We start from the raw sequence: 57,671 nt of genomic DNA on the forward strand, positions 1-57,671 counted from the left end.
AAGGCAACGGCAACGGATTTTTTAGCCTGCTTCTGTCCGACAATATATTTATCCAGCTCGGATACAACTTGTCTGGGCGTCAACGATTGATTATTCATTTTGCACTCCTCCACCCTTGAATACTCAGAGCCGATTTACAGTTCTTCCACGATAATCTGATTGTTCGTATACACGCATATCTCCGACGCAACCTCCAGCGCTTCCCGGGCCATATCCTTTGCCTCCATGCCGGAGCCATGACGCTTGAATGCACGCGCCGCCGCCAATGCAAAATTTCCGCCTGAGCCGATCGCAAGCACATCATCGTCCGGCTCGATAATTTCACCACCCCCGGAAATGAGTAGCATTCCGGATTGATCCATAACAATCATCAAAGCCTCCAGCTTACGCAGGATACGGTCCTGCCGCCAGTCCTTAGCCAGTTCCACCGCGGCCCGCTGAAGATTGCCATGATGTTCCTCCAGCTTGTTTTCAAACTTTTCAAACAATGTGATGGCATCCGCCACTGAACCAGCAAAACCTGCGACCACCTGACCACGGTATAATCTGCGTACTTTTTTCGCCGTTTGCTTCATGACGACACTGTTACCGAACGTTACCTGACCATCACCGGCAATAGCTCCCTTGCCATTGTGGCGTACAGCACAGATGGTGGTAGCATGAAAGGACATATCCATAACGCGCTCCTCCTTTTCCTTCATCCTTATGCCTGTACTTCGGCTGACATAACTTCCGCTTCGTTGATGTAACCACGCAAGCTTTCCAGCGCACGGTTAGCAAGCGCTTCGTTCTTGTCCTTCTTGTTGCGAATACGCGTTTCCAGCTTTGGCAGCAGACCGAAGTTCGCATTCATCGGCTGAAAATGTTTGAAATCAGCGGTTGTGATGTAACGAGCCATACTGCCGAGTGTCGTTTCCGCAGGGAACACAAACATTTCTTGTCCACGCGCCGCACGCGCTGCATTCATTCCCGCCAGCAATCCCGAGGCCGCAGATTCCACGTACCCTTCTACTCCAGTCATTTGTCCGGCAAAGAACAGATTACTTCTGCCTTTGAACTGATAGGTCGGATGAAGCTGCTGTGGGGAATTAATAAAGGTGTTGCGATGCATTACACCATAACGTACAAACTCTGCATTCTCCAGGCCCGGTATCATGGAAAATACGCGCTTTTGCTCTCCCCATTTCAAATGAGTCTGGAAGCCAACCAGGTTGTACAGTGTACCCGCCGCATTATCCTGACGAAGCTGCACAACGGCATATGGCAGCTCTCCTGTATGTGGGTTCACGAGACCGACTGGTTTCATCGGCCCAAACAATGCCGTCTGCTTACCGCGCTGCATCATCACTTCAATGGGCATGCAGCCTTCGAAGTAAATTTCTTTTTCGAATTCCTTAACTTGTGCCACCTCAGCCGTAATCAGCGCCTCATAAAAAGCGTCAAATTCCGCTTCATTCATCGGACAGTTCAAGTAGGCTGCTTCTCCCTTATCGTAGCGGGAAGCCAGATAAACCTTACTCATGTCGATAGAGTCCTTCTCCACAATCGGGGCCGCCGCATCGTAAAAGTAAAAATACTCTTCTCCCATCAGCGATTTAATCTGTTCCGACAAAGCCGGAGAAGTTAAAGGCCCGGTAGCAATGACCACGATCCCATCCTGTGGAATTTCCTGAAGCTCCTCATTGACAACCTCAATAAGCGGATGTTGATGAAGGGTATCTGTAATATGGCCGGAAAATCCATCTCGATCCACCGCCAGCGCACCACCAGCCGGAACAGCATGACGATCTGCGGCATTCAAAATCAAGGAGTTCAATATTCTCATTTCTTCCTTCAGCACACCTACCGCGTTAGTCAAGCCGTTAGCCCGTAAAGAATTGCTGCACACCAGCTCGGCAAATTTATCTGTATGATGTGCCGGTGTTTTAACAACCGGTCTCATTTCATATAACTTAACAGGCACACCACGGCTTGCAATCTGCCAGGCAGCTTCGCTGCCCGCCAAACCTGCTCCGATGACCGTTACCTTTTGTAGTTCACTCACGTTTAAATCCCCCTGCTATTGTTGTTCTTATGAAGTCTCTACACCCTCGTCGCTATCTTCCAGCATTTCACTGTGATCGCAGACGGTACAGTTGAGCTTCGTTCCCTGTTTTGTACGTTTTTCGACCATTAGGCTAGCACAGCTTGGACAAGGCTTAATGGACGGTTTATCCCAGGATACAAAATCGCATTCCGGATAACGGTCACACCCATAAAAGATACGTCCTTTTTTACTCCGCCGTTCCACAACATGGCCCTCACCACATGTAGGACAATTGATCCCGATATCCTTGACAATCGGCTTCGTATTGCGGCAATCCGGGAACGCAGAGCAGGCCAGAAATTTACCAAAGCGTCCGAGCTTATACACCATCGGGCTGCCACATTTGTCACAAATGACATCGGATTCTTCATCCTTGATCTCAATTTCCTTCATTTCTTCCTCTGCCACTTCCAGACGCTTCTCAAACGACTCATAAAAGTCACTCAAGACCTTGACCCAGTCTCCTTCGCCTTCTTCTACGTGGTCAAGATCACCTTCCATATTGGCCGTGAATTCCACGTTCAGAATTTCAGGAAAGAATTCCTCCATCTGCTCGATGACCAGTTCTCCCAGCTCTGTAGGGAAGAACTTCTTCTCTTCAATGGCGACATAGCCACGCTTCTGAATAGTTTCCAGTGTCGGTGCATACGTACTCGGACGTCCGATACCCAGTTCTTCCAGCGTTTTCACCAATCGTGCCTCTGTATAACGGGGAGGCGGTTGCGTGAAATGCTGCTTCGGCTCAACCGATTCCTTTTTCAGCTTGTCGCCCGGTTTAAGCGGCGGCAGCAGCTTATCTTCTTCGGTTTTACCATCGTCATTCCCCTCCACATACACTTTCATGAAGCCTGGAAAACGAACCTTCGAGCCGGCTGCCCGGAATATAGTCTCACCCGCTTCAATATCAACGGACAAGGTATCCATAATAGCGGAAGCCATCTGGCTGGCCATAAAACGCTCCCATACCAGTTTGTACAAACGGAACTGATCCCGGCTCATAAACGGCTTAACCGTTTCCGGGTCACGCAACCCGGAGGTTGGACGAATCGCTTCATGCGCATCCTGGGCGTTGGCCGCTTTTTTGGAATATTGACGAGGACTTTCAGGTACAAAAGCTTCGCCATATTTCTGAATAATGAATTCCTTCGCTTCCTCTTGGGCCGAAACGGCTATTCGTGTGGAATCCGTACGCATATACGTAATCAGACCCACGGTTCCTTCCTTGCCCAAGTCCACACCCTCATACAACTGCTGGGCCACGGACATCGTTTTGGATGCACGGAAGTTGAGTTTCCGAGCCGCCTCTTGCTGCAAGGAGCTAGTCGTGAATGGTGGAGAAGGATTGCGCAAACGCTCTTTCTCTTTCACATCACGGACCTTGTAAGACGACTTACCGATAGCCTCCAGCACTTCTTGTACATCCGCTTCGCTGGAGAGCTCTTTCTTTTCGCCACGAAGCTGATGGAATTTCGCCTCAAAGGTACTGTCCTTAATCGCCAGTTTAGCTGTGATCGTCCAATACTCTTCAGGCACAAACTCATTAATCTCGTTTTCCCGGTCCAGGATAATTTTCACGGCAACCGACTGCACGCGCCCTGCGGACAAGCCCTTCTTTACCTTTTTCCAAAGCAATGGACTGATTTTGTAGCCGACAAGCCGATCAAGAATCCGCCGTGCTTGTTGGGCATTGACCAAATCCATATTGATTTTGCGTGGTGTTTTAAATGCATCCTTGACGGCCTGCTTTGTGATCTCATTAAATACAACGCGGCAGTCTGCTGTATCGTCCAGATCCAGCGCATGCGCCAAATGCCAAGCGATAGCTTCGCCTTCGCGATCCGGGTCAGCCGCTAGATATACTTTTTTTACTTTTTTTCTGGCATCCTTTAATTCTTTCAAAATCGAGCCTTTACCTCGAATGGTAATGTATTTGGGATTAAAATCATTTTCGACCTCTACGCCGATCTGACTCTTTGGTAAATCCCTGATATGACCCATGGAAGCCTTGACGATATATTTGCTGCCCAAGTATTTGCCGATCGTCTTCGCCTTGGAAGGCGATTCCACGATGACGAGTGAATCCGCCATAGGCTCTTCCTCCTCTCAATTACGTACAATTAGGATAGACTTCCTGAAATGTGGTGAGTTATAGCGCGGAGGCGCTCCGAGCTATAAAGTCAACACATTTCAGGAAGCGGGGAGGGAGCAGGAATCCGCTGTGCGGATAAATATCTAAACTCCCATCCCCGGATGTTTAATACTGAATTTATACAATTACTACATTAAGGATTTGCAAAATCAACTATTAAATAAGTTTGTATTTTGTACCCGCAAGCTGGGCGATCCTTTTTTTTATGATTAACGATAACAGAACTGAGTGTAAAAGTCCAAAATCCCATGCAGTTGCTTCAAGCAGTTCATCCAGTGTCATGGTTCCTTGCTCCAGCAAAAGCACGACACGCTTTTCCTCGGGTGTCTCACTCGCTGGTGCTTTGGAGACCCCATTCACATCCAAACCCTGCTCTCTATTGTATGAAGAAACATCCCTTATACGCAAATCGGCTACGTACTCCTCTACAATATCTGAAGCTTCGGTGACCGTTTTAGCGCCTTGCTTAATCAAACTTAACGTACCTCTGCTCTTCGGTGATGTAATCGGTCCCGGAACAGCGAACACATCTCGATCCGCCTCCAACGCAGCATCGGCTGTAATTAGAGAACCGCTTTTTACATCTGCTTCCACGACAACGGTTCCCCGTGTCAGACCGGCAATGATCCGGTTACGCTGTGGAAACATTCCCGGATGCGATCTGGTGCCTGGTGGATATTCCGATACAATCAAGCCTTTGCTCGCCATCTCTGCAAATAAAGATGCATTTTGGGGCGGGTAAATTTGATCAATCGCCGTTCCAAGCACCCCAATCGTATTGCCTCCCCGGCGCAGAGCAGCTTCGTGGCAAATACTGTCGATCCCTCTCGCCAATCCACTGACCACTGTAATGCCCGCATCACACAATCCCTCTGTCAGCATTTCGGCCGCTCTGCGTCCATAAGCCGTAGGAATGCGAGTCCCCACCATAGCTACAGAGCATGTATGCAGAAGTGAAATGTCCCCTTTTGTATACAATACCCAAGGCGCGTCTACCGTTTCCTTCATTAATAGGGGATAATCCTCATCCACATAAGTAATCACTCCGATATCGCCGGATCGAACCCGCTCATATCTTTCATGTACCCAATCTTCATCGTAACACTGCGCCGCTATACGGGCCTGAGTGGGATTTAATCCTACCTCAAGCCATTTCTGCTCGCTAAAATGCAGCAGTTCATCCAGTCGGTAGTCACTCGACCAAATACGCTGAATTGTTTTTCTACCGATACCCTCTAATTCATGCAAACCCAGCAAAAGCCATCTTTCTTCCAAACTGCGGTTCCCCCATTCACGGGAAGAGTGAACCCTCCCTTATTTTGTGGCACAACGTATCATTTTGCAAGCGTTTCCCTGATAAGCCTGTCCCAACGCAAAAAAAAGCAACCTTTTCATCCCCTGTTTAAGAAGACAAAAAGGTTGCTTACCTTTCTTTCATTATACACTAGCAAGCGGCAAATTTCGATGCCATTTTACAGCTTGTATATTAATGAAGAAACACGATTTAATGTGTCGTACATAAATGCAAAATACCACGTGCTTCCAGCACACTGACCAGCGTCGAGCCCATCTCGGAAGGAGTCGGTGCCACCTTGATACCACAGGCTTCAAGCGTAGCGATTTTCTCCTTGGCCGTTCCTTTTCCGCCGGAAATGATGGCGCCTGCATGCCCCATCCGTTTGCCCGGAGGCGCAGTCACACCGCCGATAAAACCGACCACCGGTTTCGTCATATTATCCCGAATCCACTCTGCAGCTTCCTCCTCGGCCGTACCGCCGATTTCTCCGATCAGAATGACAGCATGCGTGTTAGGATCTTCATTGAAGCGTTGCAAAATATCAATAAATTCCGAACCTTTAACCGGGTCACCGCCGATACCCACCGCGGAGGATTGTCCGATGCCCCGGGTAGTCAGCTGATGTACCGCTTCATAGGTCAGCGTGCCGCTTCGCGACACAACGCCTACATGGCCCGGCAGATGAATGTAACCCGGCATGATGCCAATTTTGCACTCTCCAGGTGTAATTACGCCTGGACAGTTAGGGCCGATCAGAACGGTCTTTTTACCTTCCATAAAGCGTTTGACCCTGATCATATCAAGCACCGGAATGCCCTCGGTTATACAAATCACGAGGTCTAACTCTGCATCCACAGCCTCCAAAATGGAATCCGCAGCAAAAGCAGGCGGTACATAAATAACACTCGCTGTCGCGCCTGTAGCAGCCTTCGCTTCGCTCACTGTATTAAACACGGGCAACTTGACCTGCTGTCCGTTCTCCAGCGTAATTTCCACCTCGGTGCCGCCCTTGCCTGGAGAGGTGCCTCCTACCATCTGTGTGCCATAATCAAGCGCACCCTTGGCGTGGAATAACGCCGTTTTTCCCGTAATCCCCTGTGTAATCACCTTTGTATGCTTATCGACCAAAATACTCACGATCTTCACATCCCCTATCGTTTATTCGGCATATCGGAATGCAAACAGGCTATTGAACAAGTTCGACGATTTTCTGGGCACCGTCCGCCATGGAATCAGCCGCCACGATATTCAAACCGGATTCCGCCAAAATCTGTTTACCCAACTCGACATTCGTACCTTCGAGACGGACAACAAGCGGACGTGTCAGCCCCAATTGCTTGGCAGCCTCCACCACACCGTTCGCAATGATGTCACACTGCATAATTCCGCCGAAAATGTTCACAAAAATGCCCTTTACCTTCGGATCGGACAAAATGATTTTGAACGCTTCGGTTACCTTTTCTGTCGTCGCACCGCCCCCTACGTCCAGGAAGTTGGCCGGATCGCCACCGTAATATTTGATAATGTCCATCGTCGCCATTGCAAGACCTGCCCCGTTGACCATACACCCAATATTTCCGTCCAATGCGATGTAGCTCAGATCGTATTTGGAAGCTTCGATTTCTTTCTCGTCCTCTTCGTCCAAATCACGCAGCTCCAAAATATCCTTGTGGCGGAACAGCGCATTAGAGTCAAAATTCAGTTTGGCATCCAACGCCAGCACATTCCCGTCACCTGTGACGACCAACGGATTGATCTCTGCAATCGAACAATCCTTGTCCACAAAAGCTTCGTAGAGCGCCTGCATGAACTTAACCGCCTTGTTCACCAGCTCATTCGGGATGTTAATGTCATACGCCAGTTTGCGCGCCTGATATACCTGAAGCCCAATCGCCGGATCAACAACCGCTTTAAAAATTTTCTCCGGAGTAGCCGCAGCTACCTCTTCGATTTCCGTACCGCCTTCTTCCGAGGCCATGATCACGACACGTCCGGTCGCACGATCCACGACAACACCGACGTAATACTCTTTACGAATATCGCAGCCTTCCTCTACCAAAAGGCGTTTAACCTCTTTGCCTTCAGGCCCGGTCTGATGTGTCACCAGCACCTTACCCAAAATTTCTGAAGCATAGGTACGCACTTCATCCAAGCTTTTGGTCACCTTCACACCGCCCGCTTTACCACGTCCACCGGCATGAATTTGCGCCTTTACCACCGTAACAGCGCTTCCAAGCGATTCTGCTGCAGCAACGGCTTCCTCCACCGTATAGGCAACCTTACCGTTCGGTACAGCCACTCCGTACTGCTTCAATACTTCTTTACCCTGATATTCATGGATATTCATTCTGGAATCCTCCTATCAACATGACTGCAACAAGGGCGGTTCACAAGGAAATCTATACTAAACCTACATCATTGTAACATGTTTTTAAAACGCTTTCCTTATAATTTAACCATATGAATTACAGTATTTTGATATCATTATCATTCCCAAAATCGAATGCTTGGATATTAATGGATATTCATTTTAATAGAATACAAAAAAGTACCTCTTCAAGTTCGGGATTTATTAAATCCGTATGAGAGGTACTTTAGTTCATTGGGGTATTCCTTCATCCAGCTACGGGCGGCTACATAACAAGAGATTCGTAAAGTAGCCGGAAATACCCATTATGATTTTTCAACCTGCACATTCGCTTCATGAACTCGATCCAGTAGATCATTGAACTGAAACAGGAGCGAGCCGAATTGATCGTGGGTCATGCTTGTTTTTTCCTGAATACATCCCGGCACAGATTGCGCTTTTTCCCGCAATGCACTTCCTTCAGGAGTCAAAGAAATCAGCACCTTACGCTCATCCTGAGTCGAACGCTTCCGGTCAATGAGTCCGGCATTCTGCAATCTTTTCAATAACGGGGTCAGTGTGCCTGAGTCCAGATACAACGCCTCGCCTAATTCCTTCACTGTACATTCCTCGCGCTCCCACAACACAATGAGCACCAAATACTGTGAGTATGTCACACCAAGCTTTTCCAGATAAGGCTGGTATAGCTTCGTAATCTCTCTGGAGCACGCATATATGGCAAAGCATAACTGATTATCAAGTTTTAATGCTGTACCTTCATTATGTTTGTTGTTGTCCATGCTGTCAGATCACCTACTTTCGTCATAATTTTATCACATTATATAACAAAAAGCATGCTAATTGCACAAAATACTTTACAAATAATAATTATTTTGATAAATTAAATTGTGTAAAATATAAATTGAGCGAGAGGCAGTGATTAAATTATGATGACCATTCAACAAAAAATGTATGAAACAACAGTGAAAGCAGTTGGAGGACGTAATGGTTATGTCGAGTCTTCTTCCCCTGAACTTCGTTTAAATATTGATACACCCAAAGAAATGGGCGGTGCAGGCGGCGCGGGTACGAATCCGGAGCAATTATTCGCAGCAGGCTATTCAGCGTGTTTTGACAGTGCTTTGAATATGGTTGCCCGCATGCAACGTATTAAACATGAAGGTACCGAAGTAACAGCAACGGTCAATTTCGGTAAAGTTGAAGACGGCGGCTTTGGAATCGGAGTAAACCTCGATGTACTGGTGAGAGGCGTTGACCATGAAACAGCGGTAAAACTGGTAGAAGGCGCACATGAACAGTGTCCTTACTCCCGCGCTACCCGCGGCAACATTGAAGTCAAGCTGAACGTGCTCTAATCCGAATTTTACAAAAAGCCTCCGAGCTGTTTCTGGTTCGGAGGCTTTGTATACTTTCAGCTACACCTTCTAAACAAAGGATTGGTAGCTGGTTTTTCTTCCATCAAGTAACATGGCAGATGATGCATAATCGTATATACGAAACTGATATACTTATTGTATAATCACATTGTCATAATCTTTTTTCTTCTCCAGAACTTAGCGTCTGGAGCTTTTTTTTGTCTTACATGAGGATTTTGCAAAAATCCAATAAGCGACTTCCAATGAACAATATATAGATCGAAAGGGTCTAGTTCGTCTATATTTTGCACTTCGGAGCGACTGGAATCGAATTTTGCAAAAATCCTGACATAAAAAATATGGACATATCGTTACTTCTATGCCGCTTTATTCTTCTGAAATACTGGCATGTGCTCTGTCCATATTCCGATATTGAATGGCTTCAGCTACATGCGACACGGTGATCTTCTCTGATTGACTCAAGTCCGCAATAGTGCGTGACAGCTTGAGAATTCGATCATACGCACGCATGCTTAAACCGAGTGCATCCATCGTCTGATCAAGCAGTTCTACCGCATTGAGTTCTAATACCGCATATTTCCGAAGCATTTGACCGGATAGTTCGCTATTCCATGAAAAAGGAAGCTTGCTGTATCTATGGATTTGTATCGCTTGAGCAGCTAGTACCTGTCTTCGCATTTCAGCGGATGACAGTGACTCCTTTTCCTCACGCCAATCCTTCGGTTGTGATACCTCAAGCTGAAGATCGATCCGGTCCAGTAATGGACCAGAAATACGCGAACGATAGCGGGCTACCGCAGCAGGTGAACAGGTACAGCGCTGATGTTGCATATCACTTCCGAAAAAGCCGCAGTGACACGGGTTCATAGAAGCTGCAAGTAAAAAGTGTGCCGGGTACTTAAAAACTGCACGTGAACGGCTAATTGTTACATTGCGATCTTCCAACGGCTGCCTCAGCACCTCTAGCACATGACGACTAAACTCAGGCAACTCATCCAGAAATAAAATCCCCCGATGGGCAAGACTAATTTCTCCCGGCTTGGGAATGCCGCCGCCGCCCACCAGTCCAGCAGCGGAAATCGTATGATGAGGTGAACGGAAGGGGCGAATGTTCATCAAATGAGGCGACGACTCCTTCCACTTGCCGGCGGCGCTGTAAATTTTGGTAACCTCCAATGCCTCTTTTTCGGTCAAGGGCGGCAGAATGGATGGCAGCCGGCGGATTAGCATCGTTTTTCCGGCACCAGGCGGCCCAATAAGGATGATATTGTGCATTCCGGCAGCAGCGATAACCAGCGCTCGTTTGGCGTGTAGCTGGCCCAATACATCGCTATAATCCTCCATAACGTCAATCACATCTTTGACCTCACACATGGGTATCTGATCTGCTTGGGGCAAATGGTCATAAGAATGGATAATAACCTGTTGTCTAACAGTAATACGCTTACCTTGGGCATAGTGTTCGGCTTCATTCGGGATTGGCGTAGGAGCTGGATCCATAGCTTGCTTAATGTCTTGACTAATTATTTGATTAGCTGTTTGATTAGTTCCCTCACCATCCATTGGATCAGGTAAGTAATTAGAATTCCGATCTTTTGATTGTCCTTCAATAATGTATTGTGCGTGATCTTTTGCTGGAATGAGATCCATCAGATGGCGAACAGCGTAAATACGTATACCCGTGATCAGACGTGCTTCACCTGCATTTTCCTCAGGAAGCAGCACCGAATGAAATCCTTCTCGCTTGGCTAAATCAACCATAGACAATACCCCGTTCACGGGGCGAATACTGCCGTCCAACGCTAGTTCACCGATAAATAACGTCCGTTCCCCCGCAGGTAAAACGACTTGTCCGCTGGTTGTCAGCAGTCCCAAAGCGATTGCAAAGTCAAAGGATGAGCCTTCCTTACGTAAATCAGCAGGAGCCAAATTTATGGTTACACGCTGGGACGGATATTTGAAACCGCAGTTTTTGATCGCTGCTCTTACGCGCTCTACAGCCTCTCGAATGGCCGAATCCGGCAATCCGATAATCGCAGTTTGGGGCAACCCATTAGACAAATCAGTCTCCACTTCAATCAGAACACCGTCTATTCCATAAAGACAAGCTCCATGTAGTTTTCCATACATAACAAAAAACACCTCTCCTCATATTGAAATGTCTCCTCTCGGGGAGCATTGCATATATGAAAAAAGGTGCTTCCAAATTTTCATCTGCTGCAAATATCATGTTACATTTTTAATTCATATAGCTGTCTAATCAAGGTTATTCGACAAAAGATTATTATTTGTCAAACAGGGTTAGCTTATCCGCTGCTGGAATACGTGGTCTTGGTTCTGGAATGACTTCAGGATAACCTGCATACACCATGCCGATGATCTTCTCACCAGGCTGAATTCCCAAATGCTTGCGGAATTTCGGTGAATAAAGAAAAGGCTTTGTGACCCAAAACGTTCCGATTCCTTTACTCCATGCGGCAAGCATAAAGTTTTGTACAAGGGCACTAACCGCTGCAAAGTCCTCATCCCAAACTGCCTGACGCGGATCTTCCTCCAACACAACTAAAAGCTGAATCGGATTGTGCAAAATGCCGCTTTCGAACTTGTTATCCTTGCCAATATCAGCTTCAATAGCTTCAGCGAGCTTTCTCCGTCCGTCACCGGCAAACAAGAGAAAACGCCATGGCTCACGCATTTTATGATTGGGGGCCCATACAGCAACGTCCAGCAGTTCTTTAATGGTATCTACCGGAATGGGGTCGGATTTGAACCGTTTAATGGTCCGTCGTTCCTGAATTACATCTATGACATGTTCACTAAAGGTATGCTCTGTCACGTATATCCTCCTTTGCAGGTATAGCTTGTGGATGCTCACTATAACTATATAATCAAAATGATAACCATTCTCAACAAAATATACCTTTAGCATTCCTTCCTGTCAACCTGTACATATGAAATTCGAAATGAGCCTTCAAAAAAGTTTACCACTCTTTTAAAATGCCTCAATTATGTGCTCCGTGACGACTGCGGTTTCGTCAACCAATCGTACAGAGATCATATCAAATCGGATTGGAACATCCTCAATCCCGTTCATATGCAGATAAACAGCGGCTGTCTGGCGAACCTGGGTTATTTTACGTGCAGTGATTGATTCTGCGGGCGTTCCATAATTGGAGCTACTTCGGCTGCGTACTTCAATAAACACGAGAATATCCTCCTGAGCGGCGATCAGATCCATTTCACCGCTACGACATTGCCAGTTACGCTCTATGATACGATACCCCAGATTTTCCAAAAATGAAGCCGCTACCTGTTCACCCAAAGCGCCTTTGGATTTTCGCTGATCCTTGCCTCCGGTCCTCATGTCGTTCCTCATCAACTGTCATCCCTTGGAGCAAGCTTATCCATTTGATATATATAGGTGAGCACCTCTGCCACCAATTGATATAGCTCAGCAGGAATTTGTTCATCCAAGTCAAGCTTGGACAATACCTCAACCAGTGCGGCATCCTCTTGAACGGGAACGCCGTGCTCTTTGGCTTTTTCTAAAATGCTATCCGCAATACGACCACTGCCTTTGGCAACGACGATAGGGGCTTCGCTCTCACCGGGCGTATATTTAAGGGCGACAGCCTTCTTCCTAGAAGGAGAAGGAGCCTCCAACGGCTCTTTCATATTTTAAGATCGACTCCTTTATACGGCTGAGGCACATAGCTTTGTACCTCCGAAGAGACCAGACCTTTGCTCTCCTGTCCAGTCCTTATCGGCATCGGTTCGGTACGCAACGATAAAAGCTGATACCCTAGTGATTCCAGCGCCGTGTGAATGGATTCACGCCCACTGGTCAACAGCGAAGCGGCCCAATCCTGATCGTTATGGAGCTTGAGGCTCACAATCCGGTCCACGACTTGCACATCCACCAATGTCGGCCCTAGCGCCTTCATGTCCAAATCAAACCAAAGCCGGCAGTTGGATGCATCCAGCTCCCCGCGTTTACCACGTCGAGACTGAATCTGGATCGTGGCTGTTTCACGACCATCCGGACCGACAAATGGAATAAACATGTGTACCTGTGCAAAAGGGGCCGTCCGATCCGTATTCAGCAGCAGCTGCTGACCCGTCAGGTGCTGCACGACCTGCTGCGCCGCCTCTTTCAGGGCAGGCGGCAGGTCAGCGCTGCTCATTAACTGGAGCAGCGTCCCTTTCACGGTGTCGGCGTCCGCTGACACCGCACCGCCCGCTGCTGCCGCTAATCCCGGCAGCGGCTGCGCTCCTTCCGGCGGCTCCATACGGGCCGCCGCCGTTCCCTGCGCGGTCTGTGCAGCCGCGCGGTGTACCTGCTGCTCGTGCTCTGCACCGAGCAGCTTCAGCACGCGGCCCACCCACGGGTCCTCCGTGGGGGTGAGCTGCGTGCTGGACGCCGCTGGCTGCGCAGCAGCAGCGTCCGTAGCCCGCAGAGCGCCAGCCGTAGGCTGCGGCACTTCTGTTGCGGGCTGCTCCGGCGCAGCCGTGCCCAGCGCGGGCGGCACTGCCGCGCGCAGCTCTTGCAGCAGCGTACGCAGCCGCTGAAGAGGCGCCTCCGGCGTGGCCGCGTTGCCCGCAGCGGCCTGCGGCGCAGAGCCGCCAGCCAGCTGCGCGGCGGCACGGTCGGCCGTAGCGGCGTTTGCAGCGGGCTTCGCCCCGGCAGGCTCTGCCGTTGCCGCCGCTGGAGCGCCGTCGGCGCCCTTAGGCTGTTGTGTACCCGCCGTGGCAGCTTGAGGCTGCTCCGCTCCGGCTCGTGAAGCCCTTAGTGCATCAGCGCTCGATTCAGGTGCATTTACACCAGAGTCCGCCACCACGTCCGTGGCTATGGCTCCACGCCCATTAGCTAGTGCTGGTTCCCCGGAGGCAGCACCTTTAACTACAGATGCAGCAGTTCCAGTTGGAGCATCCGTGTCTGTCGCCGAAGCGCCCGCTTCACCCACCATAGCAGCAAGATTTGCCGCCTGAGTCCCTTTCAGCGTCTCCTTGCCTCCTGCTGCCAGAGCCGCTTCTGCCTGCTTTGTAGCAACAGCAGCGGCATCTTTGGACAATACAGGAACTTGGCCTTCTGGTGCATCTGCAATCACAGCTGAAGAAGCGCCTGATGGAGCAGGGGACATTCGGTCAGCCCCCTTTACCGCTGTTGCTTCTCCCGCCATACGGTCAGCAGATGCTCCTTGTCCTTGCTGCTTGAATACTGCTTCAAGCTCCTGCTCCAGCGAAGACAAAAGATCATTTAAAGGAGGGCCAAACATCGCCTGTCGCAAACCGTTTATACTTTCCGCCGTCAATGGTAATCCACGTTGAAAGGCAACCGCTGCTGCCTGTACAAACGTCTCCATTTGTACTTTTCCCGGCTGCTTCGCCAAAGCGTCTCGTAAAGAAGCCGCATTTTCCGATGTCAACGGTACGCCATTCTTTTGCATCGCCTGTATCAGCTCCCTGTTCTGCGCTGTATCCGGTAGTCCCACCGAATCCAGTACATCTGCCAGCGCTACAGTCTGCTGCCCTGTGTTGGCTGCATCGTTCAAAGGCTTAAGTACAGTCATTCCGCTGGGAGAAGCTGGCTGGACCTGGAGTAATGTGGACTGCCCAGGTTGAAGAGGGGTTTCCAGCTTGGCTCTGACCTGGGAACCTTGAATTTGCAACACAGCCTCACCGCCGTCCTCAGACACCTTTAATACGACGCCTCGCACGACCTGACCTGGCTGCATATCGAGCTTTTTAACCTCTCCCGCCTTCACATCACCAAGTAATCCTCGAAATACAGATCCGATATTCATAGGGTCCCTCCTCTCTTCATGCCCCATATTCAAGGGGCCTATTTTATTAGGTCAGGATTTTGCAAAATCCTTAGGTATACATTATATCGGCACAGTCCCGACTCATAATAAGTATTTACAGGTCAAACAACGTCGGTTGCTCGATCAACAAATTACCAAGAAAGCTGCGTCTATGCATCGCTGTAGGTCCCAGCGCCAAAATTTGTTCCCTGTGTAGCTTGGTAGCGTAACCTTTATGTATGCCAATCCCATATTCCGGGTACTTTGCATCCCATTCACCTTTGCACAGCCGATCACGGGTTACCTTGGCAATGATTGAAGCCGCAGCAATAGATTGGCTATTCGCATCTCCTTTAATAATAGAGAGTTGGGGAATAGACAAGTCTACCTTTTCTGCATCTACAAGCAAATAATCAGGAGATACCTGCAATGCCTCAACTGCCTGCTTCATCGCCAAACGAGCTGCCTGTTTAATATTGATGGCATCAATCGTTCGTGCGTCCACATACCCGACTCCTACGGCAATGGCCTTCTCCATAATCAGCTCATAGTAGGTTTCCCTCTTTTTGTCCGTCAGCTTTTTGGAATCATCCACACCCTCCAGCAGCTCACCGTTCGGCAAAATGACCGCCGCAGCCACAACATCCCCGAATAAACATCCTCGGCCTACCTCATCAATGCCAGCGATGCGCTCATAGGATTGCTCCCAGCACTCTTTTTCATAGCGCAGCATGTCCGTTACCGCTTTTTCTTCCATACTCCATACCCGCCTATCTCTATGTATTTTAAGTTCTGCATAATTTAATTCAGCTTAACACAGACCTGTCCATCCCAAAACCCCTTTGTTTAACCTACCTTCACATACCAAAAAACCTTCCTCTCTCCGGAGAGATGGGGAAGGTTCTTCCTTGCCACACTATGCTATGCGGTGTATCCGATACATCAGGCAGAATCGAATCAGTAAGGAGCTTCCAAACTGAAACGTCCCAGCTTACCTGCACGCAGCTCACGTAAAATGATTTTTGACGACTTTTCGAGATCTACACGTCCACCGCTGACAATACAGCCGCGTTTACGTCCAATCGCTTCCATGACACTGACAATTTCATCGGCATTTTCCGTATCCACGGGACGTTCAGTCAGCTCAAAGCGCGCTGCCAGCTCATCCCAGTAATATTGAACCAAATATTTTGTCGCGAAAAAAGCGATATCCTCAACATTCAAAATCTCTTCCTTGATCGCGCCTGTAACTGCCAGACGATAACCAACATTCTGATCCTCGAATTTGGGCCACAAAATACCCGGTGTATCCAGCAGCTCAATTTCACCAATCTTGATCCATTGCTGTGCCTTCGTCACCCCAGGACGATCGCCTGTAGCCGCAATGCTACGTCCTGCCATACGGTTGATCAGAGTCGATTTACCGACATTCGGAATACCAACAATCAAAGCACGCATAGGGCGCGGATTCATACCTTTAGAAATCTGCCGATCTATCTTTTCCTTAAGCAGCAACTTGGCCTGAACCGGAATTTCTTTCATCCCTGTGCCTGTTGTAGCATCCACCTGAAAGGCAATATGCCCTTGCTCCTTAAAGTAGGCAATCCACTGCTGTGATACGACCGGGTCCGCCAAATCTGCCTTATTTAAAATAATCATTCGCGGCTTGCCCTGCAAAATATCATCAATCATTGGATTTCGGCTGGAAAGCGGCAATCGAGCATCAATCAACTCAATTACCAAATCAATCAGCTTTAATTTTGCTTCAATTTGGCGGCGCGCTTTGGTCATATGACCAGGAAACCATTGTATCGTCACCGTCATCACCTCATTGATCGTAACTCCTAACGTTTCCCATAGGGTTATGCGTCAGGATTACGGCAGCTATGCTGCATATTAGTTGTTCTAGTGGTTAATCCACTTCATATCCTTCACCGGCCAGAAAATAACATCAGCACGACCGACGACTTCCTTCAAATCAATATATCCAATCATCCGACTGTCTGTACTGTTGGAACGGTTATCCCCCATAACAAAAATATGTCCTGCCGGAACTTTACCATCCTTAAAATTTTCATTTGGGAAATTTGTAAACTTGTTGTAAAGCTCACCATTTTGATGCGCTTCCTCCACTGGAGCTTTCAAGTAAGGCTCCTGAATAGGTTTACCATTCACCGTAATCGTGTCACCTTCTACCTTAACCGTGTCGCCCTCAACGGCAATGACGCGCTTTATGAAGTCTCTTCCTTCATCCGGCACATGAAACACGATTACCTCTCCCGGTTTTGGGGAACGGAAATCATACAAAATTTCATTTACAATGACACGTTCTCCGGTATGAAAGTTTGGCTGCATCGACGGGCCATCCACAATAAACGGCTTAAAAAGAAACCAACGGATTAAAAAGACCAACACTAACGCGATAACGATGGCCTTGATCCACTCAAAAATCTCATTTTTCGGTTTACGCTTGGGTGTACCATCCTGTTCAGTCGGATGCTGTATAGCTCCTTGTCCTACTTCTTGCTCCATAGCTCACTGTCCTCTCTTTACGGTCAATAATCCACAGTTCCCTATGTACGTAGAAAAAACGAAAGGAGCTTGTAATCAAGCCCCTTTCGTTATTCGTTGTATTAACGACGAATTTCTTTAATTCTCGCTGCTTTACCGCGCAGTTCACGAAGATAATAAAGCTTCGCACGACGCACTTTACCACGGCGAGCCACGTCGATTTTATCGATTTTCGGGGAATGAAGCGGGAAAGTTCTTTCCACACCTACACCGTAAGAAATTTTACGAACTGTAAAAGTCTCACTGATTCCACCACCACGGCGTTTAATTACAACACCTTCAAACAACTGGATACGCTCACGAGTTCCCTCAATAACTTTCACGTGCACTTTCAAAGTGTCACCGGGACGAAAGTTAGGCAAATCTTTACGCAGTTGTTCTTCAGTGATCGCTTGGACGATATTCATCTATGACTCCCTCCTTCCGTACAGGTGTTCATGCATCTTCTGGAAACACATCCGTTTCCTTCATCATCCACAGAGGACCACCGTATTACACACAACAGATGTATTGTATCATGGAGGATACCGCATTGCAACAAGAAAAAGGGATTTGACCAAACATTATATTTAATTAATTACATTATAAAACAGGTTAGCACCTGCTTTCAAATCCACTCATTGCTAAAGCTCTTCAATACACTCTTCCCATGATCAATCCATCTTGCGCTGTTCCTCTATCCATACCCGTTCCTTGCTTGTCAATTCAGCCTGCTCCAGCAGATCCGGTCGACGTTCCATCGTACGACGCAGTGCCTCCTGCCGTCTCCATACATCAATGTTAACGTGATGTCCTGACAACAGCACCTCTGGTACCTTCCAGCCCCGAAACTCAGCAGGCCTGGTATAATGCGGGTACTCCAGCAGCCCCGTACTGAAAGAGTCCGTTACTGCACTCGTTTCATTGCCCAGAACTCCAGGCAGCAACCGTGCCATACTATCTATAGCGACCATGGCGGGCAGTTCCCCACCAGTCAACACATAATCTCCGATAGAAAGCTCATCCGTCACCAAATACTCGCGAATACGCTCATCATAGCCCTCATAATGCCCGCATATAAAAATAAGATGGTCCTCTTTAGCAAGCTCCTCCGCTTTCTTTTGCGTAAAAGTCTCACCTTGCGGACACATCAAAATAATACGCGGAGCTTTCAAACCTGCACTCAATCCGGCCTCTTCACCTTGAACAACTTCGTCTGTGTTCCCTAATATGGTTGGATGCTCTGCTTCATCCAATAACGTCTCCACCGCAGTGAAAATCGGGTCAGGCTTCAATACCATCCCGCCCCCGCCGCCATAGGGTGTATCATCCACTTGACCGTGCTTGTTCCCGGCATATTGGCGAAAATTAACCGCTTGCAGTGATATGATTCCCTTCTCCCTTGCTTTTCCCAGAATGCTTGCATTAAATACACCGTCAAACATTTCGGGAAACAGGGTTAGCACATCCACCCGCATTACAGTAGTCCTTCCATCAACCGTACCGTAACCCGTTTTTCAGGCACGTTTACATTCAAAATGACATCTTCTATATACGGCAACAGCAGTTCCTTGCCATCAGGCATTGTAACTACCCATACATCGTTAGCTCCTGGTGTCAAAATCTCCTTCACCACACCAAGCTTTTCTCCATCTGCTGTCACTACTTCCAAGCCAACAACTTCATGAAAATAGAACTCATTTTCCTCTAGTTCGCCTAGCCGTTCAGCGGACACCTTCAATAAGCTGCCTTTATACTTTTCAACATCATTGATGTTATGATATTCCTCGAATTTGGCTACAACCATATTTTTTTGAAAACGTGCTATTTCAATAGTTACAGGGATCGGCGCTTTACCATCCGCAGGAATGATCAACAGCTCACTTCCTTTGGCAAAACGATCCTCCGGGAAATCAGTCGTCGTTAATATTTTAAGCTCGCCGCGGATTCCGTGTGTATTCACAATTTTCCCGACATTAAAGAATTGCTGCATCGTGTTCCTCCTGCATATAATCGGTCCCGCTCCATATCATCTTCATCATGTACGAAAAAGGGTTAGGACATACATCCTAACCCACTTTCGTATATCTTTAAGATATGATGTCTACGGTAACCCGTTTATCCATCTTAACGGCTGCTGATGCAACCACAGTGCGAAGCGCCTTGGCGATACGACCCTGCTTGCCAATGATTTTGCCTACATCCTCAGGATGCACGCTAAGCTCATATACGACAAACCGATCCTTCTCCAAGGTCTTCACGGTTACATCTTCCGGATGATCGACTAAAGCCTTAGCAATGATTATCACTAATTCTTCCATGGTTGACCCTCCGCATCAGCACCTTATTTCTGTTGTTTAAGCTCATGAAACTTTTTCATTACGCCCGCTTTGCTAAGCAAGTTGCGGACTGTATCGGATGCTTGTGCACCATCTTGCAACCATTTCAACGCTTTATCTTCATCAATTTTTACAACCGCTGGTACTGTAATAGGGTTGTAATAACCGATTTCTTCGATAAAACGACCGTCACGCGGGGAACGGGAATCCGATACCACGACGCGATAGAAAGGAGCTTTATGTGCACCCATACGTTTCAGACGAATACGAACTGCCACGAAAATTCACCTCCTTCAAAAAGTAGACTGTATATTGTTATCCTATAATTCCAACGGCCTATTGGCCTTAACGGAAAGGAAACTTCATACCTTTACCCATACCCTTCAACTGCTTCAGGGCTTTGTTTTTGCCACCCTTGGGTCCCATCATGTCTGAGAACTGCTTCATCATGCGCCGCATTTCATCAAATTGCTTGATCAGGCGGTTTACCTCAGCCAGTGATGTTCCACTGCCTACAGCAATCCGTTTGCGGCGGCTATGATTAATCATGTCCGGGTTTTGCTTTTCTTGTGTGGTCATGGAATGAACGATAGCCTCAATCCGGCCCATCTGCTTGTCATCCACTTTGACATCTTTCATTTGCTTCATATTGCCCATGCCGGGAATCATATCGAGAATCTGGTCGATTGGTCCAAGCTTTTTAACTTGATCCATCTGCTCCAGAAAATCTTCGAAGGTAAATTCAGCATTGCGCATTTTCCGTTCCATTTCCTTCGCCTTATCGGCGTCGATATTGGATTGCGCTTTTTCAATCAGGGACAACATGTCGCCCATACCCAAAATCCGTGAAGCCATCCGTTCCGGATGAAACGGCTCCATTGCATCCAGCTTTTCACCCAATGTAGCAAACTTGATCGGGCATCCGGTCACAGCTTTAACCGACAGGGCCGCACCACCGCGGGTATCGCCGTCCAGCTTCGTTAGTACAACCCCTGTTAACTCCAAGCTAGTGTTAAAGTGCTCCGCGACGTTTACCGCATCCTGACCTGTCATGCTGTCAACAACCAGCAGAACTTCGTCTGGCTTGACGTTCACATGAATCTGACGCAACTCTTCCATAAGCTCTTCATCCACGTGAAGACGACCGGCAGTATCTATAATAACGTAGTCATTACCGTTATCCTTGGCATGCTGTAAGCCCTGTTTTGCAATCTCCACCGGGCTTGTCTGATCACCAAGCGTAAATACAGGAGCATTAATCTGCTCACCAAGTACCTGTAGCTGCTTGATCGCAGCCGGTCTATATATATCACCAGCTACAAGCAATGGGCGATGATTTTGCTTTTGCAGCAACTTCGCCAGCTTACCGGATGTCGTCGTCTTACCTGCGCCCTGGAGACCCACCATCATAATGACCGTAGGCGGTTTGTTTGCCTTGGCAAGCTTGGCTTGACTGCCACCCATCAACTCGGTCAGTTCCTTGTTCACGATGTCGATGATTACCATACCTGGTGTAAAGCTGTCCATCACTTCCTTGCCGACGGATTTCTCCTTCACCTTGGCAATAAAGTCCTTTACAACCTTGAAGTTAACGTCCGCCTCCAGCAAAGCTAATCGTACTTCGCGCATCGCCTGAGCTACATCATCCTCAGACACTTTTCCTTTGCCGCGCAGTTTACTGAATACATTTTGCAAGCGGGTCGATAATCCTTCAAATGCCATATTTTCGCACCTCCTTGTCTACCAGGGTTGTTTGTTTACTAATCTATATGACCTACAATTCCTGCAGGCGATTTACAATTTGATGAACATGTTGCAGAGTGCCATCATCGGGTTCACCGATTTTATCGAAGGCCTCATACAATGCAGTATTTAGTTCTTCCAGGTCTCGGCTTCTGCGCTCGTGTTTACTAAGCAATCCGAGCTTTTCCTCATACATTTCCAGCACCTGCTCGGCACGTTTAATATGCTCATACACGGCCTGACGGCTAATTTGAAATTCCGAAGCAATCTCTCCCAGAGAAAAATCGTCATGGAAGTAATATTTCAAAAACATCTGTTGCTTCTCCGTAAGCAGAGGTTCATAGAAGTCAAACAGTCGGTTAATCCGGTTTGTCTTTTCCAGCCGATTCTCCTGACTCATCGCGTATACCTCCATCGTCAAGGAAAAACACTTTACAGTTCTTTTCAACGATCCTTATCATACATAAAAGAAAAGAAGATGTCAAGCGTTATCCCTTGTCAACCAAAAAAAAGCCGATTCACTGCCCTTAAACGGAAGTACGAATCGGCTTTTTGCCTACTAGGGTTTAAACTCTTACCGGGGTAAGATACAGCAGAACAGCCAGAAAATGAAGTATGCTGCCTGCCAGAACAAACAGATGCCAGATCGCGTGATGATACGGAAACGCCCGCCACACATAGAAGATTGTGCCCAGCGTATACATTAGACCGCCCAGGAACAATAGCGTCATGCCCCCGGCGGGAACAGCCGCCACCAGCGGGTTCCAGGCAATCGTGATGAGCCAGCCCATCACGATGTAGAACACGGTAGACATGAACAGGAAGCGCTTGGTGAAGAATGCCTTGAATAGCACACCAAACAGGGCGATTCCCCAAATAACGCCAAACAGCGTCCAACCTAATGTCCCGCGCAGTGCAACGAGCATAAACGGGGTGTAGCTGCCTGCAATGAACAGGTAAATGCAAGAATGATCGAATATTTCGAACAAATCCTTCAATTTTCCTTCGCGCAGACTATGAAGCAACGTGGAATTGGTGTATAACAGCAGCATCGTAATTCCGTAAATCGTGAAACTGACGACATGCCAAGTGGTCCCTTTCAAGCTTGCAAAAACAATGAGCAGCACAAGTGCCGCCACACTTAAAACGGCTCCAATTCCATGTGTGATCGCATTGGCTATTTCTTCCCTGCGGGAATAAGTATAGGTATTCGCCATTGGTTCTTCACCCGGCTTCCTGTGAAATATTTTTACATCCAAAAAAATTCATATCCGGCGCCGACAGACCCTTTTCTTTCATTATACATCCCTGTGATCTCACGCAGCAACCGGACCCTACTTAGCCCCAGACCTGGCAGGTCTTAAGATCAAAAAAGCCTCGTCCAACCTTACAACAAACCTGATTAAGCCTGTTCTTCCTCACCCAGAGCGTTTTCATCAACGCCTTCTTCCTGAATCAAACCAGCGAACAACGCATGAACGAATTGCTCGGAATCAAATGGCTGGAGATCATTCACCTTTTCACCCAAGCCTACCAGCTTCACCGGCAAATTCAGCTCTTGGCGGATCGCCACGACAATACCACCCTTCGCTGTACCATCCAGCTTCGTCAGCACCAGCCCGGTTACGCCACTTTTCTCGCCAAACATTTTGGCTTGGTTGAGCGCATTTTGTCCGGTCGTCGCATCGAGTACCAGCAGTACTTCATGGGGAGCATCGGGAATTTCACGCTGGATTACACGGAAAATTTTGTTCAGTTCCTCCATCAGATTGCTTTTATTCTGGAGACGTCCTGCGGTATCACACAGTAACACATCCACCTGACGCTGCTTGGCAGCCTGTACCGCATCAAACATAACCGCGGCTGGATCAGAACCGGACTGCTGTTTAATGACCTCTACACCAGCCCTTTCGCCCCATACCTCCAGTTGTTCAATCGCGCCAGCACGGAACGTATCCCCGGCGGCCAGCAACACTTTTTTACCCTCTTGTTTAAAACGGTGCGCCAGCTTGCCAATTGTTGTTGTTTTGCCGACACCATTGACACCGACGAACAGAATGACCGTAATCCCGTCAGGGCTCATTTGAAGCTGACTGTTGTCATTGCCCCGCAGCAACTCAGACAGCTTTTCCGATAATACAGGCTGTAGCTCGGATGCGTCCTCGATTTTGCGTTTTTTCACTTCTCCTCGCAGGTCTTCAATGAGGTTCATAACGGTGTTGACGCCAACATCGGCACCGATCAGAATTTCTTCCAGCTCCTCATAAAACTCCTCATCAATCTTCTTGCGGCGAATCATCAGATCCGATACTTTTTCAACAAAACCTTTGCGTGTTTTTTCTAAACCGTCCTTGAACTGTTTGGTGACGGATTCGGTTTTGCTTGCAATGCTTTCCTTCAATTTCCTAAAGAAACTCATAGGTTCCCTCCGTTGATCTGAAAGTATGTTATTTTATGTTAGGCAATCTCAGCTTCATCATTGTCCAGCTTGACGGATACGAGCTTGGAAACCCCGCCTTCTTCCATCGTAACCCCATACAGTACATCGGCTTCTTCCATCGTGCCCTTGCGATGTGTAACTACAATGAATTGTGTCTGCTCGGAGAACTCCCGTAAATATTGGGCAAAACGCACCACGTTGGCTTCGTCCAGTGCGGCCTCTACTTCATCCAGCACACAGAATGGGACAGGCTTGACATGTAAAATGGCAAACAATAGCGCCATCGCCGTTAACGCCCGCTCGCCTCCTGACAGTAGCTGCAAATTTTGCAGTTTTTTGCCTGGCGGCTGGGCTACGATGTCAATTCCCGTCTCTAACATGCGTTCCGGGTCAATTAGCACCAGATCGGCACGTCCGCCTCCGAACAGCTTGGAGAACACCGTACCAAATTCGCGCCGGATGGCATCGAAAGTGGCTTTGAAGCGTTTGGACATTTCATCATCCATTTCTCGAATAACCTGATAGAGCGTTGTCTTGGCCTCGACCAGATCAGACTTCTGCTCATCGAGAAACGTATAACGCTCATGCACACGCTGGTATTCCTCAATGGCACCCAGGTTTACTTCGCCCAATGCGGAAATACCGCGTTTGAGCCTTTGCACCTCGGCCTGCGTACCTTCTATATCTTCTGGTATCGGATAACGCTGCTTGGCCAGCTCATAGCTGAGTTCATAGTCATCACTCAATTTTTTCAGGACGTTCTCCAGCTCTACATCAAGCCGATTCACTCCAATTTCTGTCTGGCGAAGCTGTTCCTCAACAGACTTGAGCTGAACGCGTTGCTCTTTCGTCTCGTTTTCGGCCACTTCCAGCTTTTTGGACAAGCTGCTGCGTGCAGCACGCTTAAATTCCAATTGCTGCGAAGCCTCATCCTTTTTAAGCCGATACTGATTGAGATTTTCAATCTGCTTCACGCTTTCCTGCTCATTGGTCAGCAGATCAGCTTCGATGGAAGCAAGCAAGGTCTTGTTCTGTCTCGAATCCTTGCCAAGGGTATCATAATCCCCCCGTAATCTACGCAGCTGTTCTTCCAGTGAAAAACGCTCCTGATCCAGCTTTCCTTCTCTTACCTTGAGATTCGTAAGTTCTCCCTGTAACTGTTCTTTGGCAGATTCGTTGGCCTTACGGGCAAATTCAGCGGCATGGATAGCCTGGTGGGTTTTCTTCTCTTCTTCCTCCAGCGCAGCTAATTTTAGCAACGCCTCTTCACGGGAAGCTTCCAGCTCCTTGATCTCCTGATCAAAACCCTTCTTCTCCTGACCAGATGCAGCCACCTGCTCCAGAACATGACGAAGCTCATGCTCCAGTTGCTTGAGTTCCATTGCTGCCTGCTGCTCTTCGCCGCGCTTCACATCGCCGCCCTGACGCAGCTCGTCCAAACGGGTCTGTGTCTCTTCCAACTGACGTTTTGCATCTACCGAGCTCTGACGCAGCCTTGCAATTTGTTGCTCCGTATCGATAATATCCTGATCAAGCTGATCCAGCTGACGTTTACGTCCAAGCAAATTGGCATTTTTCTTGAATTGGCTACCACCTGTCATGGAACCACCTGCATTGACGACATCGCCTTCCAGCGTCACGACGCGATATCTATATTGGCAACGAGCCGCAATACGGTTCGCATCTTCCAGCGTACGGGCAATAACCACATTTCCCAGAAGGCTGCCTACAATGCCAGCATACCGTTCGTCATACTGAACAAGATCCGCACCGATTCCGACAAAACCCTCGGCGCCTTCCACGATTTGGCGTTCACCCGCCCCAATTTGACGCGGACGGATAACATCCATAGGCAAAAACGTCGCTCTGCCCAGCTGACGCTGCTTCAAAAAGCTGATCGCCTGTCTGGACACCGATTCATTTTCCATCACGATATGCTGCATCGAAGCGCCCAAAGCCGTTTCCATCGCCTGCTCCAAATGCTCAGGTACCCGGATCAGCTCTGCTACAGCTCCATGCACGCCATGCAGGGTTTCTTTGCGTGCCGCCTTCAGCACTTCTTTAACGCCCAGCATAAAGCCGTCGAAGTCATCCTGCATTTCCTTCATCGTATCTCGGCGTGAAATTTGGGCCTCACGTTTTTGTTCCCATTTGCGGACAGTACCCTGGCTTTCTTCCAGCAGCTTTTGCAGCGCCTGGTATTTTTCGCTTCCCTGAATATATCCGCTGCGCAGACTGCTGATTTCCTGACCAAGCTTCTGAACAGCCGTTTCCAAACCCTTTTTACGCTGTTCCAGTCCAGCTTTCTGGGCTTCCCATTTGCCGGATTCGTCACTTACGCGAGTCACCCGCCGTTCCAACGCTTCCTTCTGCTGGTCGGTATAACGGATTTCGTTACGGGCCTGTGCCATCTGATTCATCAGCTCCAGCAGTCCGCCCTTCAGGCTTTCCTCCTGCTCCTGGCTGATTCCACCTGTGACACCAATCAGCTTCGCCTCTTCGTCGGATAGCCGTTCACGCAGCTCGTCAAGCTCGACAGCCAATGCAGACAGTTTTTCGTTCAGTAGATCCAGCTCACTTTTGCGCTCGGAATGACGTGATTCGCTCGTGCTGAGCGATAAAATGAGCTGCTCCCGGTTTGCCTCCAGATTGCGTGTGCGCTCTTTTAACAGTTCGCCGTAGCCTTCGCTCTTTTCCGTAGCTTCACTGTATTGCAACAGATCCCTTTGCAGCCGTTCCACTTGCTCCTCCAGCTGACGCAGCTCATTACGATCGCTCTCCAGCATCGCATCATGACGGGACACCACCGTAGACAGCTGTAGCTGCTCCTGCTGCAACAAAGCCAGCTTGGAAGTCGCATCGCTCCACGAGGTATGAATCTGCTCAATCTGATGGACATACATCGAAATTTCCTTCGATTTCAGTTCACCCCGCAGCTCCTTAAAGTGGATTGCCTTTTCCGACTGCTCCTTGAGCGGTCCGATCTGATCCTCCAGCTCACTGACCAAATCATGAATCCGAAGCAAATTTTGCTCCGTGTCATCCAACTTGCGAACCGCGTCTTTTTTACGTGATTTATATTTCACGATACCGGACGCTTCCTCAAAAATCCCCCGGCGGTCCTCGGAACGGGTACTCAAAATCTCTTCAATGCGCCCCTGTCCGATAATGGAATAAGCTTCTTTACCAATACCTGTATCCATAAACAGCTCGGTAATATCACGGAGTCTGCATGATTGTCGGTTAATAAAATATTCACTATCTCCACTGCGATGCACACGCCGCGTGACCGTGACTTCTCCAAAATCAAGCGGCAACGCCTGATCCTCATTATCCAGCGTAAGCGACACTTCACCGTAATTAACAGCCTTACGAGCATCACTACCCGCAAAAATAATGTCCTCCATTTTACCGCCGCGCAGTGATTTGGCGCTCTGTTCACCCAGCACCCAGCGAATACCGTCGGATATATTACTCTTTCCGCTTCCGTTGGGTCCGACGACCGCTGTAATGCCGCGGACAAATTCCATCTCCGTTTTATCTGCAAACGATTTGAAGCCCGCCAGCTCAATGCGCTTTAAAAACATACTCAATCTCACCTCTAACATTTAAATATGCTTGTACAACACCGTTTACCTGGTTAACAAGAATTATCCCTATTGTAGCACAAGACTACCGCGGATAAAGCGCGGCAAAGACATACAAAGCTACAGTAGCAAAGCCACGAAAAAAGAGCAAAACGCAGTCCATTCGCCATTGCGGGCCGGGACTCCCCGCGGACTGCCCTTTGCTCTTACTTTGTGTCCCCTGCTCGTGTAACCCGTCCGGGCCGCTCAGGTACCGATTACGATTCTGCCAGCTTCAAACGGTTTAAGGCTACTGCCGCCGCCTGCTGCTCAGCTTCTTTTTTGGAGCGTCCTGTACCTGTACCCAGCCGTTCGCTGTCCATATATACCTCAGCTACAAACTCGCGCTCATGGGCAGGTCCGCGCTCCTCCACAATCTTGTATTCAAGCATCCCCATGTTATGATGCTGCGTCAGTTCCTGAAGCTCTGTTTTGAAATCACTCATCTGAAGCTTACCGTTTAACACAATTTGAGGAAAAATATAATGTTCCAGAAACGACCGGACGGCATCCAGACCCTGATCCAAATAAAGCGCGCCTACGAACGCTTCGAATACATCGGCCAACAGAGCCGGACGAGTACGTCCGCCTGTCAGCTCTTCACCTTTGCCAAGCAGTACATATTGCCCGAACTCAAGTCCGACAGCAAATTTCACCAGGGAAGGCTCACAGACAATGGCTGCACGCAGCTTGGTCAGCTCGCCTTCCGGCCGGTTAGGGTACTGATTGTACAATTGCTCGGATACGGTCAGCTCCAGAACTGCGTCGCCTAAAAATTCAAGCCGCTCATTGTCTGCATGCTGACTGAACCGATGTTCGTTTACGTAGGAAGCGTGCGTAAAGGCCTGCTTCAGAAGCTGCCGGTTGTTGAATTGAATATGAAGTTTCTGCTGTAATTGCTTCAAGTCTCCACTCAACGAACTGACCCCTTACGCTTCATATTTTTTTAGAATAACCGTAGCATTGTGACCACCAAAACCAAAGGAATTGGACATCACTACATTCAGTTTCGCTTTTCTCGGCTCGTTAGGTACATAATCGAGATCGCAAGCCGGGTCCTGATTATCCAGATTAATCGTCGGCGGAATGGTCTGATGCTGGAGAGCCAATCCGCAGATCACGGCTTCAACACCGCCAGCTGCACCCAACAAGTGCCCCGTCATTGACTTGGTTGAGCTAATCGCCACTTTATAGGCGTGGTCTCCAAGCGTTTTCTTAACCGCTTCTGTTTCCGATTTGTCACCGACTGGCGTGGATGTACCATGCGCATTGATATAATCAATATCCTCAGGATTCAACCCTGCGTCGCGGATCGCCATTTTAATACAGCGTGCTGCACCATCCGGATCTGGCTCTGTCATATGATGTGCATCGCCGGACAGACCGTAGCCGATCACTTCGCCGTAAATACGTGCGCCGCGCTTCAATGCGTGCTCCAACGATTCCAGAATCAGAACACCGGAGCCTTCGCCCATAACAAATCCGTCTCTGTCTGTGTCAAAAGGACGGCTTGCCTTCTCAGGCTCATCATTGCGAGTGGACATCGCCCGCATCGAACAAAAGCCAGCCATTCCAATCGGACGAATAGTTGCCTCAGCTCCGCCGCAAATCATAGCGTCAGCATCACCACGCTGAATCATGCGGAACGAATCGCCGATCGCATGACTACCCGTTGCACAAGCCGTAACCGGTGATGTATTAGGTCCTTTAGCGCCGAGTGAAATCGACACTTGACCGGAACCCATATTAGCAATCATCATCGGGATAAAGAAAGGGCTTACGCGTTTAGGTCCTTTTTCAATCAGCGCATTGTGCTGATCCTCCCAGGTACCCAATCCGCCAATACCGGAGCCAACGGATACACCAACACGCTCGGCATCGGCGTTCTCTCCGATTACGAGTCCGCTATCCTTGAGTGCCAATTTACTGGCGGCAACGGCGAATTGTACAAAACGATCCATTTTTCGGGCATCCTTGCGCTCTATATAATCCTCAGGATTAAAATCCTTAATAGAAGCCGCAATTTTCGTTGTATATTCACTGGTATCGAAAGCTTCGATTTCACTGACGCCAGATTTTCCAGCCATCAGATTATCCCACAGTGTGTTCAAATCCTGTCCCAGCGAAGTGATTACACCCATTCCTGTTATGACAACACGTTGTTTCAAAGATAATCACCTCTATGTCTACTGCATATTGTATTTCAAGGCCGTACGCTCTTGTGTGCAAAAATAATATAGAATCAACTAAAGTTAGTAATGCCGCTTACTCCCACCCTTGACTAAGTCATGCCGAGCCAAGCTCAAGAACACGCGGCAATTCCGTCTTTAGTTCAATCTGTATGATTAGGAGAAAGTCCCGCCTGTAACAGAACGGGACTTTTGTTGACTTGAATTAGGTATGAGATTGTATGTACTTTACAACTTCACCTACGGTTGTAATTTTCTCTGCATCTTCATCAGAGATTTCCATATCAAACTCATCTTCCAATTCCATAACCAATTCAACTACATCGAGAGAATCAGCGCCTAAATCATCTTTGAAAGATGCTTCAAGTGTAACTTCGGCTTCGTCGGCTCCCAAACGGTCAACGACAATGCGCTTTACGCGCTCCAATACGTCGGACATCCGGCTCACCTCCTCCTTAGGTATTATACGAAAATTACAATTAAAATGCCATAGAAGAGAGTTTTCAATCACTACTCTTCTTCGGGGCATGCGGATTAGCTACATGTAGCTACATGTACATGCCGCCATCCACATGCAAAGTCTGGCCCGTCATGTATGAGGAAGCATCAGAGGCCAAAAATAGCACCACATCCGCAATTTCCTCAGGCCGTCCGAGACGGGCCAGCGGAATACCGCTGAGCATATTGTCACGCAAATCATCAGCAAGCACCTGTGTCATTTCGGTATCAATGAATCCCGGGGCTACGCAGTTGACTGTAATACCTCTCGAAGCAAGCTCCCTCGCGGACGATTTGGTAAGACCGATCACTCCTGCTTTGGCAGCCACATAGTTGGCTTGTCCTGCATTGCCGAGTACGCCGACAACGGAAGAAATATTGATGATGCGACCGGAACGCTGCTTCATCATCGGACGAGTCGCTGCCTTGAGGCAATTAAACACACCTTTCAGATTCGTTTCGATCACCTGATCGAACTCCTCTTCCTTCATACGCATGATTAAATTATCTCTTGTTATTCCGGCATTATTCACCAGAATATCGATCTTGCCCCAAGCGCCGATCACATCCTTGATTAACCGATCTGCCTCGTCGGCGCGACCGACATTAGCCTGAACCGTAATAGCTTCCACGCCTTTGGCACGAATTTGCTCCGCAACCTCTGCCGCAGCCGCTTCACTACCAGCGTAGTTTACCGCTACATTAGCGCCTGCTTCAGCCAACGCCAATGCGATACTGCGGCCGATCCCCCGTGACGCCCCTGTAACGAGCGCCGTTTTTCCACTTAATGGCTTAGACATCATCCAGCCTCCCCTTGCAAGTATATAACCGTTAAGGCGATAATTGCTACTTTTAACGGGCCTCCAAGGCTTCCGTTACCGAAACAAGCGATTCCAGGCTGCTTATATTATACAGCTTAACCGTTTTATCGATCTTTTTAACCAGTCCGGTCAAAACACTGCCCGGTCCGAACTCGACAAAAGTGTCAACTCCCTGCTCCAGCAGCCATGCTACACTGTCTTCCCACAATACCGGGGAATAGACCTGCTCGACCAGTAGCTGGCGAATTTCGCCACCCTCACGCACAGGTTTCGCTGTGACATTGGCTACAACCGGAACCTGAGCTTTGGAGAAAGCTACGTCTTCCAGCTTGCCGGACAACTTAATCGCTGCTTCCTTCATCAACGAAGAATGAAAAGGACCACTGACCTCCAAAGTAATAGCACGCTTACCACCCGCTTCCTTCACGCGTTCAGCGACAGCGGCTACGCCCTCCTTCGCACCGGATACGACAATCTGCCCCGGGCAGTTGATGTTCGCCAATTCGACCAGTTGACCGGATTCCGTAATATCACGGCATAGTGTCGCCAGCGCTTCACGGTCGGCTCCCAGTACAGCAGCCATCCCGCCTTGTCCGTCAGGAATGGCTTGTTCCATGAACTCCCCACGAGTACGAACGATCTCAACTGCATCTTCAAATGCAAGTACGCCAGAAGCAACGAGCGCGCTGTATTCTCCAAGACTGTGTCCAGCCACGTAATCAGGGCGAATGCCCTTTTCCTCGAACGCTTCATACAACGCAATGCTCGCCGTCAACAGCGCAGGTTGCGTATTGGATGTTTGCTTCAAGGCTGTATCTGGACCTTCAAAAATCAGTGAGCTTAGCGCGAAACCCAACCGTTCGTCCGCTTGGCGGAACACTTCTCTTGCTGCAGGAACCGCTTCATAAACATCTTTAGCCATACCTACAGCTTGTGAACCCTGACCGGGAAATATAAATGCCGTTTTGCCCATCGTGTATGCACCTCTCTGTATCCAATGCTTGTCCTGTAAAGTACCAGACAAATTCAATATTGTATCAAACCCGCCGCTTTCTTACCAGACAAGAACCGACGCGCCCCAAGTCAAACCACCGCCGAAGCCCACCATTAATACCCGGTCGCCTTCCTTCATGCGACCTTCCTCGGCTGCTTCTACAAGCGCAAGAGGAATTGATGCAGCTGATGTATTCGCATATTTATGAACATTAATGATAACCTTTTCTTCCGGTAGATCCAAACGCTGCATCGCCGATTGAATAATGCGAATATTGGCTTGATGCGGAACGAACAAATCAATATCATCTTTGGAAAGCCCCGCTTTTTCAAGCACATCGACAGTTGCCGTTCCCATAACACGTACCGCGAACTTGAACACTTCGCGTCCGTTCATATAAATATAGTGTTGCTTGTTTTCTACGGTATCCGCACTTGCAGGCAAACGTGAACCGCCAGCTTCCAGCTTAAGCAATCCGCCTCCTGCTCCTTCGGCACCAAGATCAAAGGATTGGAATCCTCTACCCTCAGGTACTTCACCAATTACTACAGCTCCTGCACCGTCTCCGAAAAGAACACAAGTATTGCGGTCTGTATAATCCGTGATCCGGGAAAGACAGTCTGCCCCAATGATTAACGCATTATTATAAATGCCCGTCTTAATAAAGCTCGTCGCAGTTGCTAGCCCATATACAAACCCTGAGCATGCCGCAGACAAATCAAAAGCCGCTGCGCCTTTGGCTCCGAGCTTGTCCTGAAGAATACAGGCAGTCGAAGGAAACGCCATGTCCGGCGTAACCGTAGCAACAATGATCAGATCCAAATCCTGTGCGGTCATACCTGCGGATGCCAATGCCTTAATCGCTGCTTCATAAGCCAGATCGGATGTGGCCTGCTCTGGAGCCGCAATGTGGCGCTCCTGAATTCCTGTACGACTGACAATCCATTCGTCACTTGTTTCCACAATTGCTTCCAAATCTTTGTTCGTCAATATTTTCTCAGGCACGTATTTCCCTGTTCCGATAACACCAACCGACCGCAAATTATTCATATCGTCACTCACTTCCTGCTGATTTCCTTGGATATACTTTCCACCAACTGGTTTTGCAAGGCCGTACGGGCCTGTCTTACCGCGTTTTTGACGGCAATGCCGTCAGATGAACCGTGACCCTTCAAGACGAGCCCGCTCAGCCCCAGCAATGGAGCGCCACCATGCTCTTTGTAGTCCAGCTTATCTTTCAAACCGCGAAGCTCACGCATAATCAGGGCCGCTGCCAGCTTGGTCTTTAAAGATTTACTAAACTGCTCCTTTAAGAGAGAAAATATCGCACCCGCCGTACCTTCCAGCGATTTCAGCATGATGTTTCCGGCGAATCCGTCACACACCAGCACATCGCAATTCCCGGTCAGCACGTCTCTGGACTCTACATTACCTACAAAATTAACAGGCAACTGCTCAATCAGAGGGAAAGCCAGTTTCGTCAGTTCATTGCCCTTCCCGGCTTCCGTCCCAACATTCAGTAAACCCACTCTGGGGGAAGCCACACCATGAACCTTTTGGCGGTACAAGCTACCCATCAGCGCATATTGGGCAAGATGTTCGGGCTTCGCGTCCATATTAGCTCCCAAGTCCAGCGCCAGCACACCCTGATCGTCAATCGTCGGAATCATCGGTGCGAGAGCAGGGCGCTCAATGCCTTCCATTCTCCCGACCACCAGCAACCCTGTCGTCATCAGCGCACCCGTATTACCTGCCGATATCATGGCATCCGCTTCGCCTTCTTTGACCATTCGGCCAGCTACGACCATCGAGGCATCCTTTTTACGTCGTACTGCCTTCACAGGCTCGTCCTGCGCATCTATCGTTTCAGATGTATGGCGAATGCTGAGATTCGCAGGCAACACTCTGCCGTTCAGCACCGATTCGATTCGTTCCCGGTCACCAACCAGCGTAATGTCTGTATCCTTCCATTCCGCCGCCGCAGATAACGCGCCCTCTACTGTCGCCTCGGGAGCATTGTCTCCCCCCATGGCATCAATGGCGATCCGCATGCTGACTTCCTCCTTCGCTATACTCTTCCTCTGTGGAGCGGTAAATGATAAAGTTCCCCTGGAACACCATTTCTTCTCCCACGTAAGCAAACACTTCCACTTTGGCTTTTCCCTTTTGCTCAGGATTTGAACGCACATATGCTTTGGCAATGCACTTTTCTCCCAAATGAACGGGTCGGACAAAGCGAATATCCGCTGAAGCGGTCAACGCTATCTCATCATTAATCACGGCAACAGCCAATGAATTGGCCTGGGCAAACACATAATGCCCCCGCGCAATGCCGGTACGTGAAAAGATATGCTCTTCTTTAATTTCAAAAATGGAAATACCGCTTCTGTCCAACTGGAGATCAACGATATCCCCGATCACTTCATGTAAAGGCAGGGAGCGAACCTGATCGTAGGAACGCTCAGCCATCAGCTTCAGTCGCTCCCGCAGCTCCGGGATACCCAATTCCATCCGATCCAGCCGAATCGTCTGAATGCTCACCTTAAGCTGTCTCGTCAGTTCCTGATCCGTTACGAACGGATTCTCATCAATTAATTGAGTCAGCCGTTGCTGTCTCTGTCTCTTTGGCAAACGTTCGATATCTGTGGCGCCTCCTTTCCCTGCAATAAACTACCGTTCAGCCGACGGTTCGGGTTACTTCACGTGCTAGCGGCGAATGCTTCATGCCGATTTGTCATCTTGTATGTATAAAGAACCCCTTCGGCCCTTCTTTCTTAGAACCTGGTACTAAAACAGTATATAGCATGCCGCCGTAAAAAGAAAGTACGAAGACAAAAAAAAGTAGCGCCTCACTAGAGTGAAGCACTACTTTTCCTGCGAAGATTCCAAAGAATCCGCTTATCGGACATTATTGAGAGATAATCTCTCTAGCTTTGTACGTTCCGCAAACTTTGCACACATGGTGAGCAAGTTTCAATTCGCCGCATTCGGAGCATTTCACCATACCTGGTACTGCCAGTTTAAAGTGAGTACGACGTTTGTCGCGACGAGTTTTGGATGTTCTCCGTTGAGGTACTGCCATTATTCCCACCTCCTTAACCAGATCAACCCGTATAACGGGCGTGACTTCTTATCTCATTCAAGACTGAAGGAAACTGCCGGAAGCAGCTACCTCACAGCCGGTGAATCAAGCCTGCAACATCCATGTGTCGGTTCTGTAACTCCCCTGCACAAGTAGATGATGATTTGTCAGAATTGAACTCAATTCTCATTTAAAAAAATCCTTAAGCCCTGCCAGACGCGGATCAATCTTTTTCGTATCGCCATCGTCACTGTCATCGGAGCCAACGCTCCAGTTTTGTCCGGCCGCAGGAGCGATCCCCTGACAATCCTCACTGCACACAGGCGCAAACGGCACGTGCAGCACAAACAGCTCTTCACAATACGGTGCAATGTCGAAGGAATCCCCCGTCACTGCGATAAATTCGCCATCTTCATCCTTCTCTTCGCCAACCGAAGAGATTTGCTTGAACCGTTCACGGAATTCAATCTTCAAATCCTCGTGCATCGGACTTAAACAGCGTGAGCACAGCATGTCCAGACCTGCGGTCAACGTGCCTTCCACACTCATTAAGCCTTGACCCAGACTAACGGCGACCAAATCGGTCTCCAGCGGGGAAACGGCCGTAACATCAGGACGATCATCCACCAATTCACTCACATTGAGAGCTTCACGGATCGGAAAAGGACCATCACTTGTTGCTACTTTGCGAAAAAATAGTTGCATCGCTATCACTCCAAACAAACAAAAATTATTATACCGACTGATCGAGTCGTTTGTCAACACCTTTCACTTTACACCTCTCACAAATCCATCGGTTTTCCAATGGTTCCGCAAGTTTTATGCGAAAGCGAAAATACGTTGCATGGATCATGTACCTGTGAGTATTCGTACCCCCGCCACTCTTCGTGTACAATAATGCGAGTATAAAGCTTTTTTCTCCAGGTCTCAATGGCCTTGTTCATTTCCGATCACGAAAAAGCAGCATCGCTGCCCCTAAGAACAATCATTAGCTGATGGATAACCATCATTTCTAGGATAGTCACCAGACTAGCAATAAAAGAAAGGAGCCGACGTACAGCCTTGAAAACCCTCGGTATTATTGTAGAATACAACCCGCTGCATAACGGTCACACTCATCACTGGAAGGAGTCTCTTCGCATCACTGGCGCACAGCGCACGGTGGCTGTGATGAGTGGTCCCTTCCTCCAGCGGGGGGAACCCGCGATTGTGGATAAATGGTCCCGCACCGAAATGGCACTCGCCATGGGTGTGGACCTGGTTTTGGAGCTGCCTGTGGCCTATGCCGTCCAGCCCGCAGAATGGTTCGCCCACGGGGCGGTCGCCCTGCTCCGCGCCACTGGCGTCGTCGACGCGCTCTGCTTCGGCAGCGAGAGCGGCGACATCGCCCCACTGCGAGCGCTGGCCCGCGTGCTGGCGGCGGAGCCTGCCGAGCTCAAGGCCGGCATCGCGCAGCGCCTGAGCAGCGGCGCAAGCTATCCCGCCGCTTACGCGGGGGCCGCAGCCGCGCTCGCGGCTGAAGGGACGGACGGCGCTGCGCTAGCCGCCCTCATGCAGCAGCCCAACAATACGTTGGGGCTGCATTACTTGATTGCGCTGGAGCGGCTGGACAGCGCAATCAAGCCCTTCACCGTAGCCCGCACGGGATCGGGCTACCACGAAGCCGTGGCGCCCGCGGACGGAGTCATCGCCAGCGCCACGGCCATCCGCCGTCTGCTGCTGGACGGCGGGCCGGAGGCCGCGTCACCGTACGTGCCTGCGGCGACGCTGGAGATTTTGCGGCGTGAATGGCAAGCCGGACGCGCGCCGCTGCAATGGGAAGCGTTCAGCCAGCCGTTGCTGAACGCCCTCATCACGCGCAGCCCGCAGCAGCTGGCGGAGCTGCACGAGGTGACCGAAGGGCTGGAGCATCGCCTGCGGCAATCGCTGTACACGCTGCCCCAGCCCTCCGTAGAGGCATTACTAGCCGCCGTCAAGACAAAGCGCTACACGCGTACGAAGCTTCAGCGTATGTTCACCCATATTTTGCTGAATCATGCCAAAGCAGATATGGCCCCCTCCGAGCTGGCGAAAGGCCCCGGCTATATCCGCGTGCTCGGCTTTAACGGTGCTGGACGCGAGCTGCTGGCCCAGATGAAGCAGACAGCCACCCTTCCGGTATGGGTCAAGCCGTCAGCCGGATCGCATCCCCATCTGGACTGGGATACAGCCGCAGCCGCCATACACGCGGCCGGAATGCCAAGTCCCGCCATCCGTGACATGTATGCCGATTACTTGCGGCCGCCCGTCATGGTTTGATCGGGAGCTTTTCCATATAAGTTAACGCATCGTCAAGCTTGCGAACCGGAACGAGCTTCATCTTGGTTCCGATTTGCTCGGCTTTGGCCTTGGCTTCCTTATAATTGTCCGCCGGGACGAAAAACAATTCAGCACCCTGACGGTCAGCGGCGACAATTTTATACTTTGCACCGCCGATCGCTCCAACCTTACCGCTCTTATCAATCGTACCCGTACCGGCAACACGATATCCCTTGCTCAGATCACCCGGTGTCAGTTGATTATAGATTTCCATCGTAAACATCAAACCAGCCGAGGGTCCGCCTACATCCGTTGACGTAAAATGAATCGTTTTACGTTCATCCTTTGGCTCTACTTTCTGAACCGTGGCAATGCTGACTCCAAAACCGGGTCGTTGCTTGCCCGTCTCGCTGTCTGTGATGGTCATTAATGGAGCTTGCACCGTCAGCAGCTTGCCATCACGTTTTATCTTCACCTTGGCCATGGTTCCTGCCTTTTCATCCTCCAAGGCGTTTCGGATGGAACGATTATCCGTCACCCTCACCCCGTTCAGCTCCAGAATTTCATCTCCGGGATGAAACACACTATTTGAGCTGGGCACCTTAAATACGTACACATAATCCGGCACAATGCGATAAGGAATATCAGCCCGGGTATAAGCAGCCTCCATCGCAGAAGACTGGGAATCTCCCATATACCACACCTGCTCTGCTGCATATTCGTCTTCGCTCCTGCCGTGCAGTCGATCCTCCTTGCGCTGAATCTCCGAATTGGCATCCAGCTTCGATATACCCAGCATAATGACATTAGCGTAACGCGCCGATACCGTCGTCATCATAAAGGTCCCCCGTTCACTTCGGTCGCCTTCCTGAATGGTTACCATCGGCTTGATTTCATTTGCCCCACCGGGTCCATAGATCAGATATGGGGTTGGCATATATACCAGCACATAGACCATAGCGGCCAGGATCAGAACATATCCGGTTGTAAAAAAAGCTCTATTCTGGTTTATTCGCTTCATCGGTTCTCCCCCCCCTCACAGCCTTAACTTCTCCTATCTCATCAAAACCAACTCTGCGCCGCCTGTTCTCAATTCTTACAAAAAAGCATATTGTTTACCGACAGCGTGTACGAGCACCCTGTGGCGATTACAAACGCGAACAAGCGCTAGAAACAACATACGATGCACTCTACTATATTTATGCACGATGAGGTTCGTTTTTTAAAATGTTAAATCATATCACTTCCAGAGAGGTGAAACCTTTGCTACAAAAGGAAGCCCATTCCGCTCCCTATTGGACAACCCTGTTGCTTGGCCTTGGGGCCATTCTGCTTGTGCTGGCTGTTGTCGCCTCACCGGAAGAGGTGTTCCAAGCCTCTGCCCAAGGGCTTAAGCTATGGTGGAGCATTATTTTTCCGGCCATGCTCCCTTTTTTGATGCTGTCCGAAATGCTTGTAGCCTTCGGTCTGGTGCATGGGCTTGGCGTCCTTCTGGAGCCGTTCATGCGCTCCTGGTTCCGTCTTCCGGGGCGAAGCGGCTGGGTGCTGGCCCTAGGCCTGACCGCCGGATTTCCGGCTACTGCGGAAGCTGTGCGCCAATGGGCACAGCAGGAGGATATGACCAAGCGCCAGCTTAGACGACTGACCGCTATCGCTCATTTCTGCAATCCGATTACCATCCTGCTCGTTATCGGAACAGGATTGTTGCATAATGCTGCTGTAGGCGTCATGCTGCTTGCCGTTCACTGGATCTCCGGCCTATTGGCGGGATGGATTACAGTCAGACTGACTGCTTCCTCAAAAGAATCGCAAAAACGGGAAACGCCAGTTGCCCTCCGGCGAACCTCTGTTTCCCGTACTTCTACCACTCTCATCCGGTCCGCTTGGGACGCCACACGCTCTGCCAGAGAACGGGACGGCCGCAGCTTCGGAAAGCTGCTGGGCGAAACCGTATCCCATGCTGTACAGACGCTTATGATGACAGGTGGATTCATTATTTTCTTTTCCGTGCTGATTCGGTTGCTATCCATATACTCAGGCCAAGGAATATTTTCTTTCATATGGCCCGCGTGGATGGAAATCCATCTCGGTTCCTATGAAATCAGCCGCCTGCCGTATGATCTCCGCACACAAGCGGCTCTGATCAGCGCCGTACTAGGTTGGGGAGGGCTATGCGGCTGGCTCCAAATCACAGCTGTCACCAAACCATCGGACAAAGGCATCACGTTCACCATATCCAGGGTGCTTCATGGCATCATCGCCTTTGTCCTTACACTCGTCGCATGGACGCCTCTTAGCCGTATGACAAGCAATACACTTCCCGCCTATGTTAGCCGTAGCTCTGTTTCTTCCTTCGCTGAAGGCGGTTATGATCCCGCCGCGCATTCCGTCATGGCGGAGAGCAGCAACCTGTGGACACAGTTGGAAAGTCCGTCGCTGTATCCCTGGCAACTGACCGTGTTGTCTATTGTGCTTCTGGGCGCGATTATACTTACACTGCTCGCCATTTCCTTTATGACTTCATGGTGGAGTCGCCGCGCTTGGCGTTGACCTTGGCACGCAGCGCATCCTCGACCTCAGGAGCCACCAGATCTACGACCTTGCCGTCAAAATGGGCGATTTCCTTCACCATACTGGAACTCAGATATGAATAAGTCGGGTTCGTCATCATAAAGATCGTTTCAGCATCCGGGTTCAGCTTATGGTTTGTGGAAGCCAATTGCAGCTCGTATTCAAAATCTGTCACCGACCGGATTCCTCTGACGATAACCTGAGCCCCTTTTTCACGTACATAATTGGCTGTCAGGTCACGGAAGCTGTCCACCTCAATGTTCGGAATATCGCGGGTTACCGTCCGCAGTAGCTCCATTCGCTCCTCCAGAGAAAACAGTGGATTTTTACTAATATTGTTAAGTACCGCGACAATCAGCAAATCAAACTGCCTCGCCGCTCTTTGAATAATATCCTGATGCCCCATCGTCACGGGATCAAAGGTCCCCGGATATACGGCAATACGTGGTTTGTGCTCAGTCATGATGGTCCTCCCCGCCTGATTCAGCTATACCATATTTTTCCATTCCGGCCTCCGTATGTTCTGCATCGTCCGGTTGCTCTACTGCAAAGCGGTAGATAGATAACGTTGTTTCACCATAGACCGCTTTTCTGACCTGTTCGAACGGTCCAAAGCTTTCCAGGTACTTATGTCCCGACTCATACTCCAGCACAATGACTGCCCCGGAACGAAGCAAGTCAAGTTCAGCCATACGGCTCATCAATTCATCACCATGCTTGAGACGATAGGGCGGATCCAGAAAAACAGCATCAAAAAGAGCTCCACGTTTTGCCAGCGCTTTGAGCGCTCGTCCGGCATCATTGCGGAACACTTCAGCCTGTTCTTCCAATCCGGTTTTTCGCAAATTTTCTTTAATGACATCAATACTTTTTGATTCCATATCAATAAAGACTGCCTTGTCCATTCCCCGGCTGAGCGCCTCTATACCCAGGCCGCCACTGCCTGCAAACAGATCAAGCGCGACTCCCCCATCAAAATAAGGACCTATCATGCTAAATAACGCTTCCTTGACCTTATCCGTGGTCGGTCGCGTCCCTGTGCCGGGAACTGCCTTTAACGGCCTTCCTTTGGCACTACCCGATACCACTCTCACGCTGAAACTCACCTATTTTCTATATGTGTTCATAACCATATAAAGATTATGACGTTATCGTACCACATGCATAGCCGTTTGAAAAATGTAGGGTTTGAGGAGGTATAAAAAACCATATCGTGGGCATCCTTAGGATATCGGCATTCAACCAATGTCGTAGACAACCGCGGAGAAGACTTACGTTTCCCCATAAGCTCTTCGTCCGGTTTCTCCTCTCCCATTCGGGCGCTCTTATTGGAGCGCCTGATTTTTTTTGCAAAAAAAGAAGCCGCTCACTGGCAGCCTATGTATATAAGGAAATGAAGTTATACTTATTTAAGCAGCTCCTCGGGCGTATCTCCCTGATAGACATACACATAACTCGCTACCGATACAGCAAATGCAGCAAACATAGACAACGAGGTCGCCAGACCATATACGATTTTTTTGACCATTTTCCTCACCTCCTTCCTCGAATCAACGTTAGGCTTTGGACCAAGAAAGCAACAGCCACTACAGAGGAACCGATTACAAAATTAGTACATACAAGCAGGGAAGATAACAGTCGCAGGAGGGGATAAAACCGGGATGGAATGCGAGACTGCTTTTCAATTCTGGACGGGGCAAACCATAGGACAAGAAGCAGGGATAATCCGGTGAAGAGGTTTGTCCACCAATCATGTAAAGTGATACAGGATATGGCTGTAAAAGCTACAGAGGTCGCCACAACACATGCCATCCCTGTTTTTAGATGGATCCCTCCTGATATTTGGCGCAACAAGGCAAAAGCCACCAGAATCGTCACAGCTTCTGCCGTCCGCCCGGTAACGAACGAGGCAACTAATGTCAGCACAATAATCATGGAAGCATTAATAATGAGAGCCAGCGCATATTTAAGCACCGGGATGGAGGCCGGATGATCCGGCACAGTCCGTTTGATCTGGTTAGCAAGCTTGAAAGCCATGGTTTCAATCATCCCGATACTCCTTTCCAATCGCATAATAGATGAAGAATCCCGATACCAGTGCAAAAAACATCATATTTAACCATACCTCGTTGTAGTACAGCACGATAGAGGTGGATATGAGAGATAAAATAATGAGCGTAATTACAATACCGTATTCAGCTTTAAATTTAAGCTTTTTGAAATTAGCGGCAAATCCGATGCCTTTTCGATACAAAATAAATGTAATGAGCAGTCCTGCCACCGCACTTATCGTTTGCAGCAGATAGCCCTTCAAGGAACCGCCCTGTAGCTCAGAGACTGGCAGGCTCCCGAACATCACTTTTAAAAGCACCGACTGAATAACCGCATAAGCAAAATAACCGGTAACCGTCATAATGCCTGACCACACAATCGGAATTTTCACCACCGTAGCGAGCAAAAAAATAAAAAGCAGCATGTTAATGACAGGCACCAGATAAGCGAGGGAAAATTCCTCTCGCAGCAAATAACTTTGCAGGTTCATAATCAGGTTCACAAAAATCGCTTGCCATACATAAGGAGTCATTTTAACTTTAAAAATACTAAGAATGAGCGTAAACACCGCCACTCCTTCAAGCGTGGAAAAAAGCAAAAAGCCGACAGGCTTCTCAAGCATACGTGCATCTCCTTTTCAATTCCAACAAATCTCATCGGTGTATTCAAAAAACTTGAATGTACATCGAATATAAAGGGCTGTGGCCTACTTTTCAAGAGGTCTTTTCAATGATTTGATTGATTTCTTTAAGCACTTCAACGAAATGTTATCGGATGCAGAAGGAAGTTACAGCTCAGGCAACACTTTCCTTGACCGAATCTTCCTGTGAGCGCACAGACTTCATACGTGATATGATCTTTTTCCCCCAACGGATGCCGGGTTGCTCGATCCATGAATAGGTGAGCCAGGACAAACCTGTGGTCAACAGCAGTGTCATAACAAACATAAGGGTCAAATTAACAACGGGGGAAAATGGTAGCTCAATCTGGCTTACAATCTCCAAAGCAAGCATATGCGTCAAATACATACTGTAGCTAAGGCAACCGATCCATGACCATCCCCGGTTTAACAGCCAAAATGGCTGCCAGTGATACAAAGCATAGGCTCCCAGCAGCAACAGGACACCGATGAGATAATCCGTCATACCTGTACAAAGAGCAAACAGTACGGAGCCAAGCAGCAATACGCCGCTGAACCGGTCCACACTTATCCAATGCCGCTCGTCTTTCCATATCAGGAACAACAATATACCCAGTCCGAAGACAGGCAGTTGGTTCGGAAACCATAAATACAGATAATGCCCCCACAACGGGTGATCACTGATCCATGGAGCATTCGCAAACACCGTGTTCAGCCCAAAACTCAGTAGGAGCGTGCCCATCACAAACCAGGCAGCATGCCGGATCGATCGGATCAGTTTAAATAATAACGGCACGCACAGATAAAACATACATTCCACCGCAACGGACCATTCCACACCGATGATGCTGTTGATCCAGTACGGATTCAGGCCATTCAGAAACAAGATATGAGCTGCGATATTCGCGACAGTGACTCCTTCCTGATCCCCAAGCCAGAAACGGGGCCCTGTCCCGTTCACAACCAAATAGATGATTAACATAACGTAATACAAGGGAGCAATTCGAAAAAAACGACGCACCAGATACGCCGAGACACGCTCTTTTCTGTCACCCGAACGTCTGCTCAAAGACAGAAAGAGTGTAAAAGCACTGGCCAGATAAAATAAAGCGACCCCTTTCGCTCCCAAGCTCAAACCCTTTTGCAACCATCCGTTTAATCCATCCACGTGCTGGCTGACATGTACAAGCAACACGCCCATAATTGCCAGCGCTCTCAGCGTATCTACAAATTGCAGCTTGTTATGTCCCGTTTCACCCTTGTTTCCTGGCATCGTAGCCCTCCATATCCATTCCTTTAAGATACATTTTGTATCTATAATACACAAAACGTATCATTAAAGTAAATATGTCGGTATGGAAAAAACACCCTCCAGCCGCAACGACATGCGGCCAAAAGATGTTCATTTTTTCATGCTATATACGCCTGTTCCCTTGCAAGGACTGTTGTACGATTTATTTGTTTAAATGAAAAGGAACAGTCGTTACAATAACGTCTTTGTAATTGATCAAATAAGCTCTCATCAGCAGGCTGGTCTGGTTGTGCAAAATATTTTCCCACCAGTGCTTCGTGATGAATTGTGGAATAAGGACGGTAATATGATCCTCATCCGCTTTTTTCCACTCCACCGTATCAATGAACTTGCGAAGCGGATTAATAATGCTGCGATAACGGGATTTCAGCACCACCAAACGGATACCTACATCCCATTCTTCCCATTTTTGCTCCATCTTGCGAATCGCTTCATCATCAACACCTACATATACAGCAACCACATTGTCCGACAAGGTCTTGGCATAGCTGATGGTATTCATCACGACCCGTGTAATACCAGCTACCGGAATAATGATCGTATTGCCTTTGACCATAGGTTTATCCTTCGTAATGTCGATCCGCAGTTGCTCGGCTGTATTTTTGTAATGTCCATTGATCTTCATAAAGAAATACAAAACCAGCGGCAGGAAGATAAACACCATCCACACCTGACTAAACTTGGTGAAAATAAAGATAAGCGTAATGGACAGCGTGGTCAGCATCCCGACGGTATTAATAGCAAGCTTGACGACCCAGCCTGACGGCTTGAGACGAATCCAGCGAATCATCATTCCCAGTTGGGAAAGCGTGAACGGGATAAATACCCCTACAGCATAAAGCGGAATCAGATTTCCCGTATTGCCGCCAAATACGATAACCAGCAATGCCGAGAAAATACTCAGAAACAGAATACCGTTCGAGTAACCAAGCCGATCTCCGCGAACCATGAACATATGCGGCATGTATTTGTCTTTAGCCAGCATAAATGCGAGTAACGGAAAGGCCGAATAGGCTGTATTCGCCGCCAAAAACAAGATCAGCGCCGTCACGCCCTGAATGATGTAATACATCACACCACGCCCGAAAGTGGCGTTCGCAATTTGCGAAATGACCGTTTCATGCGGATTTGGACGAACACCATACCAATAAGCCAGCAGGCTGATTCCGATGAACATACACCCGAGAATCAAGCCCATCATCATCAGCGTAGTTGCCGCATTTTTGGCAGCAGGCTTGCGGAAGTTCGGAATGGCATTCGAAACAGCCTCTACCCCGGTTAGCGCCGAGCAACCTGAGCTGAACGCCTTCAGCAGCAGAAACAGACTGACGTTGGATACCGTAGCTCCAAATTGCGGTGCCGCAGCATGGGCTCCTCCTGCCAAGTAATGGATGAAACCGCTAATAATCAGGACAAAGATCGAAACCACAAACAAATAAATCGGTGCAGCCAGCACCGAGGCGGATTCCGTTACCCCGCGCAAGTTCATAATGGTCAAAAAGATGATCATGATCAGTGCAATCGCAATCCGATGATCATGCAATGATGGAAACGCCGATGTTATGGCATCTGTACCCGCCGACGAGCTAACTGCTACCGTTAGAATATAATCGACCAGCAAAGATCCGCCTGCAATCAGACTCGGTGCCCTGCCCAAATTGTCCTGAGCGACGATATAGGCGCCACCACCACCGGGATAGGAAAAAATAGTCTGTCTGTAGGACAGGATCAGAATAACCAGCAATCCCAATACCGCGATGGATATAGGAATGGAATACCATAGGGCAGCGAAGCCCGCTGTAATCAAAACAAGCAGAATTTGCTCCGTTCCGTAAGCTACAGAGGACAACGCATCCGAGGACAGGATGGCCAGAGCCTTAAGCTTGTTTAGTTTCTCATCTTCAAGAGCCGTCGATTTTCGTGGACGACCGATTAGTAATCTTTTGACTTTACTCAGCATTTCGTTAACTCCTTCTTTGGATGAGGGTTTTGCAGAAGAACTTTGGATCAGATGTTATTATGTCACCTGAACCTCAGATTGATGAAACAAATGAACTATTATTTTATACTCCCTCATCCGAAAAAAAACAATAAGGAATGCTCCCTAAAAAGAGCATTCCCGCGTAAGAAAGAGTATTTCGATTAAATACCCTTATAAATACAATAATTTGAACCTTTCAGGGGTAATTCCTTCGGCCTTGCGGAAAGTCGCCACAAAATGACTGACATCACGGAACCCTACGCGCTCGGCGATCTCTTTTACCGTTAAGTGCGGGAAATCAGTCATCATTTCCTTAGCCTTGCGCAGACGTATGACGATCAGATAAGCGTAAGAGGTCACACCGAATGCCTGCTTGAATAATGTATTCAAATGACGGGCGCTGACATTCATCATCACCGCCATATCGGACAGGCCGATATCCGGGCTGGCATAATTTTCTTCCATAAAAGCCAGCACAGGCCCCAAACGTTCTACATTATGAGACAAGGAAGGCATAGAGCTGTATTGACCATGTTTGCGCAGCAAAGTTAGAAAGCGGTACATATTGGCCGAAGCGTCCAGCCCTGATAAATCCCGTTCACTCACCATAGAATGAAGCATACTTTCTCCAAAGCTGTGCAATTCACTATGGGCGTCCCAATGATACCCGCGTGTATGCTTCAACCCTAGCTCAGTCAGCACAGCAGCGGCTATCGGTCCGTCAAACGTAATGTACAGTGTTCGCCATACTTTCGTCGCCCGGCTGTAAGCATGGGACTCGCCCGGCAGCAGCAGAACTCCGGCATGTTCTCCCAAACGGAAAGAGCCCCCCTTGAAAGTGAATACCCCCTCCCCGGACACGGTCTGAATCCAGTGAAAGCAGGGATAGCCCTCCGGCCGGGATACATCCTCCTGCCTGCTGTTAAATCCGATACTTTCGATAAAAAGCGGTAAAGAATGCTCACGCGTAGTTAGAAAAAATCGCAAATGATGGGGAGTTAAAATCATAAAAGGCACCTCCGGCGCACGCGGTTATGTATTCCTTAATGCAGATCCATATTGTTATATCCATGTTCATTTTATTATATTTAAAAGCGTTTACTTGTATTATAAGATAGAATTATTCTTATATATAGAGGTGATTGGCATGATAAGCGGTAAACTGCCTAAAGTATTTTACGGCGGAGATTACAATCCTGAGCAGTGGGATGACACCACACATCAGGAGGACTTACGGATGTTCCAGCTGGCAGGAATTGATATCGCCACAGTCAACGTATTTTCCTGGGCCAAAATTCAGTCGGATGAAATCACATATCATTTTGAATGGCTGGATCAATTCATCGATAGTTTACATGAAAGCGGTGTCTTTGTGTGTCTTGCCACCAGCACTGCGGCTCACCCTGCCTGGATGGCGACCCGATATCCGGATATTCTCAGGGTCGATGCCGACGGGCGCAAACGAAAATTCGGCGGACGCCACAATTCCTGTCCGAACAGTCCCACCTACCGCAAATATGCGGAGAGCATGGCTGACCGACTGGCAGAACGCTACAAAAATCATCCTGCGATCCTCGTGTGGCACGTGTCCAATGAGTACGGCGGGGATTGCTATTGCGATAACTGTGCTGCTGCATTCCGGGTGTGGCTCAAACAAAAATATGGAACACTGGAAGAAGTGAACCGGGTATGGAATACTTCGTTCTGGGGACACACCTTCTATGATTGGAATGAAATTGTACCTCCAAATAATCTGAGCGAGCATTGGGGCGAGAATCACTCCACCTTTCAGGGCATTTCCCTTGATTACGCACGCTTTAATTCAGACAGTATGCTGGAATGCTATTTGCTGGAGTATAACGCGATCAAAAAGCATATCCCCGAAGCTGTCATAACGACTAATCTGATGGGCTTTTTCAAGCAACTGGACTATTTCAAATGGGCAAAGCACATGGATATTGTGTCTTGGGACAGCTATCCGCGGGCTAATACCCCACCGAGCTATACCGCGATGGCCCACGATCTGATGCGCGGTCTTAAGGATGGGCAGCCGTTTATGCTGATGGAGCAAACACCGAGTCAGCAAAACTGGCAAGCGTACAATTCGCTCAAGCGGCCTGGCGTCATGCGGTTATGGAGTTATCAGGCGGTAGCACATGGCGCGGACACGGTCATGTTCTTCCAGCTTCGCCGTTCCATAGGAGCCTGTGAGAAATTCCATGGGGCCGTGATTGAGCATGTCGGTCATGAGAATACACGCGTATTCCGGGAGGTGGCACAGCTCGGCAGCGAGCTTGGCACATTAGGTAATACACTGCTGGATGCAACCGTAAGCGCAAAAGTAGCCATTTTGTTCGATTGGGATAACTGGTGGGCCCTGGAGAAATCAAGCGGTCCTTCTGTAGCGCTGAATTACGTCGATCAGGTGCATAAATACTATGCCGCCCTCTTCCGCCGTAACGTCCAGGTAGACTTGATTTCCGTGGAATCAGATTTCCAGAAATATGATCTCATTATCGCGCCTGTACTCTACATGGTCAAGCCGGGTACAGCGGAAAAGCTGGAACAATTTACTGAACATGGCGGTACCTTTGTCACCACCTTTTTCAGCGGAATTGTGAATGAAAATGATCTGGTCACAACCGGAGGATATCCGGGTAAGCTACGTAAGCTTCTCGGAGTTTGGATAGAAGAAATTGACGCACTTCTGCCGGAGTCACGCAATCGGATCGTATTGAAGGAACAGGTGGGCGCATTACAAGGGGAATATGAATGCGGCTTGCTCTGCGACCTGCTGCATAGCGAAGGTGCTGAGGTGCTGGCGGAGTATGGCGATGATTTTTATCAGGGAATGCCCGTACTGACACGCAATCGTTTTGGTCAAGGCGAAGCATGGTATGTGGCTTCGGACCCAGAAGAAGCTTTCCTGGACGGCCTGCTGGGCTATATTTGTGAGGAAAAAGGGATTCCGTCCTTGCTGCGTGCTCCTGCGGGTGTGGAGGCCAGCGTGCGCTCCAAGGATGGAAAATCTTATTTGTGCATCCTGAATCATAACGCCCAGAAACAGAATTATCATCTGGATGAACAAAAAGGACATGAGCTGCTCAGCGGCGAATTCCTGGAAGGAGATGTTACCATCGAAGGCTATGGCTTTCACGTGCTGGAATTATCATAAATATTTAATACCTCACATTATCGTTCACTTTACGGTATCAGCATTTTGCATCATTCGATTCCCAACGCTCGAAAGTACAATAGATAGACGAACTAAACCGTTTCGATCTATATATTGCTGATTTGAAATCGCTCTTGGGGTTTATGCAAAATAGTCAGTATAAGTGCAATTTCAGGTATCAAAGGAGTTCATCATGAAACGACTGCTATGGATTGGCAGCTTGTCTTATTTTTTAATTGGCCTGGCGCACGTGGTTGTAGGGTCTCTGCTGCCCGTGCTGCTGGACCACTATGGCCGGAATTATACGGAGGGCGGAAGTCTGATCTTCGCCCAATTTTCTGGTTTTCTGGCTGGCGTCCTGCTGTCGCCATGGCTTGCAAGGCAATTCGGCAAACGCCGGACGCTGGTATTCGCCTTGCTGCTGCTGTGTGCAGCAGAAGGGCTCTACTCACTGCTGCCCCCATGGGGTTGGCTATATGCCATCGGAGCAGCAGCCGGCTTTGGCTTCGGTATGGTGGAAGCGGTCATCGGCACCATCGTGATTAGCGGTATTACCGAAGGAACGGGCGCAGCAATGAGCCGTCTGGAAGTCTTCTTCGGGATCGGCGCGTTAGCAATGCCCGCGGTTGCCAGCCAGTTGATCGCCCTTGGCTGGTGGCGGTTGGCCTTCCCTGTCATCTCCGTCTGTGCGGCTGTGGCAGTCGTAGCCTGGCTACGGGGGTCCTTCGGCAAGCTGGATGCCGTATTGGACGAATATGAGCGTTGTGGGGAAAAGCATATGCATTCCGGCCTGGCCCCACATTCTCCGTCCACGGGAGCTTCTAAAGGGGGCCCTGCGGGAAATTGGCGGCTGCTGGCACTGTTTATCATCTTTTTCTTTATCTATGTAGGGACAGAAATGAGCCTTGCCAATTTCCTGCCTTCTATGTTCATTGAGCGGCTGGGCCTGACGCAAGCCGAGGCAGCGCTCAGTGTCACCTGCTTCTGGCTGGCGATGGCCGCCGGGCGGCTGTTCGCAGGCAACATTGCCGATCGTTACGGCTATGGTGTCTTTGTCGCCCTAAGCTCACTGGCGGCGACCGTGCTGCTGTGCGTGTTCCCGCTGGTCAAGGGCACTGCTGTTACCTTTGTCCTTATTGCGCTCCTGGGGCTGGGCATGTCCGGCATATTTTCCATCGCACTCGTTTTTGCCAGCAAAATGATGCCAGGCACAGAAGAATCCACCACCAGCCTGCTGATTGGTGCAGGTGGAGTCGGGGGTGCTCTGTTGCCCTTATGGCTTGGAAACAGCATGGATCGTGGCGGAGCAGTCGCTTCAGCCTGGTTGCTGGCAGGCTTCGCTTGTATCCTCTGCCTGCTTGGCGGCATTCTGTACGTCCTATACATGCGCAAAAAACGGCTTCAAACCGCTTCATAATTACGGCACCGCTTCTTCTGGCGCCTTCCGCTGTTCCTTGGGTGTACCAAGGTAACAGCCGGGGGCGCTATTTTTATATAACTAGATGAATGTACCTGTACAAATACCCATTTTTATCCAAAAATAGATCATTGCCTATCAACCACTGGACAGATGTCCATGCCTGCCCTGGATGAATGGAGTAGTATACAACAAATCGATATGGAGGTGTTTGTATTGGGTCGTCCCGAATTGAAACGAAAGAAAGGCCGTAAAAAAGACGTTTTTATCCGCTCTTGGTTTAGTAAAAAACGTCCGAAGAGAAAATGCCATTCGAAACGAAAGTGCTTTTGCAAGGAAATCGTCGTCAGAAAGCAAATCGTCCATGTAAATATACCTCAAAATGTTTTAGGTATAACAGGCGCAACTGGAGCTATAGGTGCAGCAGGTAACGTAGGTGCAGCGGGCGCTGTGGGTACTGCTGGAGCCGTCGGAACTGCGGGAAATGTGGGCGCTGCCGGAAATGTCGGGGCAGCCGGAAATGTGGGCGCAGCAGGCACTGTGGGTACTGCGGGCACCGTTGGGACTGCCGGAAATGTAGGCGCAGCGGGGGCTGTGGGCACTGCGGGCGCAGTTGGAGCTGCGGGTGCGGTAGGACCAGCAGGTCCCGTAGGTCCTGCGGGTATTGCAGGGGCAGTCGGTCCAGCAGGTCCTGCGGGCATTGCAGGGGTAGTCGGTCCAGCAGGTCCTGCGGGCATTGCAGGGGCAGTCGGTCCAGCAGGTCCTGCGGGTGCGGTAGGTGCCACTGGGGCTACGGGTACCGCAGGAGCAACGGGGGCCACCGGGGCTACAGGAACCGCAGGTGGAATAGCTCAGTTTGGTTATATCTACAACTTAGGATCCCGAGTCGTTCCAATAGAAGCGGATGTCATTTTCGATACGAACGGTATACTTACACCTGGAATTACCCATGCTCCCGGCACTACGCAGATTGCAGTTACCGATGCGGGGAACTATGAAGTTAACTTTTCAGTATCGGGTGTAGAACCAGGCCAGTTTGCCATATTTGTCAATGGCACTCTGGCAGCAGGAACCATATACGGCTCAGGAGCTGGTACGCAGCAAAACACAGGGCAGGCCATCCTCGCTCTAGCATCCGGTGATGTCCTTACCCTACGAAATCATAGCTCTGCCGCTGCGGTTACCCTGCAAACCTTGGCTGGAGGTACCCAAGCCAACGTCAATGCTTCCGTGGTTATCAAAAAATTAAGTTAAACAATGGATACATCCGGTTTAACGTATGGCTGACCTGCTCATCTGCTAATATCAAACACCAGCTTGTTTCCGCTTGGCTCATGCAGAAAATTCATTCACTTCTCCATGGGTTGCATGGCCGTCAAGCTCTATGTGTTTTTTAGCTTCCACAAAGTCCATCGTCAGGAAGCAGCAGTATAATTTCCTTAACCCCTGTCGCATGAGCGGGAGGATGGGGGTTACCTTCTCCATTCCACACATTGCCGCGAATATGGTGATGATACCCGCCTGCGGACACAAATAACGCGGTATCAAACTTTTCCGTGCCTGAGGGCAGCTTTCCATCTATTACAATGTCACCCAACCGACCCGTGCTTCCGGGTAAATCTGAAATTCCTGCGTATGACTTCGTTTGTGCTCGTATGAGTCATATTTTTCCCGTGCTCCATATTATTCATAGTATTTCAATGTGTTTATCGCATTTCAAAAAGGCTTACCCCAACTCAGGCTCGAATTGGCATAAACCTTGATTTAATAAGAGAGTATCATTCACTCCAATAGCTTAAAACGCCATAATAATTCCTTTGTCATTGGCATACATCGAACTGATTCCTCTGGTGGACACAATCAGAATATCCTTAAATTGATAGCGGTTCTTCAACGCATTCATTAGCTTCTCCGCAAGCCCGGGATTATTACAATGGGTAATCACAATGCTTTCCCCCTCCGTAGCCCGACCACTTTTTTCAATCGTATCTGCCAGCTTTTCAATGATTTGATTTTGACCACGCGCTTGGGTAAACAATGCGATATTTCCGTCACCGTCTGAACCCAAAATGGGTCTGATATGCAGGAATGAAAGTATCTTTCCCGTAATTTTATTCATTCGTCCGTTCTTCACCAAATTGTCCAGGTTCTCTAGCACAAAATAGGTTTTCATCTTCGTAATAAAGCTTTCCAGTGAAGAAATAATCTCTCCTTTATGATACCCCTCGTCGATCAGCTTGCGTAACTTTAGAGCTAACAATATTTGTCCAGCCGACGCGCTTTTCGAATCGAATACATGAACATCAGCCCCTTCTTCCTCCGCCATATCCTTACCAACCAATGCACTTGAATACGAACTGGACAGATTGCTGGATATTGTAATGGCAAAAGAAGTATGCTCACCTTGAAATGCTTCCTTATACAGCATAGGTGACGGTGAAGCCGATCCGATCTTGGTTGTACAGGCTTTCATTTCTTCCATAAACTGAGGTAAATCTAGCGTTTCATCATCTATAAAGCATTTTTCTCCCAAAGTCATGTTTAACGGGATCGTCGTGATTTTCATTTCTTCTCTAAGCTCTGTCGTTAAGTCACAGCAGCTATCTGCTATTATTTTATACTTCATCCTGTACACCCTCACATTATGTTATTTTTCCAGTAGAATCCGCATTCATGATACTTATGGAATGCTCGATCAATCGTATAAATTCCTTGACATCGTCATCACCCAAACCCTCTACCAGTGCTTCAAAATAGCCTTCAATTCTCTCTTGTTTTTGTTTAATCAGGGATGCACCTTCTGATGTGAGCCTTACACACATTCGTCGTCTGTCATGCTCAGACATTTCCATAGTCACATAGCCTTTTTTTCTTAAGGCCGTAAGCGCTGCCGTAATTCTTGATCTGGATACATGCAGGTGGTCACTGAGTAAGGATGGATTAATTTCATCATCTTGATGCTGAACTAAATATTGAAGCACATGGTTTTCCCCTTGGATAAGCTCCGTCAGGCTGCTGAATAATTCCATGTCATAAATTCGGTTAACGGATTCTCTCAAATCATCCCTTAATTCATAATCTTTCATAGTGAACCTCCGTAAAACGCATAATACATATAGTTAACTATTAATACTATGTACTATAATGAATTGCTGACGATAATAACAATGAATTATTTGTGAATTTTAACACATGGAGGAGTTGTTACATTAGATGAAACCTTTTACTCTTCGCCAATCCCAAAATTCCGATGTTGAAACCATTGCTCATTTACGGGCCATTGTACTGCGTAACGATTTAACCAGGTTAGGAAGATTTGATGAAGAAAAAGTTCGTCAACGCTTCCGTGATGCATTCGACTCTGTACATACCTGGATCATCGAAGTAGATTCTTCTTTTGTTGGTTGCATAGCTTTTAAACCGACGTTAGACGGTTATTTATTGGAGCATTTTTATATTCACCCCAATTACCAAGGTAAAGGAGTCGGCAATCAAGTATTAAGTAATCTGCTTGAACAAAATGATGTAAAAGGAAAACGTGTAACCTTAAATGTCCTGCAAGGAAGCTCTGCCAGACGTCTTTATGAACGGTTTGGTTTTAAAGTTGAAAGCGAGGATCCTATTGACGTTTACATGTCCTTAATCGTAAAGGGACATTCCAAAACCGTCGAAGGATATTAGCATCTATATTAACTGAACTTAAAAGTTTCATGTATTGCCACTACGCATTCGGAGTCAGCTTATATAGAAGAAAAGGCCAACCAGTTAATGCTGGTTGACCTCATCATTTGAAGACTGGCTTATATTTTACAGTACCGATTTGACGGTGTCTTGGACCTGCTTCAATAGTCCTTTATAGCCATCTTCATCAAGGTAGCCGATACTTCCAAATAGTAAATGACCCACGGATTCAATTCCAACGAAATCAAAAATTCCTGTATCCGAAGTGACTTTCAATCCTGCCGTCATCCCGATTCCATCGTAAATTTCATTCGGTGTACCATGTGTATTTACAATAAAACCTTTTTTGCCTGTAAGAAGCTTATTAATCCCTTCCGGACCAGACGTATATGCAAAGCCGTAGGCAAATACACGATCAACGTAACCTTTCAGGATAGCAGGAAGACCTGTCCACCAAATCGGAGAAATAAAGGTGATCGTATCGGACTGCGAAATGTATTCCTGCTCTACTTTAATATCAGCTGGAGTTTGCCCAGCTCTCATAGCGGCAGTATCCTCAGGTTTTAATACAGGTTGAAAATCAAGGGCATATAGATCGCGTACAACGACTTCGTCGCCTTTTTCTTTCAAGGTATTTACAACAGTTTCCAGTATCGCATGATTGAAACTTTCAGCGTTAGAGTGAGCATAGATGATAAGATGTTTCATTTCAATAACCTCCAGATGTTTTATTGTTATTTTGGCATTCATATAGATATCTATACATTAATTTTAAAAAATTTATAATCTGTTTTTTACATGTTCCAGCAGATATTCCAGTTGTTCTTTTTCTGCGTCTTTGAGACCACCATAAATGGTTTCTTTTAATCTATTGGAGATCACTTCAAATACAGGCTCCAGCTCTTTCCCCTTATCGGTCAGATATATCAGGGTTACTCTGCTATCCTCCCCTTCTTTTTTTCTTTCGACATATCCCAGCTTCACTAGCTTGTCGACCAAAACCGTGACTGTGGGCTGCTGACGGGAAATTTTTTGCGTCAATTCCTTGATAGAAAGCCCGTCCTTTTGATAGAGGAACATTAATATTCCACCATGGGAAGGAACAATCCCTTCAACTCCATAGGATTCGAGTTCAGACACAATCAATTTATTGATCGAGTCTCTGATCGTTCCTATCAGTGCAGCTGCGTTATTTTTTAACATACAAGCATTATTACATAGACATCTATATATATCAAGTATTTTTTGTCAGTCTGATCTGGTTTTAAGTTTAACGTATGAATGCTCTCATCTCACAGACGCATTAAAAAGCCAAAATACCCGAAGTTTCTTACATGACTTTGAGTATTTCGGCTTACATTATGTGACTATCATGACACAAGTAACCAATGCGTCCATAAATATAATTCAGTGGCACCGATCCTGGAAGAACATATTAAGAATCAATTAGAGCAATTCATACTTCAAATCATAACAAGAGAAACAAACAATACAGATCAAAGAACGTTAGAACTTGCTGCAACCATTTTAAGCTGGTCCATTTATGGTGTAACCTTTCGCTGGAATGTGGAGGAAAAAAAAGAATCCCCTGCGGCCTTAGCCGAGAGAGTCGTGCCCTTAATATTCAATGGGGTTGTCTTATCTCTATATAGATTGAACTCGTAAAATTAAGAGCCCCTAAAATGGGTAAGAAGTAGTAAGAACCCAAAAAAAGTGTGGCGATCCGAACGACAACGCAACACGAAATCGAACAACCCACAGAGGCCATGAGAAACACACAAAGCACCCAAATGTATGAGAGATATCTGGCTGTTCGCTTACATCTGGAAGGCCAGACACTCTCTGAGATTTCCACGATTCTCGGTCGCTCGTTTCCTGCCATCAATGGATACTGGAAAAGCTATCGGGATCAGAGAGGCATGATCATTTACTGTTTGAAGATGAGTCTTCCATTCGTGCCTACATGGCTTTGCAATTACAACTGGTTTCCAAAAGGGAAACAACGAAAGATCCCCACCTATGGACAACATCAGGGAGCCAAACTGTTTGCGGCCATCGACTACGAAACCGGGTATGTCACTCACCGTGAAGAAGAACTCGATGCGAAGGCCTTTGAACGCTTCTTAATGGACATCTTAGAGACGTACGCGGGAAACTTGGTGGTTGTTTTGGACAACGCATGTATTCACCATGTTAAAGCGATTCAGCCTTTTTTTGAGAAAGAATCCAAGGTTGCAATTTGTCTATTTACCCAAATATAGCCCGGAACTCAATCCCGCAGAAGGTCTTTGGAAGTGGCTCAAGCAGGATGTCATGAACCATGTATTTTTCCAGAAGTTCTACGTCATCCGCTCTTATGTGACGAAATTTATAAATCACATCAAACGCTCTCCTCAAGTCATTATTGAACGGCTCATGCTTCAGGTATAAAATTTTTCAGTTCAATCTATATATTATGAAATTATGTGGTAAGGTGGCCCGAATGCTTGTTAGCCTGGCCAAGAGCAGCGAAGCTTACAGTTCAGTTAAAGTATTTCCGCAAGCCGCTTAGGCGCGTTATTTCACCAGCTGATGCATTCGCAGGATGGACAAGAAGCACGGAGGATCGGGAGGCATTAAACAAAAGGGCTCGGACCCGTTGAGACATGGGAGTGAAAATCGCTAGGGGCGACATGGAGACGTGCAGGATATGGAACAAATTGGGTAAATTATCCTCACCTTTATTTCTGTATGCCCTTTCAATTGTTCCAAGCTACTTGCTCTTCTGTTTCCTTCTTATCTGACACTTAGCTAAAGGTGAAATCCTGCGAATTCATGAGCCTGAGTGAGAAAACCAAATCATATTGAGGGAGTTTAAAGAGATCCATTAGAACTGTGGAAAACGATACGTCTTTATATGTTATTTCAAGGAAAGTGCAAAAAACGCTCGGGCTTTAACCCGGGCGTTTTAATGATGTAACCAGTGATTAACCTCTAAACCTAATTCACGGAGTTCACGTTAACTCATGGCCAGGAAATCTCACCTTTGATTACCTGGGCACTCGTTTCCAGAACACTTGTATTCTTGAAATCTGGATGAGCCTCTTCCATCGCCGCAATCAGCTCTTTGGAATCTTTGGCCTTCTCTGCCGCAGCTTCAAATTCAGCAATATAGTCTCGGGTGAAGGTTATACTGGATTTAT

The 57,671-nt window shown here is 48.3% G+C and carries 57 protein-coding genes and 3 pseudogenes (2 of these 60 running past the window's edge); 9 read left to right on the forward strand and 51 right to left on the reverse strand.

The features are described 5' to 3' along the window. The 8 genes from hslU to QD47_RS03925 form a co-directional block, all read right to left on the reverse strand. A protein-coding gene (hslU, locus tag QD47_RS03890; RefSeq protein ID WP_044644875.1) for an ATP-dependent protease ATPase subunit HslU crosses the window boundary here: on the reverse strand, window positions 1–98 show its 5' end (the start). 1,303 nt of this gene lie to the left of the window's left edge; the window shows 98 of its 1,401 coding nt (coding positions 1–98); its start codon is at window positions 96–98; its stop codon lies beyond the left edge, outside the window. Window positions 99–134: 36 nt separating this feature from the next. Continuing rightward, window positions 135–677, reverse strand: a complete 543-nt coding sequence (gene hslV, locus QD47_RS03895; protein WP_014281071.1) for an ATP-dependent protease subunit HslV — start codon at window positions 675–677, stop codon at window positions 135–137. A 26-nt stretch (window positions 678–703) separates the two neighbouring features. Next, window positions 704–2,044, reverse strand: coding sequence for an FADH(2)-oxidizing methylenetetrahydrofolate--tRNA-(uracil(54)-C(5))-methyltransferase TrmFO (trmFO, locus tag QD47_RS03900; protein WP_044644876.1), 1,341 nt, complete (start codon window positions 2,042–2,044; stop codon window positions 704–706). Window positions 2,045–2,071: 27 nt separating this feature from the next. Continuing rightward, entirely contained in the window at window positions 2,072–4,174 is a 2,103-nt protein-coding gene (gene topA, locus QD47_RS03905) for a type I DNA topoisomerase (protein WP_044644877.1), read from the reverse strand. Between the two features lie 217 nt (window positions 4,175–4,391). Continuing rightward, complete coding sequence (gene dprA, locus QD47_RS03910) at window positions 4,392–5,510, reverse strand: DNA-processing protein DprA (protein WP_044644878.1); 1,119 nt, start codon at window positions 5,508–5,510, stop codon at window positions 4,392–4,394. A gap of 229 nt (window positions 5,511–5,739) precedes the next feature. Next, on the reverse strand, window positions 5,740–6,669 hold the full coding sequence (sucD, locus tag QD47_RS03915) for a succinate--CoA ligase subunit alpha (RefSeq protein ID WP_044644879.1): 930 nt from the start codon (window positions 6,667–6,669) through the stop codon (window positions 5,740–5,742). Window positions 6,670–6,718: 49 nt separating this feature from the next. Then, window positions 6,719–7,879 carry an ADP-forming succinate--CoA ligase subunit beta gene (sucC, locus tag QD47_RS03920; protein ID WP_044644880.1) on the reverse strand — a complete coding sequence of 387 codons (1,161 nt, stop codon included), beginning with the start codon at window positions 7,877–7,879 and terminating at the stop codon, window positions 6,719–6,721. Between the two features lie 326 nt (window positions 7,880–8,205). Beyond that, window positions 8,206–8,679, reverse strand: a complete 474-nt coding sequence (locus tag QD47_RS03925; RefSeq protein ID WP_044644881.1) for a MarR family winged helix-turn-helix transcriptional regulator — start codon at window positions 8,677–8,679, stop codon at window positions 8,206–8,208. Between the two features lie 147 nt (window positions 8,680–8,826). On the opposite strand from QD47_RS03925, the gene QD47_RS03930 reads away from it, so the two are divergent. Next, a complete protein-coding gene (locus QD47_RS03930) occupies window positions 8,827–9,255 on the forward strand; it encodes an organic hydroperoxide resistance protein (protein ID WP_044644882.1) in 429 nt (142 codons plus the stop codon). A 387-nt stretch (window positions 9,256–9,642) separates the two neighbouring features. Here the strand turns inward: QD47_RS03930 and QD47_RS03935 are convergent, their stop codons facing one another. The 28 genes from QD47_RS03935 to QD47_RS04070 all read right to left on the reverse strand — a co-directional run bounded on the left by QD47_RS03935 (window position 9,643) and on the right by QD47_RS04070 (window position 36,067). Then, on the reverse strand, window positions 9,643–11,406 hold the full coding sequence (locus QD47_RS03935) for a YifB family Mg chelatase-like AAA ATPase (RefSeq protein ID WP_044644883.1): 1,764 nt from the start codon (window positions 11,404–11,406) through the stop codon (window positions 9,643–9,645). A gap of 154 nt (window positions 11,407–11,560) precedes the next feature. Beyond that, complete coding sequence (locus QD47_RS03940) at window positions 11,561–12,112, reverse strand: nitroreductase family protein (RefSeq protein WP_044644884.1); 552 nt, start codon at window positions 12,110–12,112, stop codon at window positions 11,561–11,563. A 156-nt stretch (window positions 12,113–12,268) separates the two neighbouring features. Further along, entirely contained in the window at window positions 12,269–12,652 is a 384-nt protein-coding gene (locus QD47_RS03945; protein WP_044644885.1) for a YraN family protein, read from the reverse strand. Next, window positions 12,652–12,951 carry an EscU/YscU/HrcU family type III secretion system export apparatus switch protein gene (locus QD47_RS03950; RefSeq protein ID WP_044644886.1) on the reverse strand — a complete coding sequence of 100 codons (300 nt, stop codon included), beginning with the start codon at window positions 12,949–12,951 and terminating at the stop codon, window positions 12,652–12,654. The genes QD47_RS03945 and QD47_RS03950 overlap by 1 nt, the downstream gene beginning before the upstream one ends. Continuing rightward, on the reverse strand, window positions 12,948–15,080 hold the full coding sequence (locus QD47_RS03955; protein WP_044644887.1) for a hypothetical protein: 2,133 nt from the start codon (window positions 15,078–15,080) through the stop codon (window positions 12,948–12,950). Before QD47_RS03955 ends, QD47_RS03950 begins: the two co-directional genes overlap by 4 nt. A gap of 115 nt (window positions 15,081–15,195) precedes the next feature. Next, a complete protein-coding gene (locus QD47_RS03960) occupies window positions 15,196–15,864 on the reverse strand; it encodes a ribonuclease HII (RefSeq protein WP_082067100.1) in 669 nt (222 codons plus the stop codon). A gap of 173 nt (window positions 15,865–16,037) precedes the next feature. Further along, on the reverse strand, window positions 16,038–16,898 hold the full coding sequence (ylqF, locus tag QD47_RS03965; protein ID WP_044644936.1) for a ribosome biogenesis GTPase YlqF: 861 nt from the start codon (window positions 16,896–16,898) through the stop codon (window positions 16,038–16,040). An 87-nt stretch (window positions 16,899–16,985) separates the two neighbouring features. Further along, entirely contained in the window at window positions 16,986–17,612 is a 627-nt protein-coding gene (gene lepB / locus QD47_RS03970; protein WP_044644889.1) for a signal peptidase I, read from the reverse strand. Window positions 17,613–17,713: 101 nt separating this feature from the next. After that, window positions 17,714–18,058 carry a 50S ribosomal protein L19 gene (rplS, locus tag QD47_RS03975; protein ID WP_010346403.1) on the reverse strand — a complete coding sequence of 115 codons (345 nt, stop codon included), beginning with the start codon at window positions 18,056–18,058 and terminating at the stop codon, window positions 17,714–17,716. Between the two features lie 246 nt (window positions 18,059–18,304). Then, window positions 18,305–19,108 (reverse strand): tRNA (guanosine(37)-N1)-methyltransferase TrmD, encoded by an 804-nt coding sequence (gene trmD, locus QD47_RS03980; RefSeq protein ID WP_044644890.1) that lies wholly within the window; start codon window positions 19,106–19,108, stop codon window positions 18,305–18,307. After that, window positions 19,108–19,623: a ribosome maturation factor RimM gene (rimM, locus tag QD47_RS03985; RefSeq protein WP_044644891.1), complete on the reverse strand. Its 516-nt coding sequence runs from the start codon at window positions 19,621–19,623 to the stop codon at window positions 19,108–19,110. Before rimM ends, trmD begins: the two co-directional genes overlap by 1 nt. Before the next feature lie 97 nt (window positions 19,624–19,720). Then, the gene (locus QD47_RS03990; protein ID WP_044644892.1) at window positions 19,721–19,951 is read right to left on the reverse strand and encodes a KH domain-containing protein; all 231 of its coding nucleotides are present in this window, start codon (window positions 19,949–19,951) and stop codon (window positions 19,721–19,723) included. A gap of 23 nt (window positions 19,952–19,974) precedes the next feature. Continuing rightward, entirely contained in the window at window positions 19,975–20,247 is a 273-nt protein-coding gene (gene rpsP, locus QD47_RS03995) for a 30S ribosomal protein S16 (protein WP_014281051.1), read from the reverse strand. Between the two features lie 67 nt (window positions 20,248–20,314). Beyond that, on the reverse strand, window positions 20,315–21,691 hold the full coding sequence (gene ffh / locus QD47_RS04000) for a signal recognition particle protein (RefSeq protein WP_044644893.1): 1,377 nt from the start codon (window positions 21,689–21,691) through the stop codon (window positions 20,315–20,317). A gap of 52 nt (window positions 21,692–21,743) precedes the next feature. Continuing rightward, on the reverse strand, window positions 21,744–22,112 hold the full coding sequence (locus QD47_RS04005) for a putative DNA-binding protein (RefSeq protein ID WP_044644894.1): 369 nt from the start codon (window positions 22,110–22,112) through the stop codon (window positions 21,744–21,746). A gap of 166 nt (window positions 22,113–22,278) precedes the next feature. Further along, complete coding sequence (trhA, locus tag QD47_RS04010) at window positions 22,279–22,929, reverse strand: PAQR family membrane homeostasis protein TrhA (protein WP_044644895.1); 651 nt, start codon at window positions 22,927–22,929, stop codon at window positions 22,279–22,281. Window positions 22,930–23,114: 185 nt separating this feature from the next. Then, entirely contained in the window at window positions 23,115–24,131 is a 1,017-nt protein-coding gene (gene ftsY / locus QD47_RS04015) for a signal recognition particle-docking protein FtsY (RefSeq protein WP_044644896.1), read from the reverse strand. Window positions 24,132–24,169: 38 nt separating this feature from the next. After that, the gene (gene smc, locus QD47_RS04020; RefSeq protein ID WP_044644897.1) at window positions 24,170–27,739 is read right to left on the reverse strand and encodes a chromosome segregation protein SMC; all 3,570 of its coding nucleotides are present in this window, start codon (window positions 27,737–27,739) and stop codon (window positions 24,170–24,172) included. Between the two features lie 257 nt (window positions 27,740–27,996). Continuing rightward, window positions 27,997–28,695, reverse strand: coding sequence for a ribonuclease III (gene rnc / locus QD47_RS04025; RefSeq protein WP_044644898.1), 699 nt, complete (start codon window positions 28,693–28,695; stop codon window positions 27,997–27,999). 12 nt (window positions 28,696–28,707) lie between these two features. Further along, window positions 28,708–29,946, reverse strand: coding sequence for a beta-ketoacyl-ACP synthase II (fabF, locus tag QD47_RS04030; protein WP_044644899.1), 1,239 nt, complete (start codon window positions 29,944–29,946; stop codon window positions 28,708–28,710). Window positions 29,947–30,172: 226 nt separating this feature from the next. Then, entirely contained in the window at window positions 30,173–30,406 is a 234-nt protein-coding gene (locus QD47_RS04035; RefSeq protein WP_007429985.1) for an acyl carrier protein, read from the reverse strand. A 109-nt stretch (window positions 30,407–30,515) separates the two neighbouring features. Next, window positions 30,516–31,265: a 3-oxoacyl-[acyl-carrier-protein] reductase gene (fabG, locus tag QD47_RS04040; RefSeq protein ID WP_044644900.1), complete on the reverse strand. Its 750-nt coding sequence runs from the start codon at window positions 31,263–31,265 to the stop codon at window positions 30,516–30,518. A gap of 52 nt (window positions 31,266–31,317) precedes the next feature. Further along, complete coding sequence (gene fabD, locus QD47_RS04045; protein WP_044644901.1) at window positions 31,318–32,259, reverse strand: ACP S-malonyltransferase; 942 nt, start codon at window positions 32,257–32,259, stop codon at window positions 31,318–31,320. 81 nt (window positions 32,260–32,340) lie between these two features. Further along, entirely contained in the window at window positions 32,341–33,330 is a 990-nt protein-coding gene (locus tag QD47_RS04050; RefSeq protein WP_044644902.1) for a beta-ketoacyl-ACP synthase III, read from the reverse strand. Between the two features lie 8 nt (window positions 33,331–33,338). Further along, on the reverse strand, window positions 33,339–34,331 hold the full coding sequence (gene plsX / locus QD47_RS04055; RefSeq protein ID WP_044644903.1) for a phosphate acyltransferase PlsX: 993 nt from the start codon (window positions 34,329–34,331) through the stop codon (window positions 33,339–33,341). Continuing rightward, the gene (gene fapR / locus QD47_RS04060; RefSeq protein WP_044644904.1) at window positions 34,315–34,911 is read right to left on the reverse strand and encodes a transcription factor FapR; all 597 of its coding nucleotides are present in this window, start codon (window positions 34,909–34,911) and stop codon (window positions 34,315–34,317) included. The genes plsX and fapR overlap by 17 nt, the downstream gene beginning before the upstream one ends. Window positions 34,912–35,188: 277 nt before the next feature. Beyond that, window positions 35,189–35,362, reverse strand: a complete 174-nt coding sequence (gene rpmF / locus QD47_RS04065) for a 50S ribosomal protein L32 (RefSeq protein WP_007429979.1) — start codon at window positions 35,360–35,362, stop codon at window positions 35,189–35,191. 186 nt (window positions 35,363–35,548) lie between these two features. After that, window positions 35,549–36,067, reverse strand: coding sequence for a YceD family protein (locus tag QD47_RS04070; protein ID WP_044644905.1), 519 nt, complete (start codon window positions 36,065–36,067; stop codon window positions 35,549–35,551). 357 nt (window positions 36,068–36,424) lie between these two features. Between QD47_RS04070 and QD47_RS04075 the strand changes: the two genes are divergently transcribed. Continuing rightward, window positions 36,425–37,660, forward strand: a complete 1,236-nt coding sequence (locus QD47_RS04075; protein ID WP_044644906.1) for a nucleotidyltransferase — start codon at window positions 36,425–36,427, stop codon at window positions 37,658–37,660. On the opposite strand, the gene QD47_RS04080 is transcribed toward QD47_RS04075, so the two are convergent. Next, window positions 37,650–38,681, reverse strand: a complete 1,032-nt coding sequence (locus tag QD47_RS04080) for a SepM family pheromone-processing serine protease (protein WP_044644907.1) — start codon at window positions 38,679–38,681, stop codon at window positions 37,650–37,652. The two genes, QD47_RS04075 and QD47_RS04080, sit on opposite strands and share 11 nt — an antisense overlap. 233 nt (window positions 38,682–38,914) lie before the next feature. Between QD47_RS04080 and QD47_RS04085 the strand changes: the two genes are divergently transcribed. Further along, window positions 38,915–40,210: a nucleoside recognition protein gene (locus QD47_RS04085; protein ID WP_235332178.1), complete on the forward strand. Its 1,296-nt coding sequence runs from the start codon at window positions 38,915–38,917 to the stop codon at window positions 40,208–40,210. On the opposite strand, the gene coaD is transcribed toward QD47_RS04085, so the two are convergent. The 8 genes from coaD to QD47_RS04120 all read right to left on the reverse strand — a co-directional run bounded on the left by coaD (window position 40,173) and on the right by QD47_RS04120 (window position 47,224). Continuing rightward, the gene (gene coaD, locus QD47_RS04090) at window positions 40,173–40,694 is read right to left on the reverse strand and encodes a pantetheine-phosphate adenylyltransferase (RefSeq protein WP_044644909.1); all 522 of its coding nucleotides are present in this window, start codon (window positions 40,692–40,694) and stop codon (window positions 40,173–40,175) included. The genes QD47_RS04085 and coaD overlap by 38 nt on opposite strands. Beyond that, the gene (gene rsmD / locus QD47_RS04095; RefSeq protein ID WP_044644910.1) at window positions 40,687–41,325 is read right to left on the reverse strand and encodes a 16S rRNA (guanine(966)-N(2))-methyltransferase RsmD; all 639 of its coding nucleotides are present in this window, start codon (window positions 41,323–41,325) and stop codon (window positions 40,687–40,689) included. The genes coaD and rsmD overlap by 8 nt, the downstream gene beginning before the upstream one ends. Before the next feature lie 311 nt (window positions 41,326–41,636). Continuing rightward, the gene (locus tag QD47_RS30485; protein WP_014281032.1) at window positions 41,637–41,759 is read right to left on the reverse strand and encodes a cyclic lactone autoinducer peptide; all 123 of its coding nucleotides are present in this window, start codon (window positions 41,757–41,759) and stop codon (window positions 41,637–41,639) included. 5 nt (window positions 41,760–41,764) lie between these two features. Next, window positions 41,765–42,280 (reverse strand): accessory gene regulator ArgB-like protein, encoded by a 516-nt coding sequence (locus tag QD47_RS04100; protein WP_044644911.1) that lies wholly within the window; start codon window positions 42,278–42,280, stop codon window positions 41,765–41,767. Continuing rightward, window positions 42,273–42,905: a hypothetical protein gene (locus QD47_RS04105; RefSeq protein WP_044644912.1), complete on the reverse strand. Its 633-nt coding sequence runs from the start codon at window positions 42,903–42,905 to the stop codon at window positions 42,273–42,275. The genes QD47_RS04100 and QD47_RS04105 overlap by 8 nt, the downstream gene beginning before the upstream one ends. A 172-nt stretch (window positions 42,906–43,077) precedes the next feature. Then, entirely contained in the window at window positions 43,078–44,196 is a 1,119-nt protein-coding gene (locus tag QD47_RS04110) for an acyltransferase family protein (RefSeq protein ID WP_044644913.1), read from the reverse strand. Window positions 44,197–44,377: 181 nt separating this feature from the next. Then, window positions 44,378–46,195, reverse strand: a complete 1,818-nt coding sequence (locus tag QD47_RS04115) for an APC family permease (protein WP_044644914.1) — start codon at window positions 46,193–46,195, stop codon at window positions 44,378–44,380. 192 nt (window positions 46,196–46,387) lie between these two features. Continuing rightward, on the reverse strand, window positions 46,388–47,224 hold the full coding sequence (locus QD47_RS04120) for an AraC family transcriptional regulator (RefSeq protein WP_044644915.1): 837 nt from the start codon (window positions 47,222–47,224) through the stop codon (window positions 46,388–46,390). Between the two features lie 139 nt (window positions 47,225–47,363). Here QD47_RS04120 and QD47_RS04125 point away from each other — a divergent pair, with 139 nt between their 5' ends. From QD47_RS04125 to QD47_RS04135, 3 genes are all read left to right on the forward strand, one after another. Next, window positions 47,364–49,391 (forward strand): beta-galactosidase, encoded by a 2,028-nt coding sequence (locus QD47_RS04125; protein WP_044644916.1) that lies wholly within the window; start codon window positions 47,364–47,366, stop codon window positions 49,389–49,391. A 193-nt stretch (window positions 49,392–49,584) separates the two neighbouring features. Continuing rightward, window positions 49,585–50,808 (forward strand): MFS transporter, encoded by a 1,224-nt coding sequence (locus QD47_RS04130; protein ID WP_044644917.1) that lies wholly within the window; start codon window positions 49,585–49,587, stop codon window positions 50,806–50,808. Between the two features lie 486 nt (window positions 50,809–51,294). Then, window positions 51,295–52,062: a BclA C-terminal domain-containing protein gene (locus QD47_RS04135; protein WP_044644937.1), complete on the forward strand. Its 768-nt coding sequence runs from the start codon at window positions 51,295–51,297 to the stop codon at window positions 52,060–52,062. A gap of 163 nt (window positions 52,063–52,225) precedes the next feature. Here QD47_RS04135 and QD47_RS30490 read toward each other — a convergent pair. The 3 genes and pseudogenes from QD47_RS30490 to QD47_RS04150 all read right to left on the reverse strand — a co-directional run. Then, window positions 52,226–52,363: pseudogene (locus QD47_RS30490) on the reverse strand (VOC family protein); the annotation flags it as partial. Window positions 52,364–52,603: 240 nt separating this feature from the next. Beyond that, complete coding sequence (locus tag QD47_RS04145) at window positions 52,604–53,434, reverse strand: DegV family protein (RefSeq protein WP_044644919.1); 831 nt, start codon at window positions 53,432–53,434, stop codon at window positions 52,604–52,606. A gap of 16 nt (window positions 53,435–53,450) precedes the next feature. Then, complete coding sequence (locus QD47_RS04150) at window positions 53,451–53,894, reverse strand: MarR family winged helix-turn-helix transcriptional regulator (protein WP_044644920.1); 444 nt, start codon at window positions 53,892–53,894, stop codon at window positions 53,451–53,453. Between the two features lie 127 nt (window positions 53,895–54,021). Here QD47_RS04150 and QD47_RS04155 point away from each other — a divergent pair, with 127 nt between their 5' ends. Beyond that, complete coding sequence (locus QD47_RS04155) at window positions 54,022–54,489, forward strand: GNAT family N-acetyltransferase (protein WP_044644921.1); 468 nt, start codon at window positions 54,022–54,024, stop codon at window positions 54,487–54,489. A 126-nt stretch (window positions 54,490–54,615) separates the two neighbouring features. Here QD47_RS04155 and QD47_RS04160 read toward each other — a convergent pair whose 3' ends face one another. Continuing rightward, window positions 54,616–55,197: an NAD(P)H-dependent oxidoreductase gene (locus tag QD47_RS04160; protein ID WP_044644922.1), complete on the reverse strand. Its 582-nt coding sequence runs from the start codon at window positions 55,195–55,197 to the stop codon at window positions 54,616–54,618. Between the two features lie 72 nt (window positions 55,198–55,269). Continuing rightward, entirely contained in the window at window positions 55,270–55,692 is a 423-nt protein-coding gene (locus QD47_RS04165) for a MarR family winged helix-turn-helix transcriptional regulator (RefSeq protein WP_044644923.1), read from the reverse strand. A gap of 189 nt (window positions 55,693–55,881) precedes the next feature. Here QD47_RS04165 and QD47_RS34035 point away from each other — a divergent pair. After that, a pseudogene (locus QD47_RS34035) lies at window positions 55,882–56,154 on the forward strand (TetR-like C-terminal domain-containing protein); the annotation flags it as partial. Between the two features lie 275 nt (window positions 56,155–56,429). After that, window positions 56,430–56,919 (forward strand): annotated as a pseudogene (locus tag QD47_RS04170) (IS630 family transposase). Between the two features lie 573 nt (window positions 56,920–57,492). Here the strand turns inward: QD47_RS04170 and QD47_RS04175 are convergent. Then, window positions 57,493–57,671 carry the 3' end of an MBL fold metallo-hydrolase gene (locus QD47_RS04175; RefSeq protein ID WP_044644924.1) on the reverse strand. The gene runs 772 nt beyond the window's last position, so only the last 179 of its 951 coding nucleotides appear in the window; the start codon falls outside the window, past its right edge — the gene reads right to left on this strand; its stop codon occupies window positions 57,493–57,495.

It is taken from the genome of Paenibacillus terrae, from assembly GCF_000943545.1.
GTDB classification, from domain to species: domain Bacteria; phylum Bacillota; class Bacilli; order Paenibacillales; family Paenibacillaceae; genus Paenibacillus; species Paenibacillus terrae_A.

Bases quoted from the DNA above. Each gene is read 5' to 3' on its own strand.
- QD47_RS04165 (WP_044644923.1), bottom strand. From the start codon at position 55,692: ATGTTAAAAAATAACGCAGCTGCACTGATAGGAACGATCAGAGACTCG.
- rpmF (WP_007429979.1), bottom strand. From the start codon at position 35,362: ATGGCAGTACCTCAACGGAGAACATCCAAAACTCGTCGCGACAAACGT.
- topA (WP_044644877.1), bottom strand. From the start codon at position 4,174: ATGGCGGATTCACTCGTCATCGTGGAATCGCCTTCCAAGGCGAAGACG.
- lepB (WP_044644889.1), bottom strand. From the start codon at position 17,612: ATGGAGCAAGAAGTAGGACAAGGAGCTATACAGCATCCGACTGAACAG.
- QD47_RS03955 (WP_044644887.1), bottom strand. From the start codon at position 15,080: ATGAATATCGGATCTGTATTTCGAGGATTACTTGGTGATGTGAAGGCG.
- QD47_RS03925 (WP_044644881.1), bottom strand. From the start codon at position 8,679: ATGGACAACAACAAACATAATGAAGGTACAGCATTAAAACTTGATAAT.
- QD47_RS30485 (WP_014281032.1), bottom strand. From the start codon at position 41,759: ATGGTCAAAAAAATCGTATATGGTCTGGCGACCTCGTTGTCTATGTTT.
- QD47_RS03935 (WP_044644883.1), bottom strand. From the start codon at position 11,406: ATGTATGGAAAACTACATGGAGCTTGTCTTTATGGAATAGACGGTGTT.
- QD47_RS04050 (WP_044644902.1), bottom strand. From the start codon at position 33,330: ATGAATAATTTGCGGTCGGTTGGTGTTATCGGAACAGGGAAATACGTG.
- QD47_RS03990 (WP_044644892.1), bottom strand. From the start codon at position 19,951: ATGGAAGAATTAGTGATAATCATTGCTAAGGCTTTAGTCGATCATCCG.
- trhA (WP_044644895.1), bottom strand. From the start codon at position 22,929: ATGGCGAATACCTATACTTATTCCCGCAGGGAAGAAATAGCCAATGCG.
- QD47_RS04035 (WP_007429985.1), bottom strand. From the start codon at position 30,406: ATGTCCGACGTATTGGAGCGCGTAAAGCGCATTGTCGTTGACCGTTTG.
- rplS (WP_010346403.1), bottom strand. From the start codon at position 18,058: ATGAATATCGTCCAAGCGATCACTGAAGAACAACTGCGTAAAGATTTG.
- QD47_RS04130 (WP_044644917.1), top strand. From the start codon at position 49,585: ATGAAACGACTGCTATGGATTGGCAGCTTGTCTTATTTTTTAATTGGC.
- sucC (WP_044644880.1), bottom strand. From the start codon at position 7,879: ATGAATATCCATGAATATCAGGGTAAAGAAGTATTGAAGCAGTACGGA.
- QD47_RS04105 (WP_044644912.1), bottom strand. From the start codon at position 42,905: ATGCTTGAGAAGCCTGTCGGCTTTTTGCTTTTTTCCACGCTTGAAGGA.
- QD47_RS03945 (WP_044644885.1), bottom strand. From the start codon at position 12,652: ATGAGGAACGACATGAGGACCGGAGGCAAGGATCAGCGAAAATCCAAA.
- fabG (WP_044644900.1), bottom strand. From the start codon at position 31,265: ATGTCTAAGCCATTAAGTGGAAAAACGGCGCTCGTTACAGGGGCGTCA.
- QD47_RS04070 (WP_044644905.1), bottom strand. From the start codon at position 36,067: ATGCAACTATTTTTTCGCAAAGTAGCAACAAGTGATGGTCCTTTTCCG.
- QD47_RS04120 (WP_044644915.1), bottom strand. From the start codon at position 47,224: ATGATTTTAACTCCCCATCATTTGCGATTTTTTCTAACTACGCGTGAG.
- QD47_RS04160 (WP_044644922.1), bottom strand. From the start codon at position 55,197: ATGAAACATCTTATCATCTATGCTCACTCTAACGCTGAAAGTTTCAAT.
- ftsY (WP_044644896.1), bottom strand. From the start codon at position 24,131: ATGAGTTTCTTTAGGAAATTGAAGGAAAGCATTGCAAGCAAAACCGAA.
- QD47_RS04100 (WP_044644911.1), bottom strand. From the start codon at position 42,280: ATGATTGAAACCATGGCTTTCAAGCTTGCTAACCAGATCAAACGGACT.
- fabD (WP_044644901.1), bottom strand. From the start codon at position 32,259: ATGGGCAAAACGGCATTTATATTTCCCGGTCAGGGTTCACAAGCTGTA.
- ffh (WP_044644893.1), bottom strand. From the start codon at position 21,691: ATGGCATTTGAAGGATTATCGACCCGCTTGCAAAATGTATTCAGTAAA.
- trmD (WP_044644890.1), bottom strand. From the start codon at position 19,108: ATGCGGGTGGATGTGCTAACCCTGTTTCCCGAAATGTTTGACGGTGTA.
- coaD (WP_044644909.1), bottom strand. From the start codon at position 40,694: ATGACTGAGCACAAACCACGTATTGCCGTATATCCGGGGACCTTTGAT.
- smc (WP_044644897.1), bottom strand. From the start codon at position 27,739: ATGTTTTTAAAGCGCATTGAGCTGGCGGGCTTCAAATCGTTTGCAGAT.
- QD47_RS03930 (WP_044644882.1), top strand. From the start codon at position 8,827: ATGATGACCATTCAACAAAAAATGTATGAAACAACAGTGAAAGCAGTT.
- QD47_RS04145 (WP_044644919.1), bottom strand. From the start codon at position 53,434: ATGAAGTATAAAATAATAGCAGATAGCTGCTGTGACTTAACGACAGAG.
- hslV (WP_014281071.1), bottom strand. From the start codon at position 677: ATGGATATGTCCTTTCATGCTACCACCATCTGTGCTGTACGCCACAAT.
- QD47_RS04115 (WP_044644914.1), bottom strand. From the start codon at position 46,195: ATGCTGAGTAAAGTCAAAAGATTACTAATCGGTCGTCCACGAAAATCG.
- plsX (WP_044644903.1), bottom strand. From the start codon at position 34,331: ATGCGGATCGCCATTGATGCCATGGGGGGAGACAATGCTCCCGAGGCG.
- QD47_RS04155 (WP_044644921.1), top strand. From the start codon at position 54,022: ATGAAACCTTTTACTCTTCGCCAATCCCAAAATTCCGATGTTGAAACC.
- QD47_RS03950 (WP_044644886.1), bottom strand. From the start codon at position 12,951: ATGAAAGAGCCGTTGGAGGCTCCTTCTCCTTCTAGGAAGAAGGCTGTC.
- QD47_RS04005 (WP_044644894.1), bottom strand. From the start codon at position 22,112: ATGAGTCAGGAGAATCGGCTGGAAAAGACAAACCGGATTAACCGACTG.
- QD47_RS04150 (WP_044644920.1), bottom strand. From the start codon at position 53,894: ATGAAAGATTATGAATTAAGGGATGATTTGAGAGAATCCGTTAACCGA.
- rimM (WP_044644891.1), bottom strand. From the start codon at position 19,623: ATGCAGCAATTCTTTAATGTCGGGAAAATTGTGAATACACACGGAATC.
- QD47_RS04110 (WP_044644913.1), bottom strand. From the start codon at position 44,196: ATGCCAGGAAACAAGGGTGAAACGGGACATAACAAGCTGCAATTTGTA.
- QD47_RS04080 (WP_044644907.1), bottom strand. From the start codon at position 38,681: ATGAAGCGAATAAACCAGAATAGAGCTTTTTTTACAACCGGATATGTT.
- QD47_RS04125 (WP_044644916.1), top strand. From the start codon at position 47,364: ATGATAAGCGGTAAACTGCCTAAAGTATTTTACGGCGGAGATTACAAT.